This is a genomic window from Paenibacillus nasutitermitis (genome assembly GCF_014641075.1).
GTDB lineage: Bacteria > Bacillota > Bacilli > Paenibacillales > Paenibacillaceae > Paenibacillus_Z > Paenibacillus_Z nasutitermitis.
Window position 1 is genome coordinate 1 of the sequence record NZ_BMHP01000006.1, and the last position, 57,671, is coordinate 57,671.

Here is a 57,671-nt window from a genome sequence, read left to right on the forward strand (position 1 = left end):
AGGCAGGTTGCCTACGTGTTACTCACCCGTCCGCCGCTAATTCCATTAGAAGCAAGCTTCTAATGAAATCCGCTCGACTTGCATGTATTAGGCACGCCGCCAGCGTTCGTCCTGAGCCAGGATCAAACTCTCCATAAAAGAGATCCAAAGATCTCAAAGCTTACAGATAAGCTAAAAACAGCTCATTCTTTAAAACAAAATATTGTCGGATCGACGTGATCCATATGTTCAGTTTTCAAGGAACTTGTTTGTCACTTTTTGCGGTGACAGGTGTTTATATTATCAGCTTCTGTCGAACATGTCAACACTTTGTTTTTTCTTTGTACCAACTGCTTGTGTTTGTGTTGACGGTTGCTTCAAAAGCGACAAGAAATAATGTAACACGTCCGTATATTAAATACAAGCTATTTTTCAAAAGAACTGATAATTTCTTTTCATTCCGCCCCAAGGCCTTCTAAAATGCCCGAGATTTGGTTGATTTCAGGCTCAAGCACAATACACCGGTCCCCCAATCCAATATCATGCGATCATAGAAATCAATAAAGTCCAAACCCGGTATTAATGAATTATTTGCACCCCAGGACCAAAGCTTCCTACTAATAAAAAGAACCGCAGCAGCCGCCGCGGTTCTCTAGGTAGAATGATATTGTTGAAGTTATCCGCCTAAAAGCTTGGCAAACTCCTCTTCATCCTCGATGACTGTGACCCCGAGCTCACGCGCCTTAGTCAGCTTGCTGCCTGCACTTTCGCCAGCGATAACGTAGTCTGTCTTCTTGGAGACGCTGCCGCTGACCTTGGCTCCGCAGGCCTCAAGCTTTCTCGCTGCCTCGTCTCTGGTCATGGACGTCAGTGTTCCCGTCAGAACCACGGTTTTGCCATTGAAGACACTATCGGTGCGAACAGGTGCGGTCTGCTCAGCTTCAGCCTTTACACCAAGCTTCAGCATACGATCGATGCTCATAATGGCCACAGGGTCTCGGAAGTAGTTGTAGATGCTATCCGCTACAATCCCCCCGATATCGGGCAGTGAAATCAATTCCTCAATTGATGCGCTGCGGATGGCATCCAGATTGCCCAAGCTGTCAGCCAGCATTTTCGTCGTAGCTTTGCCAGTATTGGGGATTCCCAGCGCAAACAGAAAGGCAGCTAAATCCCGCTCCTTGGACTTCTCCAAAGCGGCGATCAAATTATTAGCTTTTTTCTCGCCAAACCGGTCCAGACCGATTAAGTCATCATAAGCCAGTTCATACAAATCGGACGGATCGCGGACACCGCATTCCTCAAACAACTGCTCCGCCGTCATTACGCTGAAGGACTCGATATCCATAGCGTCGCGGGAGGAGAAATGCGTGATGCGCCCAATCGTTTGCGGCCTGCAGTTCAGCTTGTTCAAACAGAACAAATGCGCTCCACGCAGCTCAAGCGGTGTCCCGCATGATGGACAGTCTGCCGGAAACACAATTTCCTCTCCCCGCTCTTCATCCACCTTGCCGAGGATTTCCGGAATTACATCGTTGGAACGACGGATAAAAACATCGGTGCCCAAAGCGAATTTAAGGTTCTTGCGTTCGATATCGCCAACATTGTTCAGCGTACAGTTCTGCACGGTCACTCCAGCTAGCTCTACCGCCTCTACCCGTGCAACGGGGGTGATTTTGCCCGTACGCCCAACCTCCCATGAAACCGACTCCAGCTTTGTTGTCGTTTCCTCGGATTCAAATTTGTATGCCACGGCCCAGCGCGGGAATTTGTCCGTATAGCCCAGCGCCTGCCGCGTCCGCATATCTGTCAGCTTCACGACAGCGCCATCAATCAAATAATCAAGTTCGGCACGCTTGAGAGCGATCTTCACCAACTCTTCCTGCACGTCTTCGATATTGTCGTAATACTCCGTATAAGGATTAACCTTGAAGCGGTTTTCTTTAAGGAAGTCCACCATTTCCCGGTGATTGTCAAAGGCGACGCCTTCCGCATACCCCACGTTATAGAAATAAGCGTTTAGTTTGCGCTCCGCCGTCAAGCGCGGATTCTGGTTGCGCAGCGCGCCAGCCGCTGCGTTCCGTGCATTTTTAAGCGGCTCGGCCGCGGTCTGATTATAGGTATGCAAAACGGACAGGTTCATGATTCCCTCACCCTGAACCTCAATGACGCCGTCTTTAAACGGAATCGTCAAAGGGATGGATTTGATTGTTTTCACCTGGGCGAGAATCCCTTCCCCCGTGACGCCATTCCCCCGTGTGGCCGCCTGAACAAGCTTGCCCCTGTCATAAGTAAGATTAAGCGTAAGACCGTCAAATTTCTGTTCAATGACGTAGGTGGGATCGGGAAGCGGCGTCACATCGGGATTTTTCGCGTTAAAGTCGGCAATTGCTTTGCAAACACGATTATTCCACGTGACAAGTGCATCCTGATCCTGAGCCTTGTCAAGGCTCCACAGCCTTGATAGGTGGCGGTGGGGCAAAAAGCCTTTGAGAATTTCCCCGCCCACCCGAAGCGTAGGGGAATCGGGCAGTACATGAAGGGTTTGTTGCTCCATTGATACAAGCTCGTCATAAAGAACATCATATTCTTTATCGCTGATTGTCGGGTTATCAAGGGTGTAATAGTTGTAATTGAAGTGCTCGATTTGGTCAATCAGTTCCCTCATGCGCGCAAGCTGCTGCGGCTCAATGCTGTTTTCCGGCTGGATTGGGGGCATCGGACAAACCTTCCTTTCCTAAAGTGTGGCTTCCTGGAATCATTTCGCTTTAAAATAATGGTTGCAATCACTATTCTCTATATGCAAGCTTGAGCCAACAAGCCTGATAACATACCTTGGACCTTGGGCGATTTAACGGTCCCGATCAAACTAACGCCTTCCATCGAATAAATATTTCCAGGACCTTGACAGGAAAGAAACGGCCGCTCTGTCAAGCGACCGCTGCTGCAGTTCCACAGCAAGAGAAATTCCTTCTCTGGCCACGTAATTGCATGTTTGTTATCTGCTGCCAGCCATGGCCAACTTGCAGTCCTAGACTTTGGTAATCGGTGCAAAGCTCGCGAGCAGCTTCTTCAGACCGACCGGGGCAGGAAAAGCGATCTGCAGCTCCCTGTCATTGCCGCTGCCGCGCACGGCAACCACCGTGCCCACGCCCCATTTGGCATGCGAAACCTTGTCGCCTGCTGCAAAATCGCGCGCACCTTCGCCGCCGGCCGCAGCTGCGCCGCCGGCCGTGCGGGCTGCATCCAGCGGCGTGCTGACCCTCACGCCGCCCGCAGTTGCCGCCGGAGCGCCTGGCGCGGGCCGTCCCGCAGCTCCGCCGCGGAAACCAAACCCGGCACCACCACCTGAAGCCCCGCCATAGCGGCTGCCTGCCCCGATGCCGGAACCGGCCTGACGCCCGCCGTACGAGGAGGAAGCGACCGCCTTCACTTCGCCGGGCACTTCCTCAAGGAAACGAGATGGCGGATTTGCACTCGTGCGCCCGAACAGAGTCCGCATCCGCGCGCAGGTGAGATAAAGCCGCTCCTCCGCCCGGGTAATGCCGACGTAAGCCAGCCGGCGCTCTTCCTCCAACTCATCATTGTCCATCAAGGTGCGGCTGTGGGGGAATACTCCCTCCTCCATGCCGATAATGAATACGATCGGAAACTCCAGGCCCTTGGCACTGTGCATGGTCATCAGCACAATGGCATCCTTGACTCCGCCGTCAGGCTCTTCCTTGTTCATGGAGTCTATATCCGCGATGAGCGCCAGGTCCGTCAGGAAGGAAACCAGCGACTTATCTTCATTTCGTTTCTCAAAATCCTGGGTCACAGACAGGAACTCGTCGATATTCTCCAGACGCGCTTTCGATTCCAGCGTATTCTCGCGCTGCAGTTCGTCGCGGTATCCGCTTAATTCCAGCACTTTCTCCGTTAATTCCGTCACGGATAAATACTCCACCATCCGCGTCACATTATCGATGACGTCACGGAATTCCTTCAAGGCGCCGCGCGCCCTGCCGGTAATATCCAGCCAGTCAAGCTGCTCCAGAAGGGCAAAGATGGAGATGCCCCGTTCCGCAGCCTGCTCGGAAAGCCTGGCAACGGTCGTATCGCCGATGCCGCGCTTGGGCACATTGACAATCCGTGCGAAACTTATATCGTCGTCCGGATTGGAAATAAGCCGCAGATAGGCGAGCAGATCCTTGATTTCTTTGCGGTCGTAGAAGCGAATGCCTCCGACGATCTGATAAGGAATATCGGATTTGATCAGTGTTTCCTCAATGACCCGCGACTGGGCGTTGGCGCGGTACAATATCGCATGGTCGGCAAACTTGCGGCCTTGCGACACATTCTTGCGGATTTCCGAGGTGATGTAATACCCCTCTTCATGCTCCGAATCTGCCTGATAGACCGTAATCGATTCCCCTTCGCCCCGATCTGTCCAAAGCTTCTTGGGCTTACGGCTGCTGTTCTGCTTGATAACGGCATTTGCCGCATTCAGAATATTCGCTGAAGAGCGGTAGTTCTGCTCCAGCATGATTGTTCTCGCCTCCGGATAATCCCCTTCAAAATTTAATATATTGGTGATATCCGCCCCCCGCCAGCGGTATATCGATTGATCGCTGTCGCCGACTACGCAAATATTATGATGCTTGTCGGCGAGCATTTTACAAAGCATGTACTGGGCTCTGTTCGTATCCTGGTATTCATCCACATGAACAAAACGGAACTTGTTTTGATAGAAGTTCAGGACATCGGGTTCATCCGTGAACAGCTTGATGGTCATCATGATTAAATCGTCAAAATCCAGCGAGTTGTTGCTTTTCAGCCGCTTCTGGTAGGACTTGTATACCTTCGCGACAATTCCGTCGAAATAATCGCCGACCTTGTTTTCGAAGCGCTCGGGTGTAATAAGTTCATTCTTCGCGCCGCCGATCGCCGCCTGCACGCTTTTGGGCTCGAATTTCTTAATATCGATATTCAGATCCTTCATGCAGTTGCGGATAACCGAGAGCTGGTCGGCCGAGTCCAGAATGGAGAAGCTGGAGGAGAAACCGATCCGGCTGATGTCCTTGCGCAAAATACGCACGCACATGGAGTGAAAGGTGGAAACCCAGATATCCTGCCCGCTCGGGCCGACAAGCGCCGAGACCCGCTCCTGCATCTCCCTCGCCGCTTTATTCGTAAAGGTGATGGCCAGAATACTCCACGGCGCAACACGCTTCTTCTCGATCAAATAAGCAATCCGGTGCGTAAGCACACGGGTCTTGCCGCTGCCTGCACCAGCCATAATAAGAAGAGGACCGTCCGTTGCCAGCACGGCTTCTTGCTGCGGAGGATTCAACTTCTTTACCGCGGCGTCAATTCCAATATTATTCAGCATAGAGATAAACAAGCTCCTTTCAGCTTGTCGGGAAACCCGATTCATTAGAAATTCAGTATGAAATAATAGGTCTTGTTCGCATTTGTTCGCCTCTCTTCAGGATAGACAACCGGGCGGGCCGTGTCAATTGTTATCCTTTGCCTGAAACGACTCTTTCCAAGATCCTCAAGTCCGTTCGCATGCGCTGCGCCAATAACAGCAAAAAATAAAAAACGGCTTTCGTAGGCGAACCGCTCTATATGAAACCGATTCGTCTATGGAAACCGTTCTTGTTTGTACTATTACAAAAGTTCTGCGCAGCGTACCGCTCCCACTGTCTGCAAAGCCTGCTCCAGGCTCTCATAAACCGCGTTGCCGACGATCACCGTATGGGCAGCTTCCGCGGCCTGCCGCGCTTTCCCGGGGGTGTCGATGCCGCCGCCATAAAATAATCTTGCGCCCTGCAGCCGCCGGCGCATCCGTGCGACCAGAGGCAAATCTCCGAACATGCCGCTGTATTCCATATAGACGACGGGCAGATGCATTAACCGGTCCGCCATATAAAGGTAAGCCTCAACCTCTTCCACACTGAGCTCCGTATCGGCTTCGCTGACCTTCGCTGCAGTCGATTCGCCATTGAGCATCAGATAACCCTGCGCGCTCGTCTCCTGCCAGGGAATAAAGGCGCCAAATTTACGGAGTGCCTGCACCTGCCGTCCAATTACCCACTCCACGCGGGACGTATTGAGCACCATAGGGATAAAATAATGATCGAATCCCGGCACAGCCGCCTCCTCATCCGACACCTCCAGCGCGCAAGGCACTTCATAGCGTCTGATCCGCGAGAGCAGCTCAACCGTATTGTCATAGGTCACCCCGCTGGATCCGCCAACGATGATGCCGTCTGTTCCCGAAAGACAAACCGCATCAAGTGCTTCGTCCGTCAGGCTCCGGTCTGGATCCAGTTTAAACAGATGTCTCCACGTGCTGTAAATCTCCGCTTGCATCTACCATTCCTCCAACTTCTACAATTCCAATGCTTCAATCCGTTGGATGACGGCAAATTCATTGGGATAAAGCATGAGATATTCCGTTAATCCCACCATTCGAAACAGCTTCTCATAGTGGGCTGTTACTCCCCAGGCAAACGTGTGCACGCCAGCTTTGCGTCCCATTCGCGCGAGCCGGATGAGAACAGCCATCCCGCCGCTGTTGATATAGGTAACCTTCGTTAAATCAAGCGCCATGAACCGGATGCTTTTGCCCAGTTCCACCTCATTCTCAAGTCCCGACAACAAACCGTTCTCTGCGGCTTTGGTCAATTCTCCGCCAAGCTTTAATACGATGCCGTTTGGAAATTCCCGGGTCTCCATTGTAAAGGATTGCTCCATTGCTTTACCGCCTCCTCTCCATTAACTTTGTTTACAGGACATAATCAGACAAAATCTGAATACCGGTCCTTCCGGAAAGCCGATTTTGTGTATAATCAATCACCTTTTGAAAGGGTTCTAACTCGGTTTGATTTTCCGCAAGAAATACAGCTCGGTATAAAAACCGCGGTCGTCGCGGCCTGTAGCCCAATAATCAGCCAGTGAATCGATAATAACCAGTCCCCATCCCCGGGGATCGTCAGATTCGCGTTTCTTGGTCATTTCCTCTTCTGCTTTGGAAGCACGGGGGAAGTAGCCTCCGCCCTCATCATAGATCTTGAACACCGCCAGACGGCTTCCAATTTGGGCAAGTACCGTCACATAAGTGGAGGGATGGAGCTTGTTGCCGTGCTCAATGGCGTTGATCATCGCCTCGGCCATGGCGCTTTGCACATCCTCGCGAATATTGGATTCGGGCCAGCTTTCCTCAATCCATTCGCCCAACTCCAGTGCCACGGCTCTCTCCTCGCCCAGCCTGCTTGGGATCGACCATTCTCTGGACATAAATTGGTTCTGGATAAACTGCGCAGCGTCTCCGCGTTCCGATGCCACCGCATCGAGCTGCGAGAGCGCACTCCGGTAAGGCCCGGCAAGCTCGAGGATCACGACGGTCCGGTCATCGCTGCCGGCTCCGCTCCGCTGGTCCATCCGGACCAGCCAGCTGTCCACCCGCTGTACGATATCTTCACGCGCCTGCCAGGTGGACAACTCCGATTCCAGTCCTTCAAAACTGTACATTTTTCCTTCCTCATCAACCGCTTCAATCAAGCCATCCGTATACAGGACGAACCGGTCGCCGGGGTGCAGCTGCAGCGAGACTTCCTCATAAACCGCTTCCGCATCGAACCCGATTGGAAGAGAGCTGCAGTCCACCCCACGGAAGCCCCCGTCAGCCATGACGATATAGGGCGACAGATGTCCGGCGCTGGCATACTGAACCGTATCAGCCGTTAAATCGATCACTCCGACGCCAATGGATACCGACCCTTCATTTCCCATCGCCTCGCAAATTTGGCGGTTCATGCGCTGAAGCACCTGACCCGGACTGCCGTTACGCCTGATCTCCGCACGAAACAAGAGCAGCAAGGCTGACATCAGCAACGCGGCAGGCATGCCTTTACCGGAAACATCCCCAATCATCACGGCAAAGCGGCCCGGACTGAGCGACACAACATCGAAGAAATCACCACCCACTTCCCGGTAGGGCTGGCATCGCGCTACGATCCGGTAGGATCCGATTGTCAAATCCCCCGGGGGCAGCAGCTTCTGCTGTACATTATAAGCAAGCTTCAGCTCCCGCTCCAGCGACTCGTATTCACGATCGATCCGGCTTTGCAGCTCATTGAAAGCCACAGCCAGCTCTCCGGCTTCGTCATGCGAGATGACCGGCATCTTGCCGCTAAGCTGCCTGCGCCCTCCCACAAGTCCTCTGATGCTGCGGACAAGTCCCCTCAGCTCCCGTCTGAACTGCAGCGTAACATAATAAAAAAGGGCAAGTCCCATTACAAAATAAAACAAAGCGATTTGACCGAATTTAATCGTGTAGTCCGGGTCATGCGAAGCTCCGGCAATGACGGCTAGCCGAAACAAATGAAGCAGCGCAACCAGAAAGGTACTGGCAAAAGTAAATAGAAGCGGATGCGCTATTGAAGCGCGGCCGATAAAACTCCCTGGCCATGGCTGCAGCTGAAGGATAATGGGCCGCAAGAGCCACCTCACCGAAGTGAAGATAAGAATGGCGACCGTTATAACCAGGCTCATTTCGCCTGCCAACGCGCCAAATAGAGAAAGCCAGTCAAACTGCTGCATACCGTGGATAATCCCAGTGCGGATCAAAAGAATGCCATGATACATAACCAGGACGATCAGCCCGGAAATCTTCAACCCGATCAGAAGCTCGTAAGGCAAGCGGAACAGCCGCTCAAGCGCGCTGCGGGTCGCCTGTTCCGAATGATCTCCGCCGAGCGCCAGAAAAACCGGGCCAAGCCGCCAGTTGGAGATACCGGCCAAAACCAAGGTGCCCGCTAAGATCGCCAGCAGCGTTAATGGCGCTTTCAACGGCATCAGGTCATGAAAGGAACGGTTGAAAATAAATATATTCTCCGCGTGCAGAACGATCATTCCCGTTAGCAGCGATAAGAGATATACCAGCAGTAGACGCTTGATAAGCGTTCTTGCGGAGCATGCCGAAAGCGGAGAGTCGGTAATATGTTTTATTTCCATAACAATTGTGTAATCTCCTCGTTCGGTTCAATATCAAGGCTTTCTTTGCACATTCTTTCCAGACGCTTGTACCAGCCCACTGCTTCTGATCTGCGTCCTTTGTCAAGATAATGACGAATGATGGTTTCATAGGCTTCTTCCTGCTCAGGACGGAGCGCGACCCACTCGGAGAGGCACTGCTCCACTCTCATATCATCCTCCATATCCATATGATAAATAGCCAGCCGTTTGAGCATAATCGTCTGCCGGTCCAGCATTTGATCGCGCATCCGGTCCAGCCATTCCGCGCCAGGCAGCTCCGTTCCGAGCTGCCCATATAAAGGCAGCGCTTCTTCATACAACCGGCAGGCCGCTTCCCGGTCATCCACCCACAGCTGGTCCCCAACCCGTGACAAGGTCATAAAGGTTTCGGCATCCACCTGATCCACCATTTGCTCATCCGCTGCAATGACTCCACGCCTGGCGTAAACAGGATCGTTTGATATTCCCATATCCTTCAGCGACTGCCTCAAGTCATGAAGGGTCACATAGAGCTGATTTGAACGTTTGGCGGGATCGCCTTCGCCGAACACACGGTCAATCACCTGTTCCCGATTCGCCTTGTATCCAGGCTGCAGCAGTAAATAGACCAGCAGCTCGCCCGCCTTGCGCCGCTTCCATATCGGTTCGGCAACAGCGCCGTTATAAAGCGATGTGAAACTGATGCCGTCGATCAGCTTGACCCGCCACCGCATTGGCGAATCAGGGAGTTCCTTTACTTCCTCTTGCGAATATTCCGGGGAATGCTCCGGCTTCTCCACACTTTCTGCGGGCTTAGGCAAGCCCTTTGGCTGTCGGTCGTCGGTACCTTGATAGCCGTCCCTCGAACTGGTGGACAAGGAATTCAGATCCAGCAGGGACATGCCCAGCTCCGCAGCTAATCGGAGCGATGATGGAGTCGCCACCAGCTGATGCAACCGGTCCATAGTCTCCAGTGCGATCGCGGCAGATGCCGCATCTTTCTCTGCGATCAGCTGCCGGGCTTTGGCTGCAGCGGCAAAGATCTGGATTTCAATATCATCGGCAAACCGCTGATCCGGGTCAATGTCCGCATCATCCAGCAGGACAGCTTTGCAAAGACAAGCATATCTCGCAGGAAGCCGGCTGCATTGGTCCGGCGTAGCGCTTTTATTTTTGAGAATCTGATAGAGGGCCTCACTGTATGGATGTTCTGTCATATTCCGGTTTAACCAATGCATCCATAGGCTCCACTCCGGCTCGGCCACCGTCTGCGCATTAAATAACAGCCGGTCCAACAGGACAAACCCGGTCCACTCGGGCTTGCCCTCCAGCCGGAAGCGCTCTGCCGATGCCAGAAAAAGAGACTCCGCCACCGAATGATTAGCCTCCAAATTGCCGCTTTCATTCGCTTCGGAACGTGCGATCGCCCACGGTACAAACCCGCTGCATCCTTCGGGTGTGCGCATCCACTCCTGACGGAGAAGAGCGACAAGCGGCCGCGACTCCTGTAGATCGCCCACCTGCTCATAGAGAAGCGCCAGCATTCCCATCATCGTCAGCATGGAGGTTTCATCGGCCTGGGCTGCGAAACCCTTCAACGCCGTTTCAAGCAGCTGCTGCGTCTCCACCAGACGTCCCTGCAGCAGCCCGTCCTCGCACTCTGCCCGCAGCAGAAGCGGCGATTTCATGCGGATATCCTGAGGAATGGCAGCCAGCTTCTCCATGGAAAGCGTCTTTCCGTCAAGCAGGGCTTGCTCCATATTCAGCGTCACACTTAACCAATCTTCATTGTGTATCAGTGGTTTATTGTTTTGGCTTTTATGCATCATCACCACGTTCACCTTTACCTGCCAAGCATTTGCCCGTAAGGCTGCAAACACTTGCAGAATAGAGTAATTATTGCTACTATTCGCTCTGCTTTGCGGAAATCCTTCCCTCCATGCCTCGCAGGCACGAATCCGAAGTGTTCCGATTGCAGGGATTATGGCCGATTCCGGCCTCTATTTTAAAAAAGGAGGACTTGAATTGCAGTCCTCCTCCTACCTGATTTATTTAACCAATTGTCCCCGCGTTACTCCCAGCTGATTGGTTGCTTTCAAGCTTCGCCATACACGTGTGCCGCTGATCCGTCCGGCAATGGCATCGCTGTACAAATCAATGACCTCGTGCACCTTCTCCGCCGTTTCCTCCAGAAATTCCACACGGAACGAGCCTACGCCAAGATCCATGAACTGCCCGAGATACTCCGCGCCCGACTGCTCAATGGCATTATAAACGGTATTTCGGCAGCCTTCATCAACCCGAACCGGGTGCGACATGCCGATCCGATCCTGAAGGGAGACACGCTTCTCCTCGCAAGGACGTCCGCAATTGGTGAAATCGGTGCCTTCGCTAAGGAAGGTGCAATAGACGCAATGCTCCGTATGAAACATTGGCAAATGCTGATGAATCACAACTTCAAGTTTGGAGGTATCCGTGCTGCGCAGCAGATCAAACATTTGCTGGACATTCAAATCGTAAGACGGCGTAACAAGATCGCAGCCCGACTCCGTGAACAGCGATGCCGCCTTGTGATTGGCGATATTCAGGGAGAAATCTCCGATCAGCTTCGGAAACGGGCCTTCTGGCCGCTCCATGCGCGCCTTCAAATAATAATAAAGCGCGCCGGTGTTGCGGACAAGCACGGCATCCGGCTGGAGCTTTAGAATATTCGCATGGTAACCGTTCTCCCCCGGCATATGGATCCGCGGAGTGGCAAGCGCGATGGGCATCCCCGCGCTCCGGGCCAGCTCCATGGCGGCGGGAAACTGCTTGATGAATTCAAAATCGGCATAAACCATGCCGACTTTCGAACGTACCGCCGCCTCCACCTGAGGCAGGCTGCGGCAAAGCGCCGTCAGTCTTGCCGCTTCAGGGCGCGCTTCCGCCGTGCGGCCTGGCGCCCGGGACAGAGCCTGCAGCGCCGCTTCTGCGCTGCCGGCCTCCGGCTTGGACGGACCGGCGGCCTCTCCGCCTGCATCCGCATAAACATCTACCGCCCGCTTCACATATACGGGCGGTTTGGGACGCTCGCCCGTGAGCCGCTCCACCGCTTCGCGGCGCATGCGGTTCAGCTCGCGGATGGGCACGATCAGATCGCCTTCCAGCTCCGCTTCAAGCGATTCCAGCTGATACACCGTGCCGCCAAGCCTGCCCAGCTGTTCTTCCAGCAGCACCTGATCCATCGGACGTTTCTGAGCCTGCTCAAGAGGCAGCTCGGAAACAATCTCCACCGTATTTCCTTTCTGCACATCCGTCCACCAGGAATGCAGGGGCTGGCCCTGCTTTCCGCTGACTTTAATATGCATCGGGAAGACGCGGTACGGCTTCTCGGTCTCGAACGAAGCCCGTAATCGCTTGTCCAGGGCCGGGTCGCCTGTTTTCCAGACACGGTCGCCAACATGAACGCGGCGCAAGTCGACATCGCTGCGCCCCGGCACGATGTCAAGCAGCGTGCCTTCCTGGGCTTCGCCCTCGATCTTCACGCCCTGGCGGCGGATATCGTAGACGCGCCCGCCTTCTTCTTTCTTCGTCGGATCGCCCGCATCAAAAACGATGCCGTCACCGCGTTTGAGCGGAGCCTCCAGACGGCAGACTACGCCGTCGCGGAGCACACGCTCCACCCGTCCCAGATAGACGCCGCGGCTTTTGGGAAAAGTCCCTTCAACAAGCTGCTTATTGTTGGTTCCGCTCAGAAACCCATGTGTAAAACCGCGTGAGAAGCTTTGCTGCAGTTCCCGGACTTCCTCTTTGGAAGGGGCCGAGCGGTCCCCGTCAAAATAACGGTCGATCGCCTTCCGGTATTTGCTTACAACGTTCGCCACATACTCCGGGCTTTTGAGTCGGCCTTCGATTTTGAACGAGGTCACGCCCGCTTCTATCAGCTCCGGCATAATATCGATAGCAGCCAGGTCTTTCGGCGACAGCAGGTACGTCACATCCCCCATCGGCTTATGCACCCCGTCCACCATCAAATCGTAAGGCAAACGGCAGGCCTGCGCGCATTCACCGCGGTTTGCCGAGCGCCCGCCCCACATTTCCGACGTCAGGCATTGCCCGGAGTAGGACACGCAGAGGGCACCGTGCACAAACACTTCCATCGGAAGCTTCGCCTGCTGGCCGATCGTCCGGATCTGTTTCAGATTATTCTCCCGGCCAAGCACAACCCGTTCAATATGAAACGGTTTGGTAAATTCCACTGCCTCCGGTGAGGTTATGGTCATTTGGGTCGAACCATGAATCGGAAAATCCGGTGAAAGCTCACGGATCAGCTTCACCAGCCCAAGATCCTGGACGATTACCGCATCCACACCCGCATCGATACATGCCTCGATCAGACGTTTCGCGTCCTCCAGTTCGTTTTCAAACACCAATATATTAAACGTTAAGAAGCCCTTCACCCCATAGCTGTGAAGAAAAGCCATGATTTCCGGAAGCTCATCGGTCTGAAAGTTATTTGCCCGCGCCCGCGCGTTGAATTTCTCCACACCGAAAAACACGGCATCCGCTCCATTTGCCACCGCCGCGCGCATACAGTCCCAATCGCCCGCCGGGGCCAGCAGCTCAACATCTTGCCTGTTCAACGTTACCATCTTTCCTTTTCGCCATCCTATCTGTTCTTTCCTATTTCCTCTAAGTGTAACAGAGCAAGCCCTTTGATTCCACAAGCAACTGATTCTAATGTGTCTGTATATTTTGGAACTCCCATGCACCCCACCTCGCCGGTTAGCGCTTTCATGTTTTAGCTCTCTTTGTATGCCATTTTGCTATTGGGCCAGCAGAGCCTTATCGATTCAATCCGGGGCATGCTATACTAGAGTCATTCACCAGCTGTCCACTATGATCAGGAGGTATCGATAAACTTATGAAACTTGGCGTATTTTCCGTATTGTTTGCACAAAAAACGTTTGAAGAGTCTCTCGATTACATTGCGTCCAAAGGATTGGAAGCGATCGAAATCGGCACAGGCGGTTATCCAGGCAATGCCCACTGCGATCCTGAAGCGCTGCTGGCCGATGAAAACAAGCTGAAAGCATTCAAGGATGCCATTGACGCACGCGGCCTGACTATCAGCGCGCTCAGCTGCCACGGCAACCCGCTGCATCCGCAGAAAGCCATTGCCAGCGAGCATGACGCCGCAATCCGCAGCACGATCAAGCTTGCTTCAAAGCTGGGTGTTACGGTAGTCAACACGTTCTCCGGCTGCCCTGGCGACCATGAGGACGCCAAATATCCCAACTGGCCGGTCGCGCCTTGGCCGAATGATTATCAGGATATTCTGAAATGGCAATGGGAAGAGAAAGTCATTCCGTACTGGTCCGAAATCGCCAAGCTCGCCGACGAGCATAATGTAAAAATCGGGCTTGAGCTGCATGGCGGCTTCTCTGTACACACCCCGGCTACCCTGCTGCGCCTTCGTGAAGCTGCGGGCGATGCAATCGGCGCCAACCTGGACCCGAGCCATATGTGGTGGCAGGGTATCGACCCTGTACAGGCCATACATATTCTGGGCCGTGCAGGTGCGATTCATCACTTCCACGCCAAAGATACGTCGATCGATCCGATCAATGTAAACAGCCATGGCGTAACGGATATGCAATCCTATACATTGATGCTGGACCGGGCTTGGCAGTTCCGTACGGTCGGCTACGGCCACGACATGAAAACATGGGCAGATATCATCAGCGCCCTTCGCCTTGTCGGGTATGACTATGTGGTCAGCATCGAGCATGAAGATGGCCTGATGTCCGTTGATGAAGGCTTCACTAAAGCGGTGCAAAATCTTCAGCAAATCCTCATTAAAGAACCGGTTGGCGATATGTGGTGGGTGTAAGACGGCCATCTATCTAATTAAACGAAAACTCCAGTCCCGCAATCAAGCGGAGCTGGAGTTTTTTTTTGCCTTATGGAGTTTATATGTTTCACGCATATAAATTTCTATAAGGTCTAAGGGAAGAAACTAGCTTTGCCGCCAGAGGACGGCGCAGCCGTTTCTTCCTTGGATGCTGGAATGCAGGAGAATCATTGCCTCTATAAATTCAGTACTACTGCCCGGGTACGAACACTTCGAATAAATGCTGCAGGATTATATAGGTCTGTTCATGGGTTAACAGCCCCCGCGGGCCGAACTTTTCTTTCCCCACTCCGTTCATCAGCTGCAATTCCACCGCACGGTAAACCGGCGCCTTGGCCCAGGGAGAAATGTTCCCTTCATCGGCAAAGACAGGGACAGCAGCGTCTTGAGCATTCTCCTCTTCAAGCTGCTCGGATTGACTTAGCGCATCGAAAAGACGGATCAGCATCACAGCCGCTTCCTGTCTGGAGATGGTCCGGTCCGGTGAAAAGGTTCCGGGGGCAGTCCCCGTAATGATTCCGGCATGAACCGCTTTTGATATGTAATCATCATCAATATCCTTGAAAGGCGTCGGTGTCGTTTCCAACGGCATGTTCCGAATGTTTTCATACAGCAGGGCCGCCATGACGGCAAAACGGTAGCGGCTGATCGGCTCCTGATAGTCTTCATCAAAGAAAGCGCCGATAATGCCATTGCTCTTGGCCTTCCGGTAATCCGCAAGCGCCCAGGCGCTGACCTGTTTGGATTTATCGGGTTTTACGACATCGACAAAGATCTCCTGATTTTGTTGAAAATAGGATTTTAACAAAATGCGCGTCTGTCCAATTCCTTCTGCTTTGATATAACCGTTCCAATCCACAACCGCAACCGCAGCGTTCTGCGAACTGAAACTGAATTCCCCTTCCGTCCCCTGCGGAAAGCTGGTATTTACTTGCATCTGCTCGCCTTTAACCAGCTTTATTTCTTTGACTCTGGAGGTCACGACCGGTGTCATCTGAAAAAAAGTCGTATTGAAGTTTACTTCGGCAGCCTGTCCGTCATTATTGTAAAGTCCGGTAATCCGGACACTGAATTGATCATCACCGTCCAGGAAAGATGACAGTTTATCCGGCCTGAAAATAATACAAAACGGAATCCCAAAACCGCTGGTCTCCACATTCATATACCGTCCCTTTGTATCCTTGTCCAGCCCCTGGAAGCTCCAAGTCTTCTGGTCCCTTGTGCGCGTCAGCGTGACACGGATACCGGCAACCTGCTTGTTGTCATAAATATCCGGGTTAAGCGATACCGACCATGCATCCTGCGGCTTGAACAACTCGCTCGGGAAATAGCCGGCTGACGGCCAGCTGACATAATCATAAGCCACCTCATCCTTGGAACGGTCCCGGTTAAATGCATACATGGACGCGTACGGATAGTGCTGCTCGCCTTGCACGAACCCGAACATCGTTTTTTTCATAACCGGATTCAAAATCCAGCGGCGGTGTCCTACCCGGTCAATATTGCTTGTATCGCTGTCGGACATATAACCCAGCACATTGCTGTACAAGGTCGGATCGCCCGCGTATAAATTGCTTGAACCCGCCCCCTTGTAGCCAAGATCAAACAGTTCCTCCTCCATATCCGCGGGTCTTGAAGGCGTGTGGGTCAGCTTGTCGTTAACGGCATTAACGAGCGCCGCCGCCTGCTGCTGCTGCTGCAGGTCCCAGTCCGGCTCGATATCATCAGGCAAACCGGCCAAGTACCTTACAAAATTAACAGCCCTGATTCCATCCACGATATAATCGGACTTGAGCTTGCCCCCTGCATACGGTACGGCAAGAACAGGCTGCTGTTCGTATATGGCCGCTTTGCTCATATAATCGAAGCCCATTTCCATCGGTTTGTATGTATTCCACTTTAAAACAATGTCTTGTTTGCTGCGTTCCCCCGTACTCTCCTGCACATCCTTGCCGAAAACGATGGTACCTCCGGCCAGGCTCATAAAGGCAGTTGTCAACAGTGCAATGAGGAATGTCTTGGGCCTCCATATCATCGCGTGCTCAGCTCTCCTTATGTAAAAACGGTTATTAGTTCTCTTCTTTTGAATTATAAACAATTCCCATGCGGATTGAAAATGGGGCAGTGGATAGACCGCATATGTAAAAAAAGCCGCAATAGTCTTGGTCGTCCAAGACTACTACGGCTTGTTATGTGGGCATGTGAATCTTACTCGCTCAGCGTCGAAGATCTATGCTAACCAGACTTTAAATATCATGACATAATCAGCAAACAGGAACACGAGTGTCGAAACAGCTGTAAATGCGATTGCAAAAAGGTTTTTCTTTGAACGGGCTTTCCAAAGGCGAACCAGCCCAATCAACAGAACAATGGTGAACACCAGCATCATAATATCGAAAGGATCGAACTTCTTAATGGTACTGGCAGTCTCGGCAGCATCAGCAGCAAGAAAAAACATGGGTGAACCTCCTTCATTTTCGCACGTAGCCTATATTAGTTTATGTTAGCCTGAGCGGGCCTTTGTTGCAAGTCCGAAATGCGAATCGTAACAAGTTTGTCACCATTTCGATGCAAAATCATAAAAAAGCACGGAATCACACTCCGTTCTTTTCCTTCCCAGTATGATACTGAAGGCTATCATTTTATACAAAGAAAGCCGTATGTACAGGAAAAGCCCCAAACGATTCAATTCGTTCGGAGCGTTCCCCCTCTTGCAGCGCGGCGACTCTGGAAATCGATCGTTTAATCCGCCTTGCCAGCCGCTACACTGCCTTCCGATCTCTGCTGTTCAACCGTCCGCTTGCGGTCCCGTTCGAGAATCGGCTTCAGGTAATGGCCGGTATACGAGCCTTTAACCTTGACGACGGCTTCCGGCGAGCCGGTTGCTACGATCGTGCCGCCCCCGCTGCCTCCCTCAGGCCCCAGGTCAACCAGATAATCCGCTGTCTTGATCACATCAAGATTATGTTCGATGACCAACACGGATTCGCCCGAATCCACCAGCCGGTGCAGAACGATCAGAAGCCGGTCGATATCATCCACATGAAGTCCTGTCGTCGGCTCATCCAGAATATACAGGGTCTTGCCCGTACTCCGGCGGTAAAGCTCCGCTGCCAGCTTCACGCGCTGCGCTTCGCCTCCCGACAATGTGGTTGCCGGTTGGCCCAGATCCATATAACCCAAGCCGACATCCAGCAGCGTCTGAAGCTTGCGGTGGATTTTCGGGATATTCTTGAAAAACTCGCAAGCACCCTCGATGGTTAGCTTGAGCACTTCCGCAATGCTTTTTCCTTTGTATTTCACTTCCAGTGTTTCCCGGTTATATCGTTTCCCTTTGCAAATCTCGCAGGGCACGTAAACATCCGGCAGAAAATGCATCTCGATTTTGATAATTCCATCCCCGCGGCAGGCCTCGCAGCGTCCGCCCTTGACGTTGAAGCTGAAACGCCCCTTCTTGTAACCACGCACCTTCGACTCCGTTGTCGATGCGTAAACATCGCGGATATCATCGAACACGCCGGTATACGTCGCAGGGTTGGATCTTGGCGTACGGCCGATCGGAGACTGGTCGATATCGATGACTTTCTCAAGATGCTCCAGGCCCAGGATTTCTTTATGCTGGCCGGGTCTGGTCTTAGCCTTGTTCAGATCCCGCGCCAGCGTTTTATAGAGGATTTCATTGATCAGCGTTGATTTGCCCGAACCGGATACCCCCGTGACTGCCGCAAAGACACCAAGAGGGATTTTGACAGTCACCCCTCTGAGATTGTTCTCTTTAGCCCCGCGGATTTCCAGCCACTTGTCGTTGGTTTCACGCCTGGACAAAGGAACGGGAATGAACTTGCGCCCGCTGAGGTATGCACCGGTCAAGGATTTCTCATCTTCCATCACTTCCTGAGGCGTCCCCATGGAGACCACCTCGCCGCCGTGAATGCCCGCTCCAGGGCCGATATCGATAATGTAATCCGAGGCCAGCATTGTATCCTCGTCATGCTCGACGACAATCAGCGTGTTGCCAAGGTTGCGCATATGCTCCAGCGTTTTGATCAGCTTGTCGTTATCCCGCTGATGCAGGCCGATACTGGGCTCATCCAGAATGTAAAGCACGCCCATCAGGCTTGAGCCAATCTGCGTTGCCAGCCGGATCCGCTGGGCTTCTCCGCCTGACAAGGAACCCGCCGCTCGGCTGAGTGTCAGATACTCAAGACCGACATTGACCAGAAAACCAAGCCGGCTGTTGATCTCTCTAAGGATCAAATGGGCAATGGTTCTGTCCTTCTCATTGAGATTGAGCGAGTCGAAGAAACGCTGCGCTTCCCCAATCGACAATGAGGTCACATAGGCAATATTCTCCTTGTCGATGGTTACCGCCAGGCTCTCTTTGCGCAGCCGCTTCCCTTTGCAGCTGCCGCACGGCTTGGCGCTCATATACTGCTCAATATGCTCGCGGATTCCGTCGGAACCGGTCTCCCTGTAACGGCGCTCCAGATTATTGACAATCCCTTCAAAAGGAACAAAGGCTTCCTTGGAATGTCCGAAATCATTCTGGTAACGGAAACGGACCTTCTCCCCGCCCGTTCCGTATAACAGCTTCTTCATCTGCTCCGCCGTCAGATCGCTTACGGGAATATCCCGCTTGATTCCGTAATGGTGACAAACCGAATCCAGGAATTGCGGATAGTAATTGGAGGTGCTCCCCGCCCATGCCTCGAACGCACCGTCGGCAATGGATTTCTTCAAATTCGGTACCAGCAGATCCGGATCCACGATCATCCGGGCGCCAAGTCCGTCGCATTCCGGGCAGGCGCCGTAAGGGCTGTTGAAAGAGAACATCCGGGGCGCCAATTCCTCAATGCTGAAGCCGCACACCGGACAGGCCAGGTTGGAGCTGAACAACAGCTCCTCCTTCTCCATCACATCCACCAGCACTTGACCGTCCGAGAGCTTGAGAGCTGTCTCCAGCGAGTCGGCCAGACGGGTCTGGATGTCTTCCTTCACCACAATCCGGTCCACGACCACCTCAATGCTGTGTTTCTTGTTCTTCTCCAGCTCGATTTTGTCGCTGAGCTCGCGAAGCTCGCCATTGACGCGAACCCTTACGAAGCCCTGCTTCTGGATATCAGCGAGCAGTTTGGCGTGCTCCCCTTTGCGGCCGGAAATAAGCGGAGCAAGAATCTGCAGTCTTGTCCGCTCCGGATATTCCATGATCCGGTCCACCATCTGCTCCACTGTTTGCGAAGTGATCTCGATCCCGTGCTCCGGGCAGTGGGGCTTGCCCACACGAGCGTATAAAAGACGTAAATAATCATATATCTCCGTGACGGTTCCCACCGTGGAACGGGGGTTGCGGCTTGTTGTTTTCTGATCGATGGATATCGCCGGGGATAATCCTTCGATGGAATCCACATCAGGCTTTTCCATTTGGCCGAGGAACTGACGCGCATAGGCGGACAAGGATTCAACATAGCGGCGCTGGCCCTCTGCGTAAATGGTATCAAACGCAAGCGACGACTTTCCCGATCCGCTCAGTCCCGTCAGAACGACAAACTTGTCGCGGGGAATGGTAATATCGATATTTTTTAAGTTGTGGGCTCTCGCCCCTTTAATGACTATCGAATCGCTGGCCACTTTATTGCTCCTTCCAAAATAAGCCGGGAACGGCTGAATGAATATCGTGCTAGATTCTCAAATAGTGCCCGCACAGGCGGCGCTTAACCCGCTTCCGCCTTGAGCTCCAGCAGCGCGTCACGAAGCTCGGCCGCCCGTTCGAACTGGAGACTTTTCGCCGCATCCTTCATCTCGGCTTCCAGGCGCTGGATAAGCGATTGGCGGTCTTTCTTGGACATCTTGCCTGCGCCGATTCCCGTCAGATAATCGCTCTTCTGTTCGGCAACCTTCGTCGCTTCAATGACATCGCGAATTTTCTTCTGTATGGTCTGCGGAGTGACGCCATGCTTCTCGTTATAAGCAATCTGAATGGCCCGCCGGCGCTCTGTCTCACGGATGGCAAGCTCCATGGAGTTAGTTACCTTGTCGCCATACAAGATGACTCGCCCATCCGAGTTGCGCGCCGCGCGGCCAATCGTCTGGATCAGGGAACGCTCCGAGCGCAGGAATCCTTCCTTGTCGGCGTCCAGAATTGCAACAAGCGAAACTTCCGGCAAATCCAGCCCTTCGCGGAGCAGGTTAATGCCCACCAGCACGTGGAAGGTTCCCATCCGCAGATCGCGAAGGATAGCCATTCTCTCCAGGGTCTTGATATCGGAATGCAGATAACGCACCTTGATGCCAACCTCTTTCAGATAATCGGTCAAATCCTCCGACATCTTCTTCGTCAGGGTTGTCACAAGCACGCGCTCATCCTTGGCGATCCGGTCACGGATTTCGGCCAGCAGGTCGTCGATCTGACCTTTGGTGGGCCTGACCTCTATAATCGGATCCAGCAGGCCGGTCGGTCTAATGATCTGCTGCACCATCTCCGGACAAAGCTCCAGTTCATAGGGGCCGGGAGTCGCCGATACATAGATCGTCTGCTTGTTTTTCTCTTCAAATTCTTCGAACCGCAGCGGCCGGTTGTCCATCGCGGAAGGCAGTCGGAAGCCGTGATTGACCAGAACCTCTTTACGGGCCCTGTCTCCGTTGTACATCGCGCGGATCTGAGGCAGAGTCACATGCGATTCATCAATAACAATAAGCATATCTTCCGGGAAGTAATCCATCAAGGTGTAGGGGGTGGCGCCTCGCTCGCGGAAGGTCAGTGGACCCGAGTAATTCTCGATGCCTGAGCAGAAACCCATCTCCTGCATCATTTCCAGGTCATAGCGGGTGCGCTGCTCCAGCCGCTGGGCTTCCAGCAGCTTGTTCTGCTCGCGGAGCTCCGCGAGCCGCTCTTCCAGCTCGGCTTCGATATGGGTGAGGGCGATTTTCATCTTGTCTTCATGGGTGACGAAGTGAGAGGCCGGGAATATAGCGACATGATCGCGTTCACCGATAATTTCACCTGTCAGCACATCAATCTCGGTAATCCGCTCGATCTCATCGCCGAACAGTTCGACCCGCAGCGCCCTCTCATTATTGGCGACCGGGAATATCTCTACAATGTCGCCCCGCACGCGAAAGGTCCCGCGCACAAAATTAATATCGTTGCGCTGATACTGAATATCTACGAGCTTATGCAAAATCTGATCCCGTGACTTCTCCATGCCTTTGCGCAGACTGAGGACCAGACTGCCGTATTCAGTCGGGGAACCCAGACCGTAGATGCACGAGACGCTGGCCACCACAATAACGTCACGCCGCTCAAACAGCGAGCTCGTCGCAGAGTGGCGGAGCTTGTCGATCTCGTCATTGATGCTGGAATCCTTCTCGATATAGGTGTCAGAGGACGGGATATAAGCTTCGGGCTGGAAATAATCATAGTAGCTGACGAAATAAGAAACTGCGTTATTAGGAAAAAACTCCTGAAACTCACTGCACAGCTGGGCAGCCAGCGTCTTGTTGTGCGCGATAACCAGGGTCGGCCGGTTAAGCTGCGCAATCGTATTGGCGATGGTATAGGTTTTCCCTGTACCCGTAGCGCCAAGCAGCGTCTGATGCTTCTTGCCTTCCTTAATGCCTTCCAAAAGCTCCCGGATCGCTTCAGGCTGGTCGCCCTGCGGCGTGTAGTCCGATTGCAAATCAAACAGCTTTTGTCCCTTCTTGTTCTCAACCATTTCCTCATACACCCCAATTCTATGTTTTCTATGATAAAAGACCTATTAAAAGGTATGCCCATATCTCCCGATAAAATAGACAGAAATGGTTATTGTGTCATAATTTCCATTTTATGAATAAACACGCGGCGGCTCCTGACCGCTGCGGGGAAAATCATAAGAATATGTGTTCCCATTTATTATAACGATTTCGGGTGTCCGATGCAATCGGTTGATCTTGACAAAAACATCCGAAGATTATGGGATACATACGGCTGCCTACCTTAGAGATGGAGTGTGAATCAGTTAAATGGATTTAGCAACAGTTATTGGACTCATTGCGGGAATATGCGCGTTGTTCTTCGGTTTCATCTGGGAAGGCGGACATGCCGCCAGCCTCTTCGAGAAAACAGCCCTCCTGATTGTTTTTGGCGGAACGTTTGCCGCAACCGCGGTCAGCTTTCCCCTCTCCAAGCTGAAACGGATTCCGGACGCGCTCCGGCATGCGTTCCGCAAAGCCGATATTGAACCTCTGGCGATGATTGACCGGATTGTCGACATGGCTACTGTTGCGCGCCGCGAAGGTGTGCTGGCCCTGGAGAATGAGGCCAATGCGCTTGAGGAGCCTTTTCTGAAAAACGGCCTTCTGATGGTCGTCGACGGTACGGACCCCGAGCTGACCAGACAGATTCTGGAGCTGGAGATGGACGCGGTTGAACGCGAGCGCGAGCAGCAGGCCAAAATCTTCGAAACAGCCGGTGGCTTTGCTCCGACGATGGGAATTATCGGTACGGTTATGGGTCTCATCCATGTGCTCAGCAACTTGGCGGATCCCGGTTCGCTGGGGCCTTCCATCGCCGTAGCCTTCACCGCAACCTTGTACGGCGTAGCTAGCGCTAATCTGATATATTTACCGCTTGCTTCGAAAATCAAAACCAACGCCCAGGAGCGGATCCAGCTTCTGGAGCTTATGCTCGAAGGTATTCTCGCGCTTCAGGCGGGCGAAAATCCGCAGCTCATCCGCAAGAAACTGAATTCCTTTATGCTGCTTGAGCCGGGAGAACAGCGGACGAAGAAGGTGGATGCCAATGCGGCGCAGGAGTAGGAACAGGAAAAAAAGCCAGGCTCCCGAAAATCACGAAAGATGGCTGATCACGTATGCGGATTTGATCACGCTGCTGATGATTTTCTTCGTCATTTTGTATTCCATGAGCCGGATTGATGTGCAGAAGTATGAAATTCTCTCCCAGTCCCTCCAGCTTGAATTCCTCAAATCCGATACGGTGCTGGAGATGGGCTCAGGGATCACGGGAGGTCTCCAGACGGCCCAGCAGCCCAAACCGGCAGCGACCCCCCAGAAGGTAAAGGAACCCGATGAAGGGAAGCTCAAAGAGCAGCAAAAGCAAATGATGGAACAGGAGCTTCAGGAGCTGCTGAAGATTGTGCAAACCTACATCACACAAAATCATCTGGAAACCAAGGTATATGTTGCCGATACGCCGGAAGGCATCAACATCCGTCTCTCTGATCAGTTTCTGTTCGATCTTGGCAAAGCGGACCTCAAGCAGAATGCGATTCCCGTGCTCGGCAAGCTGGCCAGTTTATTCGAGAAGCTGGACAACATTATCAGCATCGAAGGGCACACGGATAATTTGCAGATCCAGACAGGTGGCGCTTTTCAGGATAATTGGGGGCTCTCGGCAGGAAGGTCGCTGTCCGTACTGCGTTATTTTGTGGATATTGCCGACATCGATCCAAAGAAATTCAAGATCGCCGGCTATGCGGACACTCGTCCCATCGTGCCGAATACAAGCAACGAGAATCGGCAGAAAAACCGCCGCGTGGAAATCACCGTACTCCGTAACCTGGGTTAGCGCTGCAGAACTAATGCCCGTATGCAGCAAAATCCCCACATTCGTTCCAAAACGGACGAATGTGGGGATTTCATTTGACGGCGGCAGCGAGCTACATGGAGGAGGAGCTTTCGCGCTGACGCGCGGCCCGTTTACCGCTGATTAAATCAAACAGCGAAGCGGGCCCCGGCGCCGCATATTGATCGGCCCTGTCGTCGGGGGCCAGCACGACGCCGAGCTGATGATGCTCCCCGGCAAAGCGGGCACGCTGGACAAATTTGACATGTCCTTCGCGGTTGAGCACCTCCAGTTTGCAGAAAGCCGAATTAATATGCAACGCGGCATATAACTCGCTTTTTGTGCGCACGCGAACGCCATTGACCTTCTGCAGCACCTCGCCGGCTTCAATGCCCAGCGCCTGTGCAGGCGTTCCCGGTATTACGGCAAGCACCTTCAGACCAAGTTCGTCATGGACGTAGAACGGGCTCTTAGCCGCCTCCCGTACCCTGCCGGAGATAATCAACGCCTCATGCAGCAGCAGAGCGCACAACGAAGCTACAAGCGTCAGAGGCGACCAGAATGCTGCGCCTGCTGCCAACGCTGTCAATATAAGTCCGTAAGCAAGCAGCCCTTTTGAGGTGCTGCGGGCTTTCGCTTCCGGGAGCATGGAGCGCGTCAGCTCCGTAAATCCGATCACCATCGGAAATCCGATCATTGCAAAACCCCCACCCCATAGCGAAGCATCGCCAAGGAGCATCTGCCAGGGAAGGGTTATATCCCCTGCCCCTCCCGATGCCGCAGGAACAAGCATCAGCATGGGAACAGGCCAATATCCCTGCAAGGTATACGCGCCGACGATTTTCCCGCGCTTGCCTTCCACAAACAACGGGCTAGCGAATTTAGCGCCCTGCTTGCGGACAAGCAGCGCCTCGGCGATATGCATAAGCGCCACAAGCAGCAATAAACCCGCGATATCCAGGCCTGCCAAGGAAACAGCCGCGCTTCCGATCCAGTCGCTGCGCTGCTCCAGCTGAGTCCAGCCTATGGACCACTGAAGCACGCCCAGAAGCCCTGCGCTGTAGGCAAAACATAAATATCGGATGCGGATAACCGCAAGCACAATGGCAGTCCCCCACATCCACAAAACAGCCTCACCCGACAAGGAAATGCCCAGAAAAAGACCGATGCATGAAAAAAGCACGCCGACGATAAGGCCTGCCACAACCGTTCGGCCCAACTGTCCAGGCCACCCATGAAGACGCACATGGAAAAGCTTGCGCTCCAGACGGGTTTGCCGCATATATTGAAGCATAATCAGCAGCACGCAGAGATAATAGAAAGGGGACAACAGCAGCTGAACCGCAGCAGAACCAGCCTGCCGCAGGATTTCCATCATAACCTCCAAAGCTTCACTCCTTTTATCGGGACCGGAAAAAAGCGGATTTCAGCGCTCTCCGGCTTGGATGGTATCTTTCTTTTTCGGTTTCCCGGCGGGCGACCGAAAACTTTATGCGCAAAAAAAAGAAGGCTGGGCTGCTAAAGAACATTCGCAGCTTCAACCTTCTACAATTTCGACACGCCTCCGGAAAAATCCTCCCTGCGTTTATTCCCCCATGCCCAGTTTTTCTTTGAGAACCCCAACTGCCTTCAGCAGCTGGATGTCATTATCATCTTCCTGTATATGCTCAATGAGCTTGACTTCCAGCTTCTCTGCCGTTGTTTTATCGACTTCGCCCGTCACAGGCAATCCCGCCTGCTTCTGAAAGGCCTTGACGCTTTTCTCCGTCACTGCACTGAAATAGCCGTCCTTGCGGTCCGTTTCATAGCCCAGTCCAGAAAGCATAATTTGCAGGCTTTTGATATCCTCGTCAATGGCGTCGCGCACGAGCGTCTTGGTTTTGGATAAGCGGGCAACCGTATAATAATCCGGCGGAAGCACCTCCACATCCGGCTTCAGTCCTTTCTCATGCACCCAGTTGCCAAGCGGGGTGAGCCATTTGGCGATCGTCATTTTGACCAGTCCGCCGCCCTCAAGCACTTTATCGTAGCTTACCTGAACGGTTCCTTTGCCGAATGTCGTCTGGCCGACCAGCACCGCGTTTCCTTCTTCCTTCAACGCTCCGGCCAGCACCTCGGAGGCGCTCGCGCTGCCTTTGTTCATCAGCACAGACACGGGATAGGACTTTCCGCCGCCCTTCGATAACGTCTGCTCACGCTTGCCATTGCGGTCCTCTATCTGCACGACAGGCTTGCCCTTGGACACGAATGATTGGGCAACGGAGACGACGACGGGAAGCACGCCGCCCGGATTATCACGGACATCAATTACAAGCCCCTTCATCCCCTGCTTCTCCAGCCGCTCCAGCTCCTCGCTGAACCGTTCGCCCGTATTCAGGGAGAATTGACGGATTTCAATGATGCCGATTCCATCGCTGCGCAGATTCGCAAAGACCGTCTCATAATCAATATCGTCCCGAATAATCGTTAAGTGGATGGGCTTCGCTGCTCCTGCGCGCTGAATGCCGAGCTTTACCTTGGACCCTTTGGGGCCGCGTATCTTGGCTACCGCATCGCTGAGGGAAAGCCCTTCCAGCGAATCTTCATTAACGGTCAGAAGCACATCGCCAGCCAGTACGCCGGCGCGCTGGGCGGGCGAGCCCTTGATCGCCGATTCCACCGTAATTCGGCCGTCTTTAATCGTCACGCTGGCGCCGACTCCCGTGAAGGACCCTTCAATGGATTCGGAAAAATGCTCCGCCGTATCCTTCTCCATATAGACGGAATAAGGATCGTCCAGCGCCTGCATCATGCCATTGATGGCACCATCCACTACCTTGGTCCGGTCAATATCCCGGAAGTACTTGTTTCTTATGAGCCCCATAACCGTATTCAGCTTGTTGAGCTCCTTCTCGCTGAGGCCTTCTTGCTCCGACGATCTCGAAGAGGCTGGCCCCGCCGCCACACCTCCGCTTTCAAGTGCAATCCATCGGTCGGCAAGCGTCAACGTAACAAGCACGGACGCTACCATCGTCAGCAATATAAATGCCGCTACCGTACGACCTTTGAAATGCATATTTCCTCACCTCGTTAAAAGTTTGCATTCACGCAACTATCCTTTACGGACAATTCCATGTATCCGATTGCAACCTTCCTAGTATATGACAAGCCGCACCCGATTATTTGCATAATGGGTACGGCATTATAAAAGCAGATTGATTTTCTGCAGGTATGCAGTTATTTCAAGTAAGAAGCCGGATTCACGGGCACTTCTTTCTTGCGCACTTCGAAATGAAGATGGTTGCCGGTAGAATCGCCGGTGCTTCCTACTTCCGCAATCTTCTGGCCGCGTTTAACCGTCTCGCCCTTCTTGACTTTAATACCGCCATTGCGGATGTGGCCATATACCGTCCATAGGCCTCCCCCATGATCAATAATGACACAATTGCCGTAGCCGCTCCACCACTGCGCAACCAGGACGACCCCGGATTCCGCCGCATAAATCGGTGTTCCACTGCTTACCGCCATATCCATTCCGGCATGAAGCCGCTTCGTGCCATAGATGGGGTGAGTGCGGTAACCGAACGGCGAAGACAAGCGGTACGCATCGCGCAGCGGCATGCCAAGCTTGCCCCCGGTATAGTAGGTTTTCAGCGATTTCTTCTTCTTCTCAAGCTCGGACACTTTCTTGGCTAGTTCGATTAGCAGCGCTTCCTGTTCGGCGCTTATTTCCTCGGATTCCTCCGCCTGGTCCTTATATTTGAGAATCATGACTTCTTTCTGGCTTTCTTTATTCTTCAGCAAATCATGGTAGCTGTCCAGCTTCGCGTACATCACTTTAACATCTGCCAGCGACTTCTCGATTTCCAGCTTCTGCATGGCAATCAGCTCTTTATCTTTCTTGTGGCCATCCAGAATTTCCTGGTCCTGACCCAGAATCGACTTCAGAGAATCGAAACGGTCGATAAAATCGCTGAAATCCGTCGAACTCATCAGCACATCCAGATAGGAGACAACGCCATCCGTATACATAAGCCGGATACGGGATTGCAGCAGCTTGTCCCGGGACTTGATCCGCTCCTCCGTCTCTTGAAGCTCTTCTCCCGCCTTCATCAGCTTCTCTTCCGCGGCATCAATCTGGGACTGAACGCCGTTCATCTGGTTACCCACATTATTAATTTGAGCTATAATTTCATTGACTGTTTTGGCTGTTTCATCTTTCATTGCCAGCGCAAATGCTTTGTCATGATCCGCTTTTTTGCGGTTCTGGGAGGCCGCATTCATTTCCCGGCGCACCCTTTCCAGCTCTTTATTGATTTTATCCACCTGCGATGCAGCTTCCCCGCCGAAGGGTTGAAAGATGTATACTGCGAATACGACTGCGGCTAGGAGGGCAAGTCCCTTTTTCACGTCTACCTTCACCTACACTTTCAAGTATCTTCTTACCGATAACGTACTTCCCCAAATTCCGATCAGGGTACCCAAGCCCAGGAGCAGCCCGGCAACCAGATAACCGGCCTCCTTGAGCGTGATCAGCTTGATCATCATCAGGCCCAGCTCAACCTCGGACACCTGCACGAGCCGGGAATAACCGAGCAGCAGAATGGCGATCGTAATCCCCGAGCCGATCAGGCCGATCAAAGTGCCTTCAATAAAAAACGGCCAGCGGATAAAATTGTTAGTGGCCCCGACAAGTTTCATTATCCCGATCTCGCGCCTGCGCGCCAGGATGGTCATCTTAATGGTATTGGAGATCAGAAACATCGCAGTGACTGCAAGGCCTACAACAATAACAAGGCCGATATTGCGGACGGCATTCGTGATTCTGAACAAGGTTTCAACGGTGCCTTTCCCGTAATTCACGCCGGTAAGGGGGTTCGATTCACCGGACATGCCGATGGCTTCGATTTTTTTGGCGGCAAAGGCGATGGTCTGGGGCTCAAACACATCGACTGTAAATTTATCGGGAAGCGGATTATTGTCCTTATCGTAACCTTCAAGCAGCTCCGAACCATCCTTCCCGAGATTTTTGCGCATCAGCTCGAGTCCCTTTTCCTTGGGAACGAACTCCACCTTGCTGACTTCAGGAATATTGCCAATAGCCGTCTTGAGCTCATCAATCTTGGCCTGGTCCGTGTTCAGCTGGAGGTAAACCTGAATTTGCACCTGGCTTTCGAATTGATCCGCCAGATTATTCACATTCAACGCGAGCAGCAGAAAAACACCGAGGATAAACAGCGAAATAACGATGGAGCTAATAGAGGCGAAGGTCATCCATCCGTTGCGGATCACGTTCTTCAAGCCTTCACGGATATGCCGGAGAAAAGTGCTAAATTTCATAGCCGTATTCTCCTCTCGCCTGATCGCGGGCAATGATGCCGTTCTCGATGGCAATCACCCGTTTGCGAAGCGTATTCACGATTTCCTTGTTATGCGTAGCCATCACAATTGTGGTGCCGCGGAAATTAATTTCCTCCAGCAGATTCATAATGCCCCAGGAGGTTTCGGGATCAAGGTTGCCGGTCGGTTCATCCGCTACGATGACCGCGGGATTGTTGACGATGGCCCGGGCGATGGCCACCCGCTGCTGTTCGCCGCCGGACAGCTGCTGCGGCAGGCTGTTCTGCTTGTTCTTGAGTCCGACGAGCTCCAGCACCTCGGCTGTTCTTTTCCTGATTACACGTCTGGGGGCTTCGATAACTTCCATTGCAAAAGCGATATTCTCGTAGGCCGACAGATTGGGCAGCAGCCTGAAATCTTGAAAGATAACGCCAATGTTCCTGCGGACGAAAGGGATTTTACGAGGTTTCAATTTGCCGATGTTAAAGCCATTGACCGAGATCTGTCCCTTCGTGGGAATTTCCTCGCGGTAAATCAGCTTCATAAAGGTTGATTTTCCCGCCCCGGAAGGACCTACCAGGTAAACAAATTCATTGCGGTCTATGAGAACAGAAACGCCACGCAGCGCATGCGTACCATCTGCGTACGTCTTCCAAATGTCTTGCAATTCAATCACATTATCACATCCTGTAGATATTCAGCTTATATGATTTCGACACGTTTGCTTTAATTCCTCTATGATTGTCCTGTTTTTCTGCATTTTTCCTATTTTTCATGATTCATTAACCTGCGGCTTTCGACCAAATTTGAAAACGATTTCGACATTCTCAAGGAATATCATCCCTTTTTTCCGCAGCCGTATAGCAGCCTTGAGCCCGCCTGAGTGGCATCCTTCGCAAAGAGAAAGGAAAGAAGCGCCCGGGCCCTGCATATACATGAAAGAATTGCGGATCTGGGGTGATTGTGGAATATGAAGAAACTGCATTTGACCTTGATAATTGCGGCTGCCCTTGTGCTCGCAGGCTCAGCCGGTTGGGGCTTCTTATGGATGTACGCTTCCAGGGATAGCGTCCCGGAAGGCGTAACCCTGATCGCCCACGATCCGGAGACAACCAAGGCATCCGATGGGAAGCTCATCCTCAGGAATACGGCAGACCTCCATCTGGGCGGCTTATCTATTGAAGAAGCGCTGCTCGAGCTGGACAGCAGGAAGGACGATGTGCTGAAGCTGCCCCTTCGCATTCAGGCCAACGAATCGGAAATGCAGCAGCGCGTCTGGACGTTAGAGGAATTGGGTGTCGTCGTTTACCTGGAAGAGGCCAAGCAGGCCATTCAACAGCTGCGCCTGGGCAGCGTGTGGGAGAGGACCCGATACCGGTGGCATTTCCCCAAAGAACTGACAGGTCAGCTGCGCTGGGACAAGGACATTTTTATGAGCAAGATCCGCGGGCAGTGGGGCTGGCTGGACGCCAATGAGCCGGCTGATGCCGAGCGGATGATCACTGACGATGATAAAGTGGTGTATACGCCCCATTCCAATGCCTACCGGCTGGACACCGGAAAGTTGTTTGGCCAGTCTATGCAAGCGGTCGAGGAGCTCCTTAACAGGCAATGGGCAGACGGTCTGAAGAATTCCGGGGACCAGGACCCAAAGAATAACGAGGAGGTGTCCAGGACTGCGATTACCTTGCCGCTAGCGCTTCGTGAGATTTCCGCGAACGTGACGCTTGCTCGTCTGCAGAGTGAAGGCATCGAACGGAAAATCATGTCCTTTACGACAGATTTCAGTTCAAGCAGCGCCGGCCGTGCGTACAATGTGACGATGACCGCCAAGACACTGAACAACTGGGACCTTGCCCCCGGCGAGATTTTCGATTACAACAAAGTCATCGCTTTGACCCGGGAGCACTATGGCTACCGGGAAGCGCCTGTTATTCTGAACGGCGAGCTTGTGCCGGGCATTGGCGGCGGCATCTGCCAGGTATCCAGCACCTTGTACAATGCCGCGCTGCTGGCCGGTCTGGATATGGTGGAGCGCCGCAATCACTCTCTTCCGGTATCTTATCTGCCCAAAGGCCAGGATGCCACCTTCGCTGAAGGGGCCATTAATTTCCGCTTTAAGAATACAACGGGCAAACATGTGATCATCCGGACTGTCGTAAGCGGGGGCAAGCTGACAATTAAGCTGTTCGGCACAATGCCAGGCAATATCAACTACACGATTGATTCCAAAACCGTGAAGGTCATCGACCCGCCCGTCAAGGAAATCACCTCCAAAACCGTCCCATCCGGCGGACGGCTTCTGCTTTCTTCCGGCAAGTCCGGCTATATTGTCGAGACGTACCGTACAAAGACGAAGGACGGCAAAACCGTATCGCGCGAGCGTGTTTCCCGCGATACGTACCGTGCTCAGCCCACTGTATATGGCGTTGCAGAAGGCAATCCAAACGACGGGGAGATCGGCAAAGGCAAACAGCTGCTGGAGGATGGGGTTGCGGAATAAGGAAGTATCCGCTTAGCGTTTGTGTGCGGCAATAAAACGGCCTTCCGGTCTCTATCACATAGAAGTCCGGAAGGCCGTTTCATTATTTTTTCTTCTTGCGTATAGCTTATTACACGAAGTCTGCAAGGAATAGGGAAGCTTTTCGTCGAATAGGAAAATCATGCGATTCCGTCATGAGAACAATAAGATCCTAACGGGCATTTGAACCATAGACGCATATTGCTTATGTTTCTCACCTCATCACGTATCCAGGGAGATGAAGGGACAAACAATGGAATATTTATATCATTATTACGATGAATCCACAGGTCCTTTCCGCAATCTCACCGACCTGCCCCCGACGGAAGCGGAGAATATGCTCCAGACGATTCGTCAACTGAAAAAAGGTTTTGCCAGCCAGCGCTCTATGGACTATCTGGCCATTCGGCGAAGTCTGGAATCAAAAGCAAGGGAATTATTTATCCGTAAAGGGGGCATGCCCGTTCGCAGTTGCCCCCATTACATGACGCTCGGGAAGTGTCCATGGCTTGCAGGGTGGTACCCTTCGGGACGCGTTCTCCAATATGCCCTGGCGGATTTCGATCCCGGCTCCATCAGCTTTACCTACGGGGATTTATTCCCCGCCATGAGATTCCAGGACGGAAAACCTTATCGCAATCAGGTATATACGGTGGATGAAATCTTTCTTGTCATTAACCAATTCGGAATGCCGCAGCAGTGGAATCCCCTTGGCGACCAGGGGCCGGAACGATATATAGAAGTCCAGGTTTGGGATGACAGCCCTTTAAGACTACCCGGCATTCGGAGCAGTGAGTAAACGGGGGAGACGGGTAGAGACAGTTCCGAGGAAAAATCAAATCAGATCCGCCTATAAAAAAAGCTGTCCGGATTTCACCCGCCACTAGCAGATGGATTCCGGACAGCCCTGAGGCTATATTATTAACGGCTTCGCTCGATATATTCGCTCGTCCAAGCGGCCGTCTGTGCCTGATCGCCTTCGGCGCGGGAGATCGCCTCCTCTACCTGGGAGCGAGCGGTTCCGCCATAGACATTGCGGGCATTGACGACGTTCTCGGGCTGAAGCACCTCGTAGATGCGGTCATCGAACAGCTGGGAGAATTGCTTGAATTCCGAGAGGGTCAAATCCAGCAAATATTTCTCCTGCTGAATGCAATACAGCACGGTTTTGCCGATGACCTCATGCGCCTGCCGGAACGGCAGCCCTTTGCCTACGAGGAAATCCGCTATATCCGTCGCATTGGAGAAATCCTGGTTGACGGCCTGGCGCATCCGTTCCTTGTTGACCTTCATCGTCGCAACCATCGGCGCGAACAGCTGAAGCGCCCCCTGGAGAGTGCGTACGGTGTCGAACATGCCTTCCTTATCTTCCTGCATGTCCTTGTTGTACGCCAGCGGAAGCGACTTGAGCACGGTCAGGAGACCGACCAGGTTGCCGTACACACGGCCTGTTTTGCCGCGGACAAGCTCCGGCACATCGGGATTTTTCTTCTGCGGCATAATGCTGCTCCCCGTACAGAATGCATCATCAAGCTCCACAAAATGAAACTCCGTGCTTGACCACAGAATCAGCTCTTCGCTCAAGCGCGAAAGATGCATCATGATGATCGAAGCATGGGAAAGAAATTCCAGAATAAAATCACGGTCGCTCACTGCGTCCAGACTATTTTCGTATACGCGGTCAAACTTCAGCTCGCTGGCTACAAAATGGCGGTCGATCGGGAATGTCGTTCCTGCCAGCGCACCTGCTCCGAGCGGCAGTGTGTTGATCCGCTTATAGCTGTCCTGAAGCCGCTCGATATCCCGTCCGAACATGGAAACATAAGCCATCAGATGATGGGCGAACAGAATCGGCTGTGCCCGCTGCAGATGCGTGTAGCCGGGGATAATCGTATCCAGATTGGCTTTGGCCTGCTCCGTCAACGCTCCCTGAAGCTTATGCAGCAGGTCTACGAATTCAACTACGCGCTTGCGCAGGTAAAGATGCATATCCGTTGCAACCTGGTCATTGCGGCTGCGCCCGGTGTGCAGTTTGCCGCCAACGGTGCCCACATCGTCGATCAGCGTTTTCTCGATATTCATGTGGATATCCTCGTCAGTTATCGAGAACTCGATATCATTCCGGCGGACCCGCTGCATGACGCGGTGCAGGCCGTCCTTGATTTTTTCCACATCATCCGCAGGGAGAATGCCCTGCTTGCCCAGCATGTTCACATGCGCAATGCTGCCCTGGATATCTTCCTCGACCAGCTCTTTATCAAACATGATGGATGCTGTATATTCCTCAACCAATTGGTCGGTTTTTTTGGTAAAACGCCCGCCCCACAATTTACTCACAGCTCGTACACTCCTTTATCGCATCGCCATCGGCATGCTTTCCTCTAAAACGCACGCGCAGGCCGGGCTATCCCATTGCCTGATAGCCCGACCTAAACATGACAGCTTTTTATTTGATTATTGTTTTTTGCTTTGCTCCACACCGGATGATACTTTCAGGCGCAGCGCGTTCAGACGGATAAAGCCTGTAGCATCTCCCTGGTCATAGGCCTGGGAAGGATCCGCTTCCATCGTGGCGATATCGGGATTGTACAAACTGACCGGACTTTTTACGCCCGCTCCAATAATATTGCCTTTGTACAGCTTCAGGCGGACAACGCCGCTCACATTCTTCTGGCTTTCCGTTACCAGCGCCTGCAGCGCAAGGCGCTCCGGCGCAAACCAGAAACCGGTATAGACCAGCGTCGCGTATTTGGCAATAAGCGAATCACGCAGATGCATAACCTCGCGGTCCATCGTCAAGGACTCCATCTTGCGGTGCGCCGTGAACAGAATCGATCCGCCCGGGGTCTCGTACACGCCGCGGCTCTTCATTCCGACAAAGCGGTTCTCCACCATATCGACGCGCCCGATGCCATGCTTGCCGCCAAGCTCATTAAGCTTCTCCATAACAGCAAGCGGACTCAGCTTCTCGCCGTTGATCGCAGTGCAATTGCCCGCATCAAAGGTCAGTTCAATGTATTCCGCCTGATCAGGCGCATCCTCGGGCGATACGCTCAGTACAAACATATCCTTGTTGGCATCGGCACTCGGATCAAACCAGGGATCCTCCAGCACGCCGCTCTCGAAGCTGATATGCAGCAGATTGCGGTCCATGGAATACGGCTTCGCGGCCGATGCCTGAACCGGGATATTGTGCTTCTCGGCATAGGCAATCATTTCGGCGCGGCCCGGGAACTGGTCGCGGAATTCCTCGCTGCGCCATGGCGCGATCACATTGATATCCGGCGCGAGAGCCGCTACCGTCAACTCGAAGCGAACCTGGTCATTGCCTTTACCTGTTGCGCCGTGGGCAATCGCCGTAGCGCCTTCGGCACGGGCAATGTCAACCATTCTTTTGGCGATCAGCGGGCGGGCAATCGACGTGCCCAGCAGATATTGGCCTTCATACAATGCGCCGGCCTGGAACATCGGATAAATAAAGTCCTGCGCAAACTCATCGCGCAAATCATCGATATAGACTTTGGAAGCGCCGGTAGCCAGTGCTTTAGCCTCCAGGCCGTCGAGCTCATCCTTTTGTCCGATGTCAGCCGTAAAGGCGATAATTTCAGCATCATATGTTTCTTTAAGCCATTTTAAGATAACGGACGTATCCAGACCGCCCGAATAGGCCAATACGATTTTTTCCTTTGCCATGTTGTTCGTTAACACTCCTTATAGGTGAAAAATATCGGCTGTCCGCCGCTGCTTCTGATCGCTGACAAAAGGCTATGCCGCCTGTCCTTGGCTCGCGCCATAGCCTCCTGCCGTTTGTATCGGCTACATAATGGCAGCCATGATGGCTTTCTGTGCATGAAGGCGGTTCTCCGCCTGGTCGAAAATAATGGAATGCTTGCCATCGATAATGCCTTCACTCACTTCTTCCCCACGGTGAGCAGGCAGACAGTGCATGAAGAGGAAATCCGGTTTCGCATATTTGCCCAGCTCTTCATTCACCTGATAGTCCGCAAAAGCGACTTCCCGGTCCTTCTGCTCCGCCTCAAAGCCCATGCTCGCCCATACATCGGTGTAGACGATGTCAGCATCGGCAATGGCTTCCCGGGGATCGCGGCAAATATGAATTTCCGATCCGGTCTCCGACGCATTTTCTTTCGTCACACGGATAATCTCCTCGTCCGGCTCGTAGCCCTCCGGTGTAGCGACCGACATATTCATGCCGAGTTTGGCGGCTCCCATCAGCAGGGAGTGGACCATATTGTTGCCGTCGCCAATGTAGGCGATTTTCAGACCTTCCAGACGCCCTTTATGCTCCAGCACCGTCTGATAGTCGGCCAATGCCTGACAGGGATGGGAAGCGTCGGTCAGGCCGTTGATAACGGGAATCGTCGCTCCGCGGGCCAGTTCAATGACGGTGCGGTGTGCGAAGGTACGGATCATGATTCCGTCCAGATAACGCGAAAGCACCTGCGCTGTATCCCAAATGGTCTCTCCCCGTCCGATCTGCAGATCGTTGCCGCTCAGAAACAGCGCATGTCCGCCAAGCTGGTACATGCCGACCTCGAAGGACACCCGTGTACGGGTTGAGGATTTCTCAAAAATCATCCCCAAGGTTTTGCCTTGCAGCGGATGATAAATCTTCCCCGCTTTTTGTTTGCCTTTCAGATCTATCGCCAGATCAATCAGGTAGCGTACTTCCTCCGGCTTGTAATCGGCCAAAGCCAGAAAATCGCGCCCCTTGAGATTAACCGCTAATTGTTCGTTCAATGCTTGCTGCATAACTGATGCTCCCTTCTGTTGCACTCTTGGATTATGCCGTAGCCGTATGGTCCGCAAAGATGCCAGCCAGAAGTGACACCGCCTGATCAATCTCCTCGCGGGTGACAAGCAGGTTCGGCAGCAGACGAACAACGTTCGGTCCGGCGCTCACGACGAGCAGGCCGCGTTTTTGTCCTTCCGCAATCAAGGCAGCAGCTATTGGCCCGCTGCAAACAATGCCAACCATCAGTCCTTTGCCGCGAATATCCAGAACCAGCGGGTGTCCGGCTAGCTTCTCGCGAAGCTGGGCCATCAGATAGTCGCCCATCTCGGCTGCCCGGGCGGGCACCTTGTCGCCCACGATGGTATCAATCGTCGCTTTGACCGCCGACATAGCCAGCGGAGTGCCGCCGAATGTCGAACCGTGGCTTCCTGCGCCGAAGGCTTCGATCAGATGGCCCTTAGCCAGCATCGCGCCAACCGGAAACCCGCTGCCGAGCCCCTTGGCGAGCGTAAAGATATCCGGTTCGATGCCGTAGTGCTCGAAGGAGAATAATTTTCCCGTACGGCCCATGCCGGTTTGAATTTCATCGATGATCAGCAGCAGGCCCTGCTCTTTGCAGAGCTTGGCAACATGCTGGAGAAATGCCGGCTCGACGGGTATAACGCCGCCTTCAGCCAATACTGTCTCCATCATGATTGCCGCAGTCTGATCGGTAATTGCCGCTTCCAGCGCATCAATATCGTGCAGCGGGACATAGCGGAAGCCTTCCGGCAGCGGGCCAAAGCCTTCTTTCACCTTTTCCTGTCCCGTAGCCGTCAGTGTCGCCAGCGTCCGTCCGTGGAAGGACTGGGCAAATGTGATGATCTCATAACGCCCTGTGCCGGCGACCTTCTGATGATAACGGCGGGCCAGCTTGATCGCCGCTTCGTTCGCTTCAGCCCCGGAATTGCAGAAAAACACTGCATCCGCGCTGCTGTTGTCGGTGAGCAGTTTCGCTGCATCCTCCTGATTCGGGATGTGAAACAGGTTCGACACATGCCACAGCTGATCCAACTGCTTGACTATTGCTTCCTTAATGCGCTGCGGGGCATGGCCCAGATTGGTTACGGCCAGACCGCACATAAAGTCCAGATATTTGTTGCCTTTATCATCCCAGAGCCAGCTTCCTTCGCCTTTTACAAGCGCAATGGGATATCGGGCGTAGGTTGGGAGCAGTGAGCTGTTCCCGCTCACCTGACTGCCCGCGGCAGCCTGATCCTGCTCTTTCGTTCCAATACCGCCTGCCACCGGGCTATCGGCTGCAGCTGTTTTGTTGACATCGCTCATCTTCGGTTCACCTCTCCCCTGAATGTCGGGGCGGCTTATATAACCATTCCGCCCATTTCTATAATCGCTATGATTGCACTATCCGGGTTCCGATTCCGCCTTCCAGAACCGCACGGCTCAGTACGCCCGGCTCATTGCCGCTAACAATCACAACCTCGCGCACACGCCCCTGGATGCATTGAATGGCTGCACGGACCTTGGGAATCATGCCCCCGTAGATCTCGCCGCTGGCAATCATCGCTTCAATCTCTTCAATGGTCGCAGAGGGAAGCACCCGCTTCTCGCCGTCCACAGTCTTAAGGATGCCTGGAACGTCGGTGACGACAATCATCCGTTCCACACCAAGATGCGAGGCAACCGCTCCTGCCGCGGTATCGGCATTTATGTTATAACGCTGGCCCGCATCGTCAATGCCCACAGGAGCGATGACCGGTATGTAGCCCATGTCCATAATGCCTTCAATGATGGCGGCATTGACGTTGGTAACATCGCCCACAAACCCGATCTCATCCGCATTGGCAACCGGCCTGGCCTGGATCAGCTTGCCGTCCACGCCTGACAGGCCCAGGGCCTGAGCGCCGCTCTGCTGGATTTTCCGGACAATCTCCTTATTGATCCGCCCGCTCAGCACCATCTCCACCACATCCAGCACTTCTTCGCTGGTTTTGCGCAGACCGTTTACAAATCCGCTCTCGATTCCCAGTTTATCGAGCGTTCCGGAAATCGCCGGGCCGCCGCCATGGACGATAACTGCCTTCACGCCATTCTCCTGCAGCCCGCGCAATTCGTCAAAAAAAGAGTCCGGCAGAGCCGCAAGCGTGCTTCCCCCGCATTTCATTACAAACCGCTGTTCCATATGCGCTCTTAGCTCCTTTCCCCTTACGTCCGGTAAGCCGCATTGATGCGGACATAATCATAGGTCAGATCGCAGCCCCAAGCCGTTGCAGAGCCTTCGGCCATATGCAGGTCAACATAAATAACGACCGTATCGCCTTTCAGGTATTCCAGTGCCGCTTCCTCATCGAAGGAAATCGGACGCGATTGCTCCAAGGTCACAATATCCCCCAGCCGGATATCCACCGTTTCCGGGTTCACTGGCTGCCCAGCCCGGCCGACTGCGGCAATGATGCGTCCCCAATTGGCATCTGCGCCGAAGATCGCCGACTTGACCAGAGACGATCCGATAACGGTCTTGGCGATGGCCTGAGCCGCGGCATCGGATTCCGCTCCGCGCACCTGTACCTCAACCAGCTTCGTCGCTCCTTCGCCGTCACGCGCAATCGCTTTGGCCAGCACTTCGCAGACATAACGCAGCGCAGCCGAGAAAGCTTCATAATCCGGGTGCGAGATATTCAGCTCCCGGTTATCCGCAAGGCCGCTGGCCATAGCCACTAGCATATCGTTTGTGCTGGTATCGCCATCGACCGTAATCATGTTGAAGGTCAGGTCCGTAACCTGGCGGAGCAGCGTCTGCAGCGCCTGGCTGCCGATTACCGCATCCGTCGTAACGAAACCGAGCATCGTAGCCATATTGGGATGAATCATGCCTGAGCCTTTGGAGGCGCCGGCGATATGGATGGGTTTGCCGTCAATGATGACCTGAACGCAGACTTCCTTCTTTACCAGATCCGTTGTCAGGATGGCCTGACAGAAATCATCGCCCGCCTGGCTGTTCGCAGCCAGCTTGGCCGGCAATTCTGCAATTCCGCTGCGTACGCGGTCCATCTTGAGCGTCTCGCCAATGACGCCGGTAGATGCGACGGCAACCTGCTGGGCAGGCACGCCAATGGCTTCGGCGAATTGACTGCGCATCTCGTAAGCATCGGCATCGCCTTGCTTGCCCGTGCAGGCGTTGGCGTTGCCGCTATTCACAATGACAGCGCGCAGTACGCCGCCCGCCCCGATGCTCTCGCGGGTGACCGCAATCGGCGCCGCCTGAAAAACATTCGTCGTGTACACGCCCGCCGCTGCTGCAGGCACCTCGCAGACAATGGCACCTAGATCATGGCGCGTTGTTTTTTTGAGGCCGCAATGAAGACCTCCCGCTTTAAAACCCTTGGGGGTTGTAATCGATCCTTCCGGCACCACCGTGTAGGCAGCTGTATTCCCCTGTCCCATGATCAAATCGTGTCTCCTTCGTCAGGTTGAATAAAGTGAATAATTGCTTACGGATAAACAGGAACAAACTGCAGACCGAGCGTTTCCTCCCAGCCCATCATTAAATTCAGGTTTTGAATCGCTTGCCCCGCAGCACCCTTGACCAGATTATCAATGACCGACACGATCGTCACGCGCCCCGTCCGTTCATCAACGGCAAAGCCGATGTCGCAATAGTTGGAGCCCCATACTTCCTTGGTAGCGGGCCAGATACCGGGTTCTCGGACACGCACAAAGGACCGTCCCTCATAAAAGCTGCGGTACAACGCTACAAATTCCTCCGTGCTCCGCCCGTCCTTGACCGATGCATACATGGTGCTCATGATCCCTCTTGTCATCGGCACCTGATGTGTCGTAAAGGTGGTTATGACAGGGAAGCCGGCCTCCTCAGAGAGCACCTGCTCAATCTCCGGAATATGCTGATGCTGATTCAATTTATAAGCTTTCAAGTTCTCATTAAGCTCGGAATAATGCGTACCCAGGCTTGCCCCGCGACCCGCACCGGACACGCCGGATTTGGCATCGATAATGATGCTTGCCGGATCGATGTAACCCGCTTTGACAGCGGGAATCAGACCAAGCAGCGTGGCAGTGGGATAACAGCCGGGATTGGAAATCAGGGCCTGATCACGAACCGCCTCGCCGTAGACTTCCGCCAAACCGTAGACGGCACGGTCGAGATAGCTCTGCTCTGCCGGCGTTTTTTTGTACCAGGTCTCATAGGCCTGAGGAGATTTCAAACGATGATCCCCGGAAATATCTATGACTTTAAGGCCTGCTTCCAGCAGCGATGGCGTAAGCTTGGCTGCAATTCCCGAAGGTGTAGCTATAAATACAACATCCGCTTTGCTTTTGATGAGCATTGGATCCACATCATCCAGCAAATCGGTGCAAATTTCCGTTAAATGGGGATAACCCTCGGCGATCGGCGATCCTGCGCTTGAAGAGGAAACAACCGATGTTACCTCTGCCAGCGGGTGGCTGGCGAGCAGCCGGATCAGCTCTACGCCCCCGTAGCCGGTTGAACCGATAATGGCTATTTTCAGTTTTGAACTCATGCATATCCTCTCCCATCCGCTTTACTTCCTAACTATCCATTTTACACGAAGCGGGGGACAGAGGAAATAGCCAGGTTTCTGTATTATTATACATTCATATTAATAATAATTCAATAACTGGTTGCCGGATTTTTTTTGGCTGAATCCATTTCATAATTCCATATTCAGCTTACTTTTTCACAATATGTTGTTGTATGAATCCAACTAAACGGCATGTCGTGTAATTGAAGTGATTTGCCTTAATTATGAAATTGATTCGCTTCTATGGCAGTTTAAAGCCTTCCCCCAGCACTTCCGCCGTATCGCTGATAATGACAAACGCCTTCTGATCCGCCGCCTTAACAAGCTGCTTCAGCTTGGATACTTCGCCCCTCCCCACGACTACCATCAGCACGGACCGCTCGTCCCCGGTAAATCCGCCCCGGCCGTCAAGCCTTGTCAAACCGCGGTCCAAATCATAGAGCACCACCCGGGTAATGGCATCGGGAAATTCCGTAACAATGAAAGCTACCTTCGAGATGGCAAGTCCCGTCTGTACAAAATCGATGGTTTTGCTTGTCGCATACAGCCCGACTAAAGCATACAGCGCATTCTCGGGGGCGATCAACAGGCCTGCGGCGGCAATGACCAGCCCATCGAAGCATGCGACGGCGAGCCCCAGCCGGATGCCCGTATAGCGATGAAGCAGTTGTGCCGCCAGATCAAGGCCGCCCGTAGAACCGCGACCGCGAAACACAAGCCCCAGTCCTGCGCCGACGCCGATGCCGCCATAGATCGCCGCCAGCAGCGCATTATCCGTAGGCGCCGACCAGTGTGACGTGAGAAGGACCAGCAGCGGCAGAACGAATGAGCCCAGTGCGCTCTTCATGGCAAAACGTCCGCCAAGCAGCCACAAGCCCAGCAGAAACAGCGGGACATTAATGGCCCACTGCGTATAAGCGGGAGGGAATCCCGTCGCCCGTTGGACCAGAATCGAAATCCCCGATACCCCGCCCGAAGCAATGCCCAGAGGAACAAGAAAAAGGTTGAAGCTTGCTGCAATTAAAAAAGAACCCGCCAAAAGCAGTGCCACGCTCATCATCGCTTGCGCATAACTGCTGCGGCGGTCCGGTTCTCTTCTTCGCTTGTTGCGTTTTAAGTAAACGGCACCGTTACTATTAATCCGCTGCTGCTCATCGCTCATAACGTCACTTCTTTCATCAAGAATGCGATCCACCCTCCATCATATGGCTGGTATGGATTCCTTTCCTGTGTGATCAGAGGAGCCGCTGCCAAAGTCTTGACCTTCGCTTCCGGCCACTTTTCAAACCGATGCTTCATCCCATAACAAAAAAAGAGCTCCCACACCTTAACAGTGTAGGAACTCTTGACCTTGCCTATGCATGCATCTGTATATTGCCGTCTATTCGTGTCGAATCTGGCTTCGCAGATAACCGTCGATAAAGATATCGAGGTCACCGTCCATAACGGCCCCTACGTTTCCTGTTTCCACAGCGGTCCGATGATCCTTGACCATGCTATAGGGGTGGAATACATAGGAGCGGATTTGGCTGCCCCAGCCGATCTCCGACTGCTCGCCGCGAATTTCCGCCAAATGCTTCTTCTGCTCTTCAATCTTGCGCTCATAGAGCTTGGAGCGAAGCATCTGCATGGCCCGTTCACGGTTTTGAATCTGGGAGCGCTGGGTTTGGCAGGATACAACAATGCCGCTTGGAACATGCGTGATGCGGATGGCCGATTCCGTTTTGTTGATATGCTGCCCGCCGGCGCCGCTGGCTCGATACGTATCGACCTTTAGATCCTCCGAGCGGATATCAATCTCAATGGTATCGTCGATCTCCGGCATAATGTCGCATGATGCGAATGAGGTGTGCCGGCGGCCAGAAGCGTCAAAAGGCGAGATGCGCACGAGACGGTGAACCCCTTTCTCCGCCTTTAAATATCCGTAGGCATTATATCCTTTAATGGATATCGTCACACTCTTGATCCCCGCTTCATCGCCAGCCAGATAATCAAGCACCTCGACCTTGAAACCATGCTTTTCCGCCCAGCGGGTATACATCCGGTAGAGCATTTGCCCCCAATCCTGCGATTCGGTGCCGCCCGCTCCCGGGTGCAGCTCCAGGATGGCATTCAGCTTGTCGTAAGGCTCGCTGAGCAGCAGCTGCAGTTCGAAATCGCTGACCTTCTTCACAAGTTCGGCTACGCTTTTCGCAAGATCGGCTTCCAGGGATTCGTCCCCTTCCTCCTCAGCAAGCTCCAGCATGGTTTCCAGATCCTCATGCTCGTTGTTCATCTGATTGTAGTCGTCGACGACCGACTTCACGGCGTTCAGCTCCGCAATGGTGCCCTGCGCCCGGTCATTATCGTCCCAGAAATCAGGTGCCGTCATCTTCTCTTCGAAATTGGCGATCATCTCTTGCTTAATATCTAAGTCAAAGAGACCCCCTTAGTTCCTGGAGTCGCTTCGCCATTTCACGCATATCTTGTTTCACAGTAATATCTATCATGTTACGCCCTCACCTCATCTTGTAGTTCTGCCTGGTATCTTGCTTCTGACTCGTATTAGCCCTGTTGGCCATGACATTGCTTGTATTTTTTGCCGCTGCCGCAAGGACATGGATCATTGCGCCCTACGCGCTCATCCTTCTTGACTGGACGCTTCTCCTTCGGCTCGCTGCTGCCTCCGGTTTCCGTCTGCCCCTTGGCGACTTCCTGACGCTCCAGGTTGCTTTCGACCTGGGCCTTCATAATATATTTGGTTACTTCTTCCTGGATATTATCGATCATTTCCTTGAACATTTCAAAGCCTTCGAATTGATATTCGCGCAGCGGATCCGTCCCGCCATAAGCACGCAGGTGAATCCCTTGACGCAGCTGGTCCATCGCATCGATATGATCCATCCATTTGCTGTCGACGGCCCGCAGCACAACAACCTTCTCGAATTCCCGCATCGTCTCGGGGCCGATTTCTTCTTCGCGCTGATTGTACAGATCATTGACTTTCCCATTCAGGAATTCCACGATCTCTTCTTTCTCTTTGCCCCACAAATCGTCCTTGGTGATCATGCCTTCATGCAGGAATGTACCCTGTGCATAATCGACGATCTCCTGCAGCCCCCAGTCCTCCGGAACCTCATCACTTGGGCAATGCGCTTCAACAATCCGGTCGATAACCGGCGTGATCATCTCTTGCACGATCTGACGGATATTCTCCGAATAGAGCACCTCGCGGCGCTGCTTGTAGATGATTTCACGCTGCTGGTTCATAACATCATCATATTGGAGTACGATCTTCCGCGTGTCAAAGTTGCTGCCTTCCACACGTTTTTGAGCGGATTCAATCGCCCGAGAAATCAGACGGCTCTCGATCGGCTGATCCTCCTCGAATCCCAAACGCTCCATCATGCTCATTATATTGTCCGCACCGAAACGGCGCATCAACTCGTCTTCAAGGGACAAATAGAACTGGGATGAGCCCGGATCTCCTTGACGGCCGGCACGACCGCGCAGCTGATTGTCGATCCGACGGCTTTCATGGCGCTCCGTACCCATAATATGAAGTCCGCCAATACCGGCAACCTCGTCGCCCAGCAAAATATCCGTACCCCGCCCAGCCATATTCGTGGCAATGGTGACCGCTCCGGACTGGCCGGCGCGTGAAATAATTTCCGCTTCCTCGGCATGATACTTGGCGTTGAGCACCTTATGGGCGACTCCGCGGCGCTTGAGCAGCTCCGAAAGCTTCTCCGAGTTCTCAATCGAGACGGTACCCACAAGCACAGGCTGGTTCTTGCTATGCCGCTGTACAATTTCTTCTACGACCGCTTTAAACTTCCCGTTCTCCGTTTTGTAGACGACATCGGCGATATCTTCCCGGATCATGGTACGGTTTGTCGGAACCTGGATTACATCCAGTCCATAGATTTTCTTAAACTCTTCTTCCTCTGTCTTCGCCGTACCGGTCATCCCGGCCAGCTTGCGGTACATCCGGAAATAGTTCTGGAAGGTAATGGTGGCAAGGGTCATGCTTTCGTTCTGAACCTTGATCTGCTCCTTGGCTTCGATCGCCTGGTGCAGACCATCGCTGTAGCGGCGACCGGCCATAAGACGTCCGGTAAACTCGTCGACGATAATGACCTCTTCGTCCTGTACGATATAATCGACATCTCGCTTCATAATGGCATGCGCTTTAAGCGCCTGCTGGATGTGGTGATAAAGCAGCACGTTGGCATGGTCAAACAGGTTCTCGATGCCAAAAGCACGCTCCGTTTTCTCGACACCCGACTCGGACAACGTGACCGATCGGAGCTTGACATCAATCGTATAATCTTCTTCGTCTTTAAGACGGCTCACAAAACGGTCGGCAGTAAAATAAAGCTCTGTCGACTTCGCAGCCTGTCCGGAAATAATAAGCGGCGTCCTCGCTTCATCGACGAGAATGGAATCGACTTCGTCAATGACGGCAAAATAAAGCGGACGCTGCACCATTTGTTCCTTATACAGCACCATATTGTCCCGCAAGTAATCGAAACCAAATTCATTATTCGTCCCGTAGGTGATATCGCAAGCGTAGGCCGCTTGTTTCTCGTCATGGGTCAAACCATGCATATTGCACCCTACAGTAAGACCGAGGAAATTATACAGCTGGCCCATCTGCTCGCTGTCACGCTGAGCCAGGTAATCATTGACCGTTACGACATGAACGCCTTTATCGAGGAGAGCATTCAAGTAGACAGGGAGCGTCGCAACAAGCGTTTTACCTTCCCCTGTTTTCATTTCGGCTATTTTGCCGTCATGCAATACCATTCCCCCGATAAGCTGCACATCATAATGGCGTTTATCGAACACGCGCACGGAAGCCTCGCGTACAACTGCAAATGCTTCCGGAAGCAGGTCGATCAGCTCATCGCCGCCTTCAGCCAGACGGATTTTGAACTCCGTCGTTTTACCGCGAAGATCCTCGTCAGATAATTTTGATATTTTTGGTTCCAATTCATTTATTTGCTCAACAGTTCGCATGAGACGCTTAACTTCCCGTTCGTTTGCATCTCCGAATATTTTCTTCACAAGTCCGAGCATGGTCTTCCCCTTTCGTGGTTACGCCTAATGCATAAATTGTATCAGTTTGCGGCACATCCCGCAATGCAAGTATGGCGCTAACGACATTTTCCGCCAGAGGTTATTTCTTGTATTCTAAAAGGGCAGAGCTCCCTTTAGGAAGCCTGCCCTTGATTATTATCAAATTATGGAATGATCATGATTGCTCAAGCAAGCCGTATTTCCCGTCATCTCTCTTATAGACGACATTAACTTCCTTGGTATCGGCGTTTGAGAACATAAAGAACGAATGGCCGACCATATTCATCTGGAGAATCGCTTCCTCCACATCCATCGGCTTCAACAGGAAGCGCTTGGTGCGGACAAGTTCATAATCATCCTCTTCCTCTTGCACCTTGACGGCTGAAGTCTCATCCTTGAACAAGGTTTTGATCCCGCTGTCCTGCCGAAATTTCCGGTTGATTCTTGTTTTATGTTTACGAATTTGCCGTTCCAGTTTGTCCACCACAACATCAATTGAGGCGTACATGTCATCGCTCTTTTCTTCGGCGCGGAGAAAAGCATGGGTTAGAGGAATCGTTACCTCAACTGCGTGTTTTCCCTTTGTGACGGACATCGTCACGGTTGATTCGGAGATGGGCTCTTCAAAATACCTATCCAGGCGACTAAGCTTCTTCTCGACATAATCACGCATAGCGTCTGTCACTTGAATGTGCTGACCGCGAACATTGTATTTCATGGGCACTCCTCCTTTACATGTTCTTATTATACCATACCCACATAGGCAATCTCAAAAGCATTTAATTGTTTTTTCTGAATTTTTTGAATATTTTAGACAAACTTAATAATAATATTTCGCAGGATTGCAGTTATTGGAAAATGCTATAAAATCAAGTAAAAATCCATACAAAAAGCCCCGGTTTCCCGGGGCACTGTTTGCATTCTTGGTTAAGCGTGAACCATATATGGCACGGCCGCTTAACAGCCGGATGATTACAGTTTATTTACGTTTGCAGCTTGCGGTCCGCGAGCGCCTTCCACGATATCGAATTCGACCGATTGGCCTTCTTCCAGCGTCTTGAAACCTTCGGATTGAATTGCGGAGAAGTGAACAAATACGTCGCCGCCTTGCTCAGTCTCGATAAATCCGTAACCCTTCTCAGCGTTAAACCATTTCACTTTACCTTGCATTCAGAACATTCCCTTCATCTTCAAATAGCTGCGAGATCACGGAAGTTGTGGCCCGCAAATCGACTATACCATCGTTGTCACATTATTGTCAACGAATTTTTGTAAGCGAATACATTCTTTATTTGCCGCCGCTAATCGGTATTCTGCCTATGCTAGCAAAAAAGGAAATCACGAATAGATCGTCATTTCCTTTTATCCATTAATATGCTGTCCGGGCTATAGGCCGCTTCATATACATTGCGCTGAATCTTGGCTTGCCCGCGCTGCTGAAGCCAATCTCCCGCTTCGGATTTCAACATCTGCATCCGGCCTAGAATAACGGCGTCATGACTCAGCACGTTCCGCAGCCTTTCCAGCTCTTCTGCTGTCAACGGGCTTTCGGCTGCCATAAGCCTAATCTCATCAACCAGCACCTGACGCTGATCCACAAAATTCGACAATTCTTCATAGCTAGCCCGATTGAGCTGACTCATCATATGTTGAGTCAGCTCTTCCAGGCCAGAAATCGTCTTATTCATATTTCCCCTCTGAACTCGGCACCAGCTTGGCCGCTTGCGCCCAGGTTTCGCGCAGATCCGTCAGGTAGCCCAAGGCTTCTTCAGCAGGCTCCATCGCTTTTTTAACATTGGCTTCAATAAGAAGATGATTCACATATTCATATATAGCGGCAAGTCCCTTGGAAACCTCATAGGACGAATCCAGCGTGGACATTAATTCACTGACAATCGTCTGCGCTTTACCAAGATTCAGATTGGATTTCTGGACATCATGCTGTTTTAAACCGTCCATACCGGCACGAACATTACGAATGGCACCATCGAACAGCATCAGAAGCAGCTGTGCCGGAGTCGAAGTTTGAACGGATGACTGGCGGTATTTCTCATACGGTGATGTAATCATGTCCTTCACCCTTTACGCTAAGATTGATTAGAAGACATACCCAAACTGCTAAGCAAACTGGAGGACTGAGCATTGTATTTGTTCATCGCTGTTTCCATGGCTGTAAACTGTCTATAATAACGAGCCTCCATATCGGTCAGCCGGTTCTGCGTCGCCAGGATCCGCTTATTGTAGTCTTTGAGCATTCTTCCCATGGAACTCTCTTCTTTGTATAAACTATTCAAGCTGCCGTCGTATTTGGTTGTACCCGCTTTGTCTGCGAAGCTTGTCATGGTAACATCCATCACATCCCGAAGCTTATCCATTATCCCGGTATTTGATGCCGAAGCGGGCCCTTGGAACAAGTCCATGATGGCTTGCGGATCATTCTCCAGAGCCGTCTTCAACTTGGTTTCATCCAAATAAAGCTTTCCGTTCTCATAATATTGGCCTGTTGTTATTCCGATCGCACCCAATTGTCCCAACTTGTTAGCAATTTCCATGCGCATGTTGTTGATCGTTGATTTAACAATCTGATCATTCTTAAGCATACCGCTTTTTGCCTTTTCTTCCCAAAGCTTGATGTCATTTTCCGTCATATTGCTCTTCTGCTCATCCGTCAGAGGCTGAAAATCTTTATAACGTTCTTCGCTGATTTTACTGTTCAAGGTGCCCAGCAGGTCGTTATAATCGTTAATGAAGGACTTAATCGTCTCCAGCGCTTTGGTTGAATCGGTTTGCGTCGAGATTTTTGCCGGTTTGTCATCTGACAGGTAATTGGGATTCGTGCTGTCTGTCATTGATGTCGTGGTTGCCAGTAAGGTAATTTGAACACCGTTGACGGTAATAATATTGCTGTCAAATTTCAAGTTGTCCTGATCATTAATTTTCACTTTCGCTTGTTTTCCGGTTTCAATGGATTGACTTACCCCTTTGAACAAGTCAAACAGCGTACTGTTCTTATTGTTAGCAGCATCATCCGTGATTTTCAACTCAGCCTCAGACCCGAACTCCTTCGATAGAATGGTTAACTTTCCTGTCAATTCATCGAATTTAGCGGTGGCTTTAGCATCAGGATCGGCATTTATTTTGTTAATCACTTCCGAAATCGATAGCGTTTTATCAAAGGAGAAGTTTACATTATTAATGCGTAATGCATAGGTATCTCTTATGGGCGCTGCGCTGTCTAATTTTGTTTGAAGTTCAGCCAAAGTAGCGCTGCTTTTCAGCCCATACCCTGCTCCTGTTGTTTCAATACTCGCCTGGGTTGCCAGCTGCTTGACGGTTACCGTCATCGGAATAGGGTTAGCGTTCGCATTCGCTACGACTTTAATCGCATCCGTATTTCCCGTAACCGTAGATTTGTAACTGTTCATGCCGGAGGCAAGGCCATAGTTTTTGAAAATCGTGTTGCTTAGTGTGAAAACCTTGCTGTTGAGCTCTCTATAGCTATCACGCTGCCACTGGAGCACTTGCTTCTGCTGTGTGAGTTTATCCAAGGGCACACGCTGTGCCGTCATCATGGATTTAACCATCGAATCAATATCCATACCCGAAAATCCGTTAATACGCATTATCGCTCTCCGCCTTTCTTACACCTTCTCGTCTATTAATATACCTGCAATTTCCATCATTTTAGCTACCAAATCCATGGTTTTCTCAGGAGGTACCTCACGGATCAGCTCGCCTGTGTCTTTATTTAGAACCTTGACCATGATCGTATGTGTTTTCTCATGGATACTGATATCCAGTGTAGTCTGTGGCCCTTGAAGGAGTTTAACCGCGCGATCAATCGCCTTGATCAAATGTTCTTCTCCAACGGAAACGGTGACGCCCTTCTTTCCCAGTTGAAGCAATTCTTTGGTTGTCTTGATTGATGCGGTATCGAGCTGAGTCGACGATTTTGAGTTTGATGCCTCCGCAGGAAGTGACTGATCCACAGGCTGTCTGACCGGAGATGACGTACTTGCATTCAGTGAAAATTGTACATTCATCTAGAATATAACCCCCAACAACTTATTTATCTTTTATATCGGCTATTCTCGCCTCTCCGCTTAGTATTTATGGAAAATATATATATAAAAAGCCCTAGGAGAACTCCTAAGGCCTAACAAAATGTGAATGAAAGGGATTTTTGTTCATGAATCATGCAGCTTTGTTTAATTCTTTATTAAAATCGCCATATAAGCCATGGTCGTAAACTCGTTAACATTTAATAATTTGAATACTTTGCGCAAAAACTCTTTGTTATGCTCGACTATTTTTGCGAAGGATTGTATCAGCTTGATAACCAGCTCTGTTGATAGACCCTTATGGTAACCAGACATACCAATCAGATGTAATTTAATCATGGAGTAATGGACAATCATCATGACGTAATCATCGAAAATTGTTTTTTGTCCCAAAGGGAACAGATTCTTGAATACATGGTTTACAAGATAGTTTTCCAGAATATATTCATGTTCCTTCATAAAAGGCTCATAATAGTCGTCGAAAGCGATTTTGTAACGCTCCGTGATCTCTTCAACTGTCGCTTCAGCCGTATATTGTATTCCAGCTAAAGTCTCTTGCAGGCATTCCATATATCTGTTGTTTCTGATTCCATGTCCAAAACGAAAATCCATTAATTCTTTACACAATTCCATTTGAATGGCAAGGTTCGTAGGAATGTCCAGCAGAGAATCTCTCAATCCCTCATCACTCATTAATTGGGTATACGAAGCAATTAAATCAGGGATTTGATGAACCTTCTCCTGTTCGATGTATGTCTGTACCTTCTGGTAAAACATTCCCAAGAGAATCAGCCGCTCCGATAGGGAATAGATGCGATTTTGGAGGACTTGAATGGTAAAGATACGCAAGTCCCACAGATACCTGTCTGGCTTATTATTAACCTTGTGATCATCTGTTTGCATTTCCTGACTGACGAATCCTCTTGTGCTCGTTGGTTCTTGTGTTTGCTCAAATACAATCCCGTTCGGATTCAGTAGAGCTAAGCGCGCAGCTTCAGGGCATGACATGGTTGCGGACTTCTCAATCATTCCATTAACACGATTAATCGCACGAGGGTAGATGCTGCAGGTGTTCGATAAATAATCTTCCCCAAGCGTTAATTGCACCTTACAAAGATTATCCTCCGTCAAAAGCGAGCATCTTCCCGTATTATCCATTTTTATTTTGGCGTAATTTACAGAAGAGGCTTGCGACCGTTGTCTTGTTACATTCTTATCGAGCAGCGGCTTTAGTTCCAAATCCCGCGTTCTTTGATATTTCTTATAGGTGTCTTGATCCACATTCACTCTCCAGCCCGCGCAGCAGGAATCCTCACACGCCGATCCAATACAAGCAAACTCTTGCATATAGGCTGGAACTAGAATCGGTCTGGTTTTAACTAGCTTGAGGGTCATATCCATTCTCCTTTTCGGCTTACCAATTAAAATAGATATCCTCATTAATGAAGATATCTATTTTAATTGGCAAGTAACCCCCCAAGGGATCGGAGAATATCCAATCCCTTGGGGAAATCATTAAAATTAACGAAGCAGTTGCAGAACGCCTTGCGGCTGTTGGTTCGCTTGAGCAAGCATTGCTTGAGCTGCTTGAGCAAGAATGTTGTTTTTCGTTTGCTCCATCATTTCCTTCGCCATGTCTACGTCACGGATACGGGATTCAGCAGCAGTCAAGTTCTCGGAAGTTGTTCCCAAGTTGTTGATTGTGTGTTCCAGACGGTTTTGAACCGCACCAAGTTTAGCGCGCTCGCCGGATACTAAAGCTGTTGCAGCATCAAGTACGGAAATAGCATTGGCTGCGCCAGTAGCTGTTGTAATGTCGAGAGAGTTTTCAACGCTTTTGTTATCTGTTCCATTTGTTACGTTGGCAGTTGTGGAGAAGCCAGCGCCCGTCCCTGTAATTCCCAGAGCTTTTGCACGCATGTCATTAATATCCAATGAGATGGATTGACTTTTGTTTGCTCCTACTTGGAAAGTAACGGATTGGTCTACTGTTTCAGCAGGACTTGTTGTAGTTTTAGTTTCGAGTTCTTTTGTAAAACCGAAATTCTTGGTTTCAGCTCCGAAATTCACTTCAAAGCTAATGCCATGGTTATCATACTTGAATGTACCTGTTTGAGCCGCCTTAAAGTCATATTGATCTTCAGATAAAACTTTACCATCAGCATCTTTGATCGTTACGGTAACTTTACCATCAGCAGCATCTACGCCTTTAGCGGAGAATTCAACACTAGCTGCACCAGGAAGCGTTCCAGCACCAACCGTAACTTTGTTTCCAGTAATTGCTGCGGTTGGAGGGTTAGCTCCTTTAGCAACATTCTCATCAATATCGTTAAGCGTGCTTTTAGCACCAGTAGCATTTTTGTTACCTGCCGCTCCTGTTGCGCCCACGTTCAGATCAAGTTCCATTTTGGCGCCTTCTTGCGCAGCATCAAAATCGGACTTCGCAATGGAGAAGCTGATGCCATCCTCGTTATACGTATAGGATTTGCCATCTGCTGAAAGGTTAACTTTAGCATCATTAATGGAAATTTTGTTGCCATCTTTATCTTCGCCAGTAATGGATACGAGGATATCGGAGCCTTTTTTCTCGATTGTTACTTTGTTGTCCTTAGCTTCATTGATTGCATTCCATGCAAACGCAGGGTCTGTGGAATTGGCTACATCAATTTTGTCGCCGGAAAGCTTCAGTCCGCCATTTGTTTCCGTATATTTAGCACCAATATTTACTGTGTAGTCACCGGCTACTGTAGTAACAGTCGTTACTTCTGTACCCGCAACACCAACCGCTGCGCCTTTATCACCGTTCAACAGTTTTTGCGTATTGAATTCTGTTGTGTTACCGATACGGTTGATTTCGGAAGTCAGTTGGTTCATTTCTTTTTGCAGTTCTTTACGGTCATCCAATGTGTTCGTATCATTAGCCGCTTGAACGGAAATTTCACGCATACGTTGCAGGATGGAATGAGTTTCGTTCAAAGCGCCTTCAGCTGTTTGAATCAAGGAAATGCCGTCTTGAGCATTACGGGTTGCTTGGTCCAAACCACGGATTTGGCCGCGCATTTTTTCGGAAATTGCCAGACCTGCCGCGTCATCACCTGCACGGTTGATGCGAAGACCGGAAGACAGCTTCTCGATGTTTTTGTTCGTGTTGACGGTGTTGATGGACAGTTGGCGGTGCGTGTTCAGCGCCGCGATGTTGTGATTGATAATCATTAAAATTTTCCTCCCTGAAATAAATGAGATCCACATCCTTGTGGTCACGCTGAACCGTTAAGGTCGGCCGCCCTGCTGGTTCAACGTCTAATGTATATATCGACCGCAAACCTCAGATAGTTTAGGGGTTTCCAAAGATTTTTATTTTTCCTGCTGACTGCCTCTAAGCCGCTTCATCAGCGCCTCCAACTGCCCCGGAGCAGGTGCAGCCGCCTCCCGGTTCGATTCCTGAATGGACAGGAATACTTCCTTGCGGAAAATATCGATGTCCTTGGGGGCGGCTATGCCTAAACGGATCGTATCTCCTTCGACACCCAGCACGGTGACCTCAATCTGGCCGTCTATGATGACGGATTCACCCTTCTTGCGGGATAATACCAGCATCTTTGCCAACCTCCTTTGCTGAACTCACCGAATGGGGTTCATTGGATAGCAAGGGATGCCTCGTATGATATCCGGTTTGATGAAGCACAACCTGTTTGCCCAGGCGTTTCTCCGGGTTGAGAACAATTGGAGCCAGCAGGTTCAATGTCGATTGCTCCATCTGCTCCTTCAGCGTCAGTATGCAGCGGACAACTACTTGCGAATCCACTTGAAGCTCCTTCATTTCCCCTTCGGGAAGCTCGAATTCATACCCGGGAAAAAAAAGAAACGGATCCGCTACCAGAAACGCCAACTCCCGGGTGCAGGTGGATTGCAAATAGACGAATGGACCTTCTTCATGATCGATGAGGACAAAATTCTTCTTATCCTCAAAGCCCGGAATTCCTTTGGGGAAATGATAAAGCTGTTCTTCAGCGGCCTCTATTGTTCCCCAAGTCAATGTTTCAATGAACATCTCGATCTTCCTCCTGTTGGCTGGCCTGAAATAAAGAAAAGATTATAGATATCCTCAGGGAGGTTTATCTATAATCATTATACCGTTAATGCGCGATATCAAGCTCCGGCGGGATATACTGGACGGAAGGATACTGTTTCATATAGATGTCCAGCTTCCCACGTGTATATTCGATTTCCGGCCTATGCGTTACCGTCTGCACGTCGACCTCGGTCCGGCCTACGCGGATATCAGGCGGCGTTATTCGAAAACGCGTCTCCACATTGTCCATCGAGGCTTCGCCCCGGATCTCCGGAAAAGGTACTGGCTGCCAATCCTGACCGTAAATTTCAGCAATTGTATTCCCCGGTTTATGAATGGCTGCCGCCCGGTTCCCTTCCTCCACCCTTCTGGCAAGGCCCTGCAGAAAAATTTGCTGAATCCCTGAGTAGATGCGTTGGTTCATCTCCAAAAAGTTCCCGCCATTATAAGCTGCAAAGGCTCTGGACTGGTCGACTTCAAGCTCCGGCTTGTACTGATGGATTTCCAGTTGACCGGGTTCCGTTTGAATATGAAGCTCGGCTTTTGGCTGCCGGATGGAAAATTGCCCCGGATCCGCATCCACGTAAAGGACGCCGGGCGTCTGACGGATTTGCAGCATAGGGATCGTCATGGCTCGTCTCCGTTTATCTTAGAAAATCAACCAATGATTGCTGAATAATTTTGGATCCGGCTGAGAGGGAGGCATTATAAATGTTCTCCTGAATCTTCGAATCCATAATCAGTTTGGCATAATCGGCATCCTCTGTCTTGGCCTGAAGCGTTGTCAGGTTAGCCTCCAAATCTTCCAGGCGGCCTTGCATTAAGCTGATGCGGTTCATCTTGGCGCCCACTTCGGCTCGAGTAGTAAGCAGAATATTCATCCGGCTGTCCAGACTGGCCAGCTCATCTGTTATCTTGGTGTGATCACCATCCGGGCCGAGCTTATCGATCAGACGGTTAACAATCGAAAAGAGATTATCCGACGTCTGCGCAGAGACGGCATCGTCCGCATCCCCAAATACATTGTTTCCTGTGAGATTAATAGTCATATCCACACTGTCTCCAACCGTATATTTAACGGCGCCGGTATCGGTCGTAATTTGAGAGGGATCGGTAACCGTGCCGTCCGGCAGAAGTGTACCATACGGTTTCGCATCGAATTTCTCGCCATTGAAGACATACTTTCCATTCAACTGGCTGTTCGCAATATCGAGCAGCTGTTCTTTCATTTGTGCAATTTCTACATTGATGCTGTCCAGAGCGGATTGCGGATTGCTGCCCGTTGAGGCTTTGACCGTCAGCTCGCGCAAGCGATGCACCACTTCCGTAACCTGATTAAGCACGGTATCGTTAAAATCCATCCAGGAGGTGGCGCTGTCGACATTCTTCTTATACTGCTCCGTTGAAGCCAGCTCCGAGCGGTACCGCAGAGAATAGGTAATGCCGACGGGATCGTCCGAAGGCTTGTTGATCTTGCGTCCTGTCGACATCTGGTTCTGCGTGTTGTTCATTTGCGCCGCATTGCGGTTCAAATTAAGCAGCAGCTGCGAATTCATCATATTCGAGGTAACCCTGAGCATTTGTTAAACCTCCTTCTCTATCTGTTATCTTCCAACGGTTCCAGTCGAGTTAATCAATTTATCGAGCATCTCGTCATACGTGGTCATAAACCTTGCGGCTGCCGTATAGGCGTGCTGATATTTAATCAGATCCGACATTTCCTCATCCAGCGACACCCCGCTGATCGACTGCCGGCTGTTCTCCACCTGTTGGACCAACCCGGTGGAATTCTGAATCTGGCGCGTCGCCTCCTGCGCTTGAACCCCGAGCTGGCCTACGATGGAGCTGTAAAAGGAATCGATGGTCGCTTCCCGTTTGCCATCCACAGACAAGAAGCTGGTCTGCTTCAGATTGGCCATCAACAGCGCCAGTGTATTATTCCCTTTGACCACCTGCTCATCGGTTCCTGTTCCCGTCGTGCGCATAGAGGACGCGATCAGATTGGGATTGTCCGAAATCAAGCTGTTGAGCTTGATATTGGCTGCCGTAATGGGAGATCCGCCTTCAAAAAAAGGTAAGCTGCCGGTTGTCGAGCCATCCAAAGAGTAGCCGAGCTGATGCAGGCCGTTGAGCCCTTTCAGGATGACTTCCGTATCCTCCCCCAAGGCTCCGCTCACGCTGCCGCCGCTTGTGGTAGTAACGGACATACCGACTGGCAGCACTGTTCCTTTGGGCAGAGTAACCTTGATGTCTCCATTGGCAAGGGTGTCGGCAAGCTCATCGAGCTGCTTGCTGTAATCCTTCACATAGTTCTCCCGGGAGAAAATCATCCCGTAGACTTCACCGCCGTTAAGGAATCCTGCAGCATAAGCGCCTTCAAGGTAAGCTCCCTGCTCCTGCGGCGTCACGCCGGCGTTGACTTGAACCAGGACCTGGCTGCCTTGAACCAGCGCCTGTCCGCCCAATGAAATCGAATAACCCTGATCGGTATTCTGAACGGTAATATTGATGATATTGGACAGCTTGTCCGTGAGCAAATCCCGTTGATCCCGCAGATCATTGGCATTATCGCCCAAGCTTTCAATCTTGTAGATCGATTGGTTCAAATCCGCGATTGAGGACAGATACGACTGCACCTCATTGGCCTTGACACTCACATTCGTCGTTAAGTCCTGACTTAAATTGCTGAGCTGTTGGCTCATGTAGTTAAAGGCATCCGTTAATGCCGTGGCGTTTTCCTTCACGATCCGGCGTGCCGTAACATTGCTCGGATCCTTGCTTAAATCAGACCATGCCTGATAAAAATTATCCATGACCTTGCGGATTCCCGTGTCGGACGGTTCATTAACGATCGCTTCCAGTTTATCCAATGTCTCCGAACG

The 57,671-nt window shown here is 51.8% G+C and carries 44 protein-coding genes and 1 rRNA gene (1 of these 45 running past the window's edge); 5 read left to right on the forward strand and 40 right to left on the reverse strand.

The features are described from left to right. The 8 genes from IEY46_RS28670 to IEY46_RS28705 form a co-directional block, all read right to left on the reverse strand. Positions 1-138: ribosomal RNA gene (locus IEY46_RS28670) — 16S ribosomal RNA — on the reverse strand; the annotation flags it as partial. Between the two features lie 517 nt (positions 139-655). Further along, complete coding sequence (ligA, locus tag IEY46_RS28675; RefSeq protein ID WP_188997624.1) at positions 656-2,698, reverse strand: NAD-dependent DNA ligase LigA; 2,043 nt, start codon at positions 2,696-2,698, stop codon at positions 656-658. Between the two features lie 312 nt (positions 2,699-3,010). After that, positions 3,011-5,350: a DNA helicase PcrA gene (gene pcrA / locus IEY46_RS28680; RefSeq protein WP_188997626.1), complete on the reverse strand. Its 2,340-nt coding sequence runs from the start codon at positions 5,348-5,350 to the stop codon at positions 3,011-3,013. A 281-nt stretch (positions 5,351-5,631) separates the two neighbouring features. Next, positions 5,632-6,336: a heptaprenylglyceryl phosphate synthase gene (gene pcrB / locus IEY46_RS28685; protein ID WP_188997628.1), complete on the reverse strand. Its 705-nt coding sequence runs from the start codon at positions 6,334-6,336 to the stop codon at positions 5,632-5,634. An 18-nt stretch (positions 6,337-6,354) separates the two neighbouring features. Beyond that, positions 6,355-6,720 carry an STAS domain-containing protein gene (locus tag IEY46_RS28690; protein ID WP_188997630.1) on the reverse strand — a complete coding sequence of 122 codons (366 nt, stop codon included), beginning with the start codon at positions 6,718-6,720 and terminating at the stop codon, positions 6,355-6,357. Positions 6,721-6,837: 117 nt separating this feature from the next. After that, entirely contained in the window at positions 6,838-8,982 is a 2,145-nt protein-coding gene (locus IEY46_RS28695) for an ATP-binding SpoIIE family protein phosphatase (RefSeq protein ID WP_188997632.1), read from the reverse strand. Then, positions 8,973-10,811 (reverse strand): AfsR/SARP family transcriptional regulator, encoded by a 1,839-nt coding sequence (locus IEY46_RS28700; RefSeq protein WP_188997634.1) that lies wholly within the window; start codon positions 10,809-10,811, stop codon positions 8,973-8,975. The genes IEY46_RS28695 and IEY46_RS28700 overlap by 10 nt, the downstream gene beginning before the upstream one ends. 219 nt (positions 10,812-11,030) lie before the next feature. After that, positions 11,031-13,613: a U32 family peptidase gene (locus IEY46_RS28705; RefSeq protein WP_188997636.1), complete on the reverse strand. Its 2,583-nt coding sequence runs from the start codon at positions 13,611-13,613 to the stop codon at positions 11,031-11,033. A 272-nt stretch (positions 13,614-13,885) separates the two neighbouring features. Between IEY46_RS28705 and IEY46_RS28710 the strand changes: the two genes are divergently transcribed. Then, the gene (locus tag IEY46_RS28710; protein WP_188997637.1) at positions 13,886-14,854 is read left to right on the forward strand and encodes a sugar phosphate isomerase/epimerase family protein; all 969 of its coding nucleotides are present in this window, start codon (positions 13,886-13,888) and stop codon (positions 14,852-14,854) included. A 211-nt stretch (positions 14,855-15,065) separates the two neighbouring features. On the opposite strand, the gene IEY46_RS28715 is transcribed toward IEY46_RS28710, so the two are convergent. From IEY46_RS28715 to uvrB, 4 genes are all read right to left on the reverse strand, one after another. Continuing rightward, a complete protein-coding gene (locus IEY46_RS28715) occupies positions 15,066-16,910 on the reverse strand; it encodes an S-layer homology domain-containing protein (protein WP_188997639.1) in 1,845 nt (614 codons plus the stop codon). A gap of 195 nt (positions 16,911-17,105) precedes the next feature. Continuing rightward, on the reverse strand, positions 17,106-17,333 hold the full coding sequence (locus IEY46_RS28720) for a hypothetical protein (RefSeq protein WP_188997640.1): 228 nt from the start codon (positions 17,331-17,333) through the stop codon (positions 17,106-17,108). Between the two features lie 284 nt (positions 17,334-17,617). Beyond that, positions 17,618-20,503, reverse strand: coding sequence for an excinuclease ABC subunit UvrA (gene uvrA / locus IEY46_RS28725; RefSeq protein WP_188997642.1), 2,886 nt, complete (start codon positions 20,501-20,503; stop codon positions 17,618-17,620). 83 nt (positions 20,504-20,586) lie between these two features. Beyond that, on the reverse strand, positions 20,587-22,587 hold the full coding sequence (uvrB, locus tag IEY46_RS28730) for an excinuclease ABC subunit UvrB (RefSeq protein WP_188997644.1): 2,001 nt from the start codon (positions 22,585-22,587) through the stop codon (positions 20,587-20,589). Positions 22,588-22,876: 289 nt separating this feature from the next. Between uvrB and IEY46_RS28735 the strand changes: the two genes are divergently transcribed. Continuing rightward, positions 22,877-23,671 (forward strand): flagellar motor protein, encoded by a 795-nt coding sequence (locus IEY46_RS28735; protein WP_188997646.1) that lies wholly within the window; start codon positions 22,877-22,879, stop codon positions 23,669-23,671. Continuing rightward, positions 23,655-24,440 carry an OmpA/MotB family protein gene (locus IEY46_RS28740; protein ID WP_188997647.1) on the forward strand — a complete coding sequence of 262 codons (786 nt, stop codon included), beginning with the start codon at positions 23,655-23,657 and terminating at the stop codon, positions 24,438-24,440. Before IEY46_RS28735 ends, IEY46_RS28740 begins: the two co-directional genes overlap by 17 nt. A 91-nt stretch (positions 24,441-24,531) precedes the next feature. Here IEY46_RS28740 and IEY46_RS28745 read toward each other — a convergent pair whose 3' ends face one another. The 5 genes from IEY46_RS28745 to ftsE all read right to left on the reverse strand — a co-directional run bounded on the left by IEY46_RS28745 (position 24,532) and on the right by ftsE (position 30,432). Next, the gene (locus IEY46_RS28745; RefSeq protein WP_229750634.1) at positions 24,532-25,815 is read right to left on the reverse strand and encodes a PDZ domain-containing protein; all 1,284 of its coding nucleotides are present in this window, start codon (positions 25,813-25,815) and stop codon (positions 24,532-24,534) included. A 207-nt stretch (positions 25,816-26,022) separates the two neighbouring features. Continuing rightward, the gene (locus tag IEY46_RS28750; protein WP_188997651.1) at positions 26,023-27,492 is read right to left on the reverse strand and encodes a S41 family peptidase; all 1,470 of its coding nucleotides are present in this window, start codon (positions 27,490-27,492) and stop codon (positions 26,023-26,025) included. A 161-nt stretch (positions 27,493-27,653) separates the two neighbouring features. Then, entirely contained in the window at positions 27,654-28,826 is a 1,173-nt protein-coding gene (locus IEY46_RS28755; RefSeq protein WP_188998030.1) for a murein hydrolase activator EnvC family protein, read from the reverse strand. 12 nt (positions 28,827-28,838) lie between these two features. Next, the gene (gene ftsX / locus IEY46_RS28760; protein WP_188997652.1) at positions 28,839-29,756 is read right to left on the reverse strand and encodes a permease-like cell division protein FtsX; all 918 of its coding nucleotides are present in this window, start codon (positions 29,754-29,756) and stop codon (positions 28,839-28,841) included. Further along, entirely contained in the window at positions 29,746-30,432 is a 687-nt protein-coding gene (gene ftsE / locus IEY46_RS28765; RefSeq protein WP_188997654.1) for a cell division ATP-binding protein FtsE, read from the reverse strand. The genes ftsX and ftsE overlap by 11 nt, the downstream gene beginning before the upstream one ends. Before the next feature lie 294 nt (positions 30,433-30,726). Between ftsE and IEY46_RS28770 the strand changes: the two genes are divergently transcribed. Then, positions 30,727-32,259, forward strand: coding sequence for a VanW family protein (locus tag IEY46_RS28770; protein ID WP_229750610.1), 1,533 nt, complete (start codon positions 30,727-30,729; stop codon positions 32,257-32,259). A gap of 271 nt (positions 32,260-32,530) precedes the next feature. Next, complete coding sequence (locus IEY46_RS28775; protein ID WP_188998033.1) at positions 32,531-33,076, forward strand: hypothetical protein; 546 nt, start codon at positions 32,531-32,533, stop codon at positions 33,074-33,076. 122 nt (positions 33,077-33,198) lie between these two features. Here IEY46_RS28775 and argH read toward each other — a convergent pair whose 3' ends face one another. The 23 genes from argH to flgK form a co-directional block, all read right to left on the reverse strand. Next, a complete protein-coding gene (gene argH / locus IEY46_RS28780; RefSeq protein WP_188997658.1) occupies positions 33,199-34,614 on the reverse strand; it encodes an argininosuccinate lyase in 1,416 nt (471 codons plus the stop codon). 117 nt (positions 34,615-34,731) lie between these two features. After that, positions 34,732-35,970 (reverse strand): argininosuccinate synthase, encoded by a 1,239-nt coding sequence (locus IEY46_RS28785; RefSeq protein ID WP_188997659.1) that lies wholly within the window; start codon positions 35,968-35,970, stop codon positions 34,732-34,734. A gap of 123 nt (positions 35,971-36,093) precedes the next feature. Next, positions 36,094-37,050 (reverse strand): ornithine carbamoyltransferase, encoded by a 957-nt coding sequence (gene argF / locus IEY46_RS28790; protein ID WP_188997661.1) that lies wholly within the window; start codon positions 37,048-37,050, stop codon positions 36,094-36,096. Positions 37,051-37,081: 31 nt separating this feature from the next. Beyond that, on the reverse strand, positions 37,082-38,359 hold the full coding sequence (gene argD, locus IEY46_RS28795) for an acetylornithine transaminase (protein WP_188997663.1): 1,278 nt from the start codon (positions 38,357-38,359) through the stop codon (positions 37,082-37,084). Between the two features lie 67 nt (positions 38,360-38,426). Further along, a complete protein-coding gene (gene argB / locus IEY46_RS28800; RefSeq protein ID WP_188997664.1) occupies positions 38,427-39,215 on the reverse strand; it encodes an acetylglutamate kinase in 789 nt (262 codons plus the stop codon). A gap of 23 nt (positions 39,216-39,238) precedes the next feature. Then, positions 39,239-40,477 (reverse strand): bifunctional ornithine acetyltransferase/N-acetylglutamate synthase, encoded by a 1,239-nt coding sequence (argJ, locus tag IEY46_RS28805; RefSeq protein ID WP_188997666.1) that lies wholly within the window; start codon positions 40,475-40,477, stop codon positions 39,239-39,241. Between the two features lie 47 nt (positions 40,478-40,524). Continuing rightward, a complete protein-coding gene (gene argC, locus IEY46_RS28810; protein WP_229750611.1) occupies positions 40,525-41,574 on the reverse strand; it encodes an N-acetyl-gamma-glutamyl-phosphate reductase in 1,050 nt (349 codons plus the stop codon). A 262-nt stretch (positions 41,575-41,836) separates the two neighbouring features. Continuing rightward, positions 41,837-42,757, reverse strand: a complete 921-nt coding sequence (locus IEY46_RS28815) for a YitT family protein (RefSeq protein ID WP_188997668.1) — start codon at positions 42,755-42,757, stop codon at positions 41,837-41,839. Between the two features lie 219 nt (positions 42,758-42,976). Further along, positions 42,977-44,084 (reverse strand): peptide chain release factor 2 gene (gene prfB / locus IEY46_RS28825; RefSeq protein ID WP_188997671.1). Its coding sequence is split into 2 segments (ribosomal slippage): positions 42,977-44,011 and positions 44,013-44,084, totalling 1,107 coding nucleotides; the frame shifts between segments, so codons are not numbered across the junction. 55 nt (positions 44,085-44,139) lie between these two features. After that, the gene (gene secA / locus IEY46_RS28830) at positions 44,140-46,656 is read right to left on the reverse strand and encodes a preprotein translocase subunit SecA (RefSeq protein WP_188997673.1); all 2,517 of its coding nucleotides are present in this window, start codon (positions 46,654-46,656) and stop codon (positions 44,140-44,142) included. Between the two features lie 175 nt (positions 46,657-46,831). Further along, positions 46,832-47,374 (reverse strand): ribosome hibernation-promoting factor, HPF/YfiA family, encoded by a 543-nt coding sequence (gene hpf / locus IEY46_RS28835; protein WP_188997674.1) that lies wholly within the window; start codon positions 47,372-47,374, stop codon positions 46,832-46,834. 254 nt (positions 47,375-47,628) lie between these two features. Further along, entirely contained in the window at positions 47,629-47,826 is a 198-nt protein-coding gene (locus tag IEY46_RS28840) for a cold shock domain-containing protein (RefSeq protein ID WP_125666700.1), read from the reverse strand. 182 nt (positions 47,827-48,008) lie between these two features. Then, on the reverse strand, positions 48,009-48,344 hold the full coding sequence (gene fliT / locus IEY46_RS28845; RefSeq protein ID WP_188997676.1) for a flagellar protein FliT: 336 nt from the start codon (positions 48,342-48,344) through the stop codon (positions 48,009-48,011). Beyond that, positions 48,337-48,726: a flagellar export chaperone FliS gene (gene fliS / locus IEY46_RS28850; RefSeq protein WP_188997678.1), complete on the reverse strand. Its 390-nt coding sequence runs from the start codon at positions 48,724-48,726 to the stop codon at positions 48,337-48,339. Before fliS ends, fliT begins: the two co-directional genes overlap by 8 nt. Before the next feature lie 17 nt (positions 48,727-48,743). Further along, positions 48,744-50,279 (reverse strand): flagellar filament capping protein FliD, encoded by a 1,536-nt coding sequence (fliD, locus tag IEY46_RS28855; protein WP_188997680.1) that lies wholly within the window; start codon positions 50,277-50,279, stop codon positions 48,744-48,746. Between the two features lie 18 nt (positions 50,280-50,297). Continuing rightward, on the reverse strand, positions 50,298-50,699 hold the full coding sequence (locus IEY46_RS28860) for a flagellar protein FlaG (RefSeq protein WP_188997682.1): 402 nt from the start codon (positions 50,697-50,699) through the stop codon (positions 50,298-50,300). A 165-nt stretch (positions 50,700-50,864) separates the two neighbouring features. After that, on the reverse strand, positions 50,865-52,112 hold the full coding sequence (gene fliB / locus IEY46_RS28865) for a flagellin lysine-N-methylase (protein WP_188997684.1): 1,248 nt from the start codon (positions 52,110-52,112) through the stop codon (positions 50,865-50,867). 126 nt (positions 52,113-52,238) lie between these two features. Beyond that, positions 52,239-53,930 (reverse strand): flagellin N-terminal helical domain-containing protein, encoded by a 1,692-nt coding sequence (locus tag IEY46_RS28870; protein WP_188997686.1) that lies wholly within the window; start codon positions 53,928-53,930, stop codon positions 52,239-52,241. Between the two features lie 141 nt (positions 53,931-54,071). Next, the gene (csrA, locus tag IEY46_RS28875) at positions 54,072-54,314 is read right to left on the reverse strand and encodes a carbon storage regulator CsrA (RefSeq protein ID WP_188997688.1); all 243 of its coding nucleotides are present in this window, start codon (positions 54,312-54,314) and stop codon (positions 54,072-54,074) included. Beyond that, positions 54,286-54,768, reverse strand: a complete 483-nt coding sequence (gene fliW, locus IEY46_RS28880; protein ID WP_188997690.1) for a flagellar assembly protein FliW — start codon at positions 54,766-54,768, stop codon at positions 54,286-54,288. Before fliW ends, csrA begins: the two co-directional genes overlap by 29 nt. Positions 54,769-54,853: 85 nt before the next feature. Next, the gene (locus tag IEY46_RS28885) at positions 54,854-55,420 is read right to left on the reverse strand and encodes a DUF6470 family protein (protein WP_188997691.1); all 567 of its coding nucleotides are present in this window, start codon (positions 55,418-55,420) and stop codon (positions 54,854-54,856) included. Between the two features lie 13 nt (positions 55,421-55,433). Beyond that, the gene (gene flgL, locus IEY46_RS28890) at positions 55,434-56,369 is read right to left on the reverse strand and encodes a flagellar hook-associated protein FlgL (RefSeq protein WP_188997693.1); all 936 of its coding nucleotides are present in this window, start codon (positions 56,367-56,369) and stop codon (positions 55,434-55,436) included. 24 nt (positions 56,370-56,393) lie between these two features. After that, on the reverse strand, positions 56,394-57,671 hold the 3' portion of the coding sequence (gene flgK, locus IEY46_RS28895) for a flagellar hook-associated protein FlgK (RefSeq protein ID WP_188997695.1). The gene runs 291 nt beyond the window's last position; the window shows 1,278 of its 1,569 coding nt (coding positions 292-1,569); the start codon falls outside the window, past its right edge — the gene reads right to left on this strand; it ends in the stop codon at positions 56,394-56,396.

Excerpts from the sequence above, each read along its gene's own strand:
- IEY46_RS28710 (WP_188997637.1), top strand. The coding sequence starts at position 13,886 with ATGAAACTTGGCGTATTTTCCGTATTGTTTGCACAAAAAACGTTTGAA.
- csrA (WP_188997688.1), bottom strand. The coding sequence starts at position 54,314 with ATGCTGGTATTATCCCGCAAGAAGGGTGAATCCGTCATCATAGACGGC.
- IEY46_RS28775 (WP_188998033.1), top strand. The coding sequence starts at position 32,531 with ATGGAATATTTATATCATTATTACGATGAATCCACAGGTCCTTTCCGC.
- ligA (WP_188997624.1), bottom strand. The coding sequence starts at position 2,698 with ATGCCCCCAATCCAGCCGGAAAACAGCATTGAGCCGCAGCAGCTTGCG.
- IEY46_RS28840 (WP_125666700.1), bottom strand. The coding sequence starts at position 47,826 with ATGCAAGGTAAAGTGAAATGGTTTAACGCTGAGAAGGGTTACGGATTT.
- fliT (WP_188997676.1), bottom strand. The coding sequence starts at position 48,344 with ATGAATAAGACGATTTCTGGCCTGGAAGAGCTGACTCAACATATGATG.
- IEY46_RS28870 (WP_188997686.1), bottom strand. The coding sequence starts at position 53,930 with ATGATTATCAATCACAACATCGCGGCGCTGAACACGCACCGCCAACTG.
- argB (WP_188997664.1), bottom strand. The coding sequence starts at position 39,215 with ATGGAACAGCGGTTTGTAATGAAATGCGGGGGAAGCACGCTTGCGGCT.
- IEY46_RS28690 (WP_188997630.1), bottom strand. The coding sequence starts at position 6,720 with ATGGAGCAATCCTTTACAATGGAGACCCGGGAATTTCCAAACGGCATC.
- IEY46_RS28745 (WP_229750634.1), bottom strand. The coding sequence starts at position 25,815 with ATGATGGAAATCCTGCGGCAGGCTGGTTCTGCTGCGGTTCAGCTGCTG.
- secA (WP_188997673.1), bottom strand. The coding sequence starts at position 46,656 with ATGCTCGGACTTGTGAAGAAAATATTCGGAGATGCAAACGAACGGGAA.
- pcrA (WP_188997626.1), bottom strand. The coding sequence starts at position 5,350 with ATGCTGAATAATATTGGAATTGACGCCGCGGTAAAGAAGTTGAATCCT.
- argD (WP_188997663.1), bottom strand. The coding sequence starts at position 38,359 with ATGAGCGATGTCAACAAAACAGCTGCAGCCGATAGCCCGGTGGCAGGC.
- argJ (WP_188997666.1), bottom strand. The coding sequence starts at position 40,477 with ATGGGACAGGGGAATACAGCTGCCTACACGGTGGTGCCGGAAGGATCG.
- IEY46_RS28740 (WP_188997647.1), top strand. The coding sequence starts at position 23,655 with ATGCGGCGCAGGAGTAGGAACAGGAAAAAAAGCCAGGCTCCCGAAAAT.
- IEY46_RS28860 (WP_188997682.1), bottom strand. The coding sequence starts at position 50,699 with ATGAATGTACAATTTTCACTGAATGCAAGTACGTCATCTCCGGTCAGA.
- IEY46_RS28700 (WP_188997634.1), bottom strand. The coding sequence starts at position 10,811 with ATGATGCATAAAAGCCAAAACAATAAACCACTGATACACAATGAAGAT.
- fliD (WP_188997680.1), bottom strand. The coding sequence starts at position 50,279 with ATGCGTATTAACGGATTTTCGGGTATGGATATTGATTCGATGGTTAAA.
- IEY46_RS28720 (WP_188997640.1), bottom strand. The coding sequence starts at position 17,333 with ATGTTTTTTCTTGCTGCTGATGCTGCCGAGACTGCCAGTACCATTAAG.
- IEY46_RS28785 (WP_188997659.1), bottom strand. The coding sequence starts at position 35,970 with ATGGCAAAGGAAAAAATCGTATTGGCCTATTCGGGCGGTCTGGATACG.
- IEY46_RS28695 (WP_188997632.1), bottom strand. The coding sequence starts at position 8,982 with ATGGAAATAAAACATATTACCGACTCTCCGCTTTCGGCATGCTCCGCA.
- pcrB (WP_188997628.1), bottom strand. The coding sequence starts at position 6,336 with ATGCAAGCGGAGATTTACAGCACGTGGAGACATCTGTTTAAACTGGAT.
- fliB (WP_188997684.1), bottom strand. The coding sequence starts at position 52,112 with ATGACCCTCAAGCTAGTTAAAACCAGACCGATTCTAGTTCCAGCCTAT.
- uvrB (WP_188997644.1), bottom strand. The coding sequence starts at position 22,587 with ATGGTTGAGAACAAGAAGGGACAAAAGCTGTTTGATTTGCAATCGGAC.
- IEY46_RS28815 (WP_188997668.1), bottom strand. The coding sequence starts at position 42,757 with ATGAGCGATGAGCAGCAGCGGATTAATAGTAACGGTGCCGTTTACTTA.
- IEY46_RS28735 (WP_188997646.1), top strand. The coding sequence starts at position 22,877 with ATGGATTTAGCAACAGTTATTGGACTCATTGCGGGAATATGCGCGTTG.
- fliS (WP_188997678.1), bottom strand. The coding sequence starts at position 48,726 with ATGATTACATCACCGTATGAGAAATACCGCCAGTCATCCGTTCAAACT.
- hpf (WP_188997674.1), bottom strand. The coding sequence starts at position 47,374 with ATGAAATACAATGTTCGCGGTCAGCACATTCAAGTGACAGACGCTATG.
- IEY46_RS28770 (WP_229750610.1), top strand. The coding sequence starts at position 30,727 with ATGAAGAAACTGCATTTGACCTTGATAATTGCGGCTGCCCTTGTGCTC.
- argF (WP_188997661.1), bottom strand. The coding sequence starts at position 37,050 with ATGCAGCAAGCATTGAACGAACAATTAGCGGTTAATCTCAAGGGGCGC.
- argC (WP_229750611.1), bottom strand. The coding sequence starts at position 41,574 with ATGAGTTCAAAACTGAAAATAGCCATTATCGGTTCAACCGGCTACGGG.
- IEY46_RS28715 (WP_188997639.1), bottom strand. The coding sequence starts at position 16,910 with ATGATATGGAGGCCCAAGACATTCCTCATTGCACTGTTGACAACTGCC.
- ftsX (WP_188997652.1), bottom strand. The coding sequence starts at position 29,756 with ATGAAATTTAGCACTTTTCTCCGGCATATCCGTGAAGGCTTGAAGAAC.
- fliW (WP_188997690.1), bottom strand. The coding sequence starts at position 54,768 with ATGTTCATTGAAACATTGACTTGGGGAACAATAGAGGCCGCTGAAGAA.
- IEY46_RS28705 (WP_188997636.1), bottom strand. The coding sequence starts at position 13,613 with ATGGTAACGTTGAACAGGCAAGATGTTGAGCTGCTGGCCCCGGCGGGC.
- IEY46_RS28885 (WP_188997691.1), bottom strand. The coding sequence starts at position 55,420 with ATGACGATCCCTATGCTGCAAATCCGTCAGACGCCCGGCGTCCTTTAC.
- IEY46_RS28750 (WP_188997651.1), bottom strand. The coding sequence starts at position 27,492 with ATGCATTTCAAAGGTCGTACGGTAGCGGCATTTATATTGCTGACGATG.
- flgL (WP_188997693.1), bottom strand. The coding sequence starts at position 56,369 with ATGCTCAGGGTTACCTCGAATATGATGAATTCGCAGCTGCTGCTTAAT.